General features: G+C 58.9%; 62 protein-coding genes and 1 pseudogene. 44 read left to right on the forward strand and 19 right to left on the reverse strand.

Annotated features, from left to right (window positions below; translation table 11 throughout):
* The first annotated feature begins 62 nt into the window (after positions 1-62).
* The 7 genes from Q7U76_16965 to Q7U76_16995 all read left to right on the forward strand — a co-directional run bounded on the left by Q7U76_16965 (position 63) and on the right by Q7U76_16995 (position 5693).
* The gene (locus tag Q7U76_16965; GenBank protein ID MDO8358070.1) at positions 63-368 is read left to right on the forward strand and encodes a hypothetical protein; all 306 of its coding nucleotides are present in this window, start codon (positions 63-65) and stop codon (positions 366-368) included.
* A gap of 218 nt (positions 369-586) precedes the next feature.
* Positions 587-1594 carry a hypothetical protein gene (locus Q7U76_16970; protein ID MDO8358071.1) on the forward strand — a complete coding sequence of 336 codons (1008 nt, stop codon included), beginning with the start codon at positions 587-589 and terminating at the stop codon, positions 1592-1594.
* Between the two features lie 34 nt (positions 1595-1628).
* Positions 1629-2183, forward strand: coding sequence for a TlpA disulfide reductase family protein (locus tag Q7U76_16975; protein ID MDO8358072.1), 555 nt, complete (start codon positions 1629-1631; stop codon positions 2181-2183).
* Between the two features lie 6 nt (positions 2184-2189).
* Positions 2190-2504: a hypothetical protein gene (locus Q7U76_16980; protein MDO8358073.1), complete on the forward strand. Its 315-nt coding sequence runs from the start codon at positions 2190-2192 to the stop codon at positions 2502-2504.
* 218 nt (positions 2505-2722) lie between these two features.
* Positions 2723-3037 carry a helix-turn-helix domain-containing protein gene (locus Q7U76_16985; GenBank protein ID MDO8358074.1) on the forward strand — a complete coding sequence of 105 codons (315 nt, stop codon included), beginning with the start codon at positions 2723-2725 and terminating at the stop codon, positions 3035-3037.
* Positions 3038-3039: 2 nt separating this feature from the next.
* On the forward strand, positions 3040-4104 hold the full coding sequence (locus tag Q7U76_16990; protein ID MDO8358075.1) for a transporter: 1065 nt from the start codon (positions 3040-3042) through the stop codon (positions 4102-4104).
* Positions 4105-4139: 35 nt separating this feature from the next.
* Positions 4140-5693: a hypothetical protein gene (locus tag Q7U76_16995; protein ID MDO8358076.1), complete on the forward strand. Its 1554-nt coding sequence runs from the start codon at positions 4140-4142 to the stop codon at positions 5691-5693.
* A gap of 88 nt (positions 5694-5781) precedes the next feature.
* On the opposite strand, the gene Q7U76_17000 is transcribed toward Q7U76_16995, so the two are convergent.
* From Q7U76_17000 to Q7U76_17025, 6 genes are all read right to left on the reverse strand, one after another.
* Entirely contained in the window at positions 5782-7572 is a 1791-nt protein-coding gene (locus Q7U76_17000; GenBank protein MDO8358077.1) for a TIGR03790 family protein, read from the reverse strand.
* A 189-nt stretch (positions 7573-7761) separates the two neighbouring features.
* Complete coding sequence (locus Q7U76_17005) at positions 7762-9639, reverse strand: cytochrome c peroxidase (protein ID MDO8358078.1); 1878 nt, start codon at positions 9637-9639, stop codon at positions 7762-7764.
* Between the two features lie 78 nt (positions 9640-9717).
* Positions 9718-10440 (reverse strand): hypothetical protein, encoded by a 723-nt coding sequence (locus Q7U76_17010; protein MDO8358079.1) that lies wholly within the window; start codon positions 10438-10440, stop codon positions 9718-9720.
* Positions 10441-10475: 35 nt separating this feature from the next.
* Entirely contained in the window at positions 10476-11153 is a 678-nt protein-coding gene (locus Q7U76_17015) for a DUF4082 domain-containing protein (protein ID MDO8358080.1), read from the reverse strand.
* Positions 11154-11304: 151 nt separating this feature from the next.
* The gene (locus tag Q7U76_17020; protein MDO8358081.1) at positions 11305-12003 is read right to left on the reverse strand and encodes a hypothetical protein; all 699 of its coding nucleotides are present in this window, start codon (positions 12001-12003) and stop codon (positions 11305-11307) included.
* 280 nt (positions 12004-12283) lie between these two features.
* Entirely contained in the window at positions 12284-12715 is a 432-nt protein-coding gene (locus Q7U76_17025; GenBank protein MDO8358082.1) for a hypothetical protein, read from the reverse strand.
* A gap of 233 nt (positions 12716-12948) precedes the next feature.
* Here Q7U76_17025 and Q7U76_17030 point away from each other — a divergent pair, with 233 nt between their 5' ends.
* Positions 12949-14970 (forward strand): cytochrome c peroxidase, encoded by a 2022-nt coding sequence (locus Q7U76_17030; GenBank protein ID MDO8358083.1) that lies wholly within the window; start codon positions 12949-12951, stop codon positions 14968-14970.
* Positions 14971-15130: 160 nt separating this feature from the next.
* Here Q7U76_17030 and Q7U76_17035 read toward each other — a convergent pair whose 3' ends face one another.
* From Q7U76_17035 to Q7U76_17045, 3 genes are all read right to left on the reverse strand, one after another.
* Positions 15131-15481 (reverse strand): hypothetical protein, encoded by a 351-nt coding sequence (locus Q7U76_17035; protein MDO8358084.1) that lies wholly within the window; start codon positions 15479-15481, stop codon positions 15131-15133.
* Positions 15482-15568: 87 nt separating this feature from the next.
* A complete protein-coding gene (locus Q7U76_17040) occupies positions 15569-17125 on the reverse strand; it encodes a fused MFS/spermidine synthase (GenBank protein ID MDO8358085.1) in 1557 nt (518 codons plus the stop codon).
* Between the two features lie 98 nt (positions 17126-17223).
* A complete protein-coding gene (locus Q7U76_17045) occupies positions 17224-18165 on the reverse strand; it encodes a VPLPA-CTERM sorting domain-containing protein (protein ID MDO8358086.1) in 942 nt (313 codons plus the stop codon).
* 798 nt (positions 18166-18963) lie between these two features.
* Here Q7U76_17045 and Q7U76_17050 point away from each other — a divergent pair.
* From Q7U76_17050 to Q7U76_17110, 13 genes are all read left to right on the forward strand, one after another.
* Positions 18964-19488 (forward strand): VPLPA-CTERM sorting domain-containing protein, encoded by a 525-nt coding sequence (locus Q7U76_17050; protein MDO8358087.1) that lies wholly within the window; start codon positions 18964-18966, stop codon positions 19486-19488.
* Positions 19489-19602: 114 nt separating this feature from the next.
* Positions 19603-20253 (forward strand): VPLPA-CTERM sorting domain-containing protein, encoded by a 651-nt coding sequence (locus tag Q7U76_17055; protein MDO8358088.1) that lies wholly within the window; start codon positions 19603-19605, stop codon positions 20251-20253.
* 73 nt (positions 20254-20326) lie between these two features.
* Positions 20327-21748 carry a response regulator transcription factor gene (locus Q7U76_17060; protein ID MDO8358089.1) on the forward strand — a complete coding sequence of 474 codons (1422 nt, stop codon included), beginning with the start codon at positions 20327-20329 and terminating at the stop codon, positions 21746-21748.
* Positions 21749-22281: 533 nt separating this feature from the next.
* Positions 22282-22590, forward strand: coding sequence for a hypothetical protein (locus Q7U76_17065; protein ID MDO8358090.1), 309 nt, complete (start codon positions 22282-22284; stop codon positions 22588-22590).
* Between the two features lie 366 nt (positions 22591-22956).
* A complete protein-coding gene (locus tag Q7U76_17070; protein ID MDO8358091.1) occupies positions 22957-23304 on the forward strand; it encodes a hypothetical protein in 348 nt (115 codons plus the stop codon).
* 206 nt (positions 23305-23510) lie between these two features.
* Positions 23511-23888: a hypothetical protein gene (locus Q7U76_17075; protein MDO8358092.1), complete on the forward strand. Its 378-nt coding sequence runs from the start codon at positions 23511-23513 to the stop codon at positions 23886-23888.
* Positions 23885-24187, forward strand: coding sequence for a heavy-metal-associated domain-containing protein (locus Q7U76_17080; GenBank protein ID MDO8358093.1), 303 nt, complete (start codon positions 23885-23887; stop codon positions 24185-24187). Before Q7U76_17075 ends, Q7U76_17080 begins: the two co-directional genes overlap by 4 nt.
* Positions 24188-24330: 143 nt before the next feature.
* Entirely contained in the window at positions 24331-24582 is a 252-nt protein-coding gene (locus tag Q7U76_17085; GenBank protein ID MDO8358094.1) for a helix-turn-helix domain-containing protein, read from the forward strand.
* A 165-nt stretch (positions 24583-24747) separates the two neighbouring features.
* Entirely contained in the window at positions 24748-25374 is a 627-nt protein-coding gene (locus Q7U76_17090; GenBank protein MDO8358095.1) for a cytochrome P460 family protein, read from the forward strand.
* Positions 25375-25464: 90 nt separating this feature from the next.
* Positions 25465-25806 (forward strand): hypothetical protein, encoded by a 342-nt coding sequence (locus tag Q7U76_17095; GenBank protein ID MDO8358096.1) that lies wholly within the window; start codon positions 25465-25467, stop codon positions 25804-25806.
* Positions 25807-25825: 19 nt separating this feature from the next.
* Positions 25826-26305 carry a hypothetical protein gene (locus Q7U76_17100; protein MDO8358097.1) on the forward strand — a complete coding sequence of 160 codons (480 nt, stop codon included), beginning with the start codon at positions 25826-25828 and terminating at the stop codon, positions 26303-26305.
* Positions 26306-26399: 94 nt separating this feature from the next.
* On the forward strand, positions 26400-26990 hold the full coding sequence (locus Q7U76_17105; protein MDO8358098.1) for a cytochrome P460 family protein: 591 nt from the start codon (positions 26400-26402) through the stop codon (positions 26988-26990).
* A 213-nt stretch (positions 26991-27203) separates the two neighbouring features.
* Positions 27204-28268, forward strand: a complete 1065-nt coding sequence (locus tag Q7U76_17110) for a tetratricopeptide repeat protein (GenBank protein ID MDO8358099.1) — start codon at positions 27204-27206, stop codon at positions 28266-28268.
* 26 nt (positions 28269-28294) lie between these two features.
* On the opposite strand, the gene Q7U76_17115 is transcribed toward Q7U76_17110, so the two are convergent.
* Positions 28295-28834 carry a Slp family lipoprotein gene (locus Q7U76_17115; protein ID MDO8358100.1) on the reverse strand — a complete coding sequence of 180 codons (540 nt, stop codon included), beginning with the start codon at positions 28832-28834 and terminating at the stop codon, positions 28295-28297.
* A gap of 87 nt (positions 28835-28921) precedes the next feature.
* Between Q7U76_17115 and Q7U76_17120 the strand changes: the two genes are divergently transcribed.
* The 6 genes from Q7U76_17120 to Q7U76_17145 all read left to right on the forward strand — a co-directional run bounded on the left by Q7U76_17120 (position 28922) and on the right by Q7U76_17145 (position 37329).
* Entirely contained in the window at positions 28922-29572 is a 651-nt protein-coding gene (locus tag Q7U76_17120) for a thioredoxin domain-containing protein (protein ID MDO8358101.1), read from the forward strand.
* A 68-nt stretch (positions 29573-29640) separates the two neighbouring features.
* A complete protein-coding gene (locus Q7U76_17125; protein MDO8358102.1) occupies positions 29641-32226 on the forward strand; it encodes a heavy metal translocating P-type ATPase in 2586 nt (861 codons plus the stop codon).
* Positions 32227-32241: 15 nt separating this feature from the next.
* Positions 32242-33711, forward strand: a complete 1470-nt coding sequence (locus Q7U76_17130; GenBank protein ID MDO8358103.1) for a Do family serine endopeptidase — start codon at positions 32242-32244, stop codon at positions 33709-33711.
* Between the two features lie 266 nt (positions 33712-33977).
* A complete protein-coding gene (gene nikR, locus Q7U76_17135; protein MDO8358104.1) occupies positions 33978-34394 on the forward strand; it encodes a nickel-responsive transcriptional regulator NikR in 417 nt (138 codons plus the stop codon).
* Between the two features lie 8 nt (positions 34395-34402).
* A complete protein-coding gene (locus Q7U76_17140; GenBank protein ID MDO8358105.1) occupies positions 34403-36445 on the forward strand; it encodes a TonB-dependent receptor plug domain-containing protein in 2043 nt (680 codons plus the stop codon).
* A gap of 263 nt (positions 36446-36708) precedes the next feature.
* Entirely contained in the window at positions 36709-37329 is a 621-nt protein-coding gene (locus tag Q7U76_17145) for a DNA-3-methyladenine glycosylase (protein ID MDO8358106.1), read from the forward strand.
* A gap of 9 nt (positions 37330-37338) precedes the next feature.
* Here Q7U76_17145 and Q7U76_17150 read toward each other — a convergent pair whose 3' ends face one another.
* Entirely contained in the window at positions 37339-37704 is a 366-nt protein-coding gene (locus Q7U76_17150) for a hypothetical protein (GenBank protein ID MDO8358107.1), read from the reverse strand.
* Between the two features lie 674 nt (positions 37705-38378).
* Here Q7U76_17150 and Q7U76_17155 point away from each other — a divergent pair.
* The 5 genes from Q7U76_17155 to Q7U76_17175 all read left to right on the forward strand — a co-directional run bounded on the left by Q7U76_17155 (position 38379) and on the right by Q7U76_17175 (position 40728).
* On the forward strand, positions 38379-38819 hold the full coding sequence (locus Q7U76_17155) for a hypothetical protein (protein ID MDO8358108.1): 441 nt from the start codon (positions 38379-38381) through the stop codon (positions 38817-38819).
* 17 nt (positions 38820-38836) lie between these two features.
* Positions 38837-39676, forward strand: coding sequence for a hypothetical protein (locus Q7U76_17160; GenBank protein MDO8358109.1), 840 nt, complete (start codon positions 38837-38839; stop codon positions 39674-39676).
* 50 nt (positions 39677-39726) lie between these two features.
* Positions 39727-40041 (forward strand): hypothetical protein, encoded by a 315-nt coding sequence (locus tag Q7U76_17165; GenBank protein ID MDO8358110.1) that lies wholly within the window; start codon positions 39727-39729, stop codon positions 40039-40041.
* Between the two features lie 115 nt (positions 40042-40156).
* A complete protein-coding gene (locus tag Q7U76_17170; GenBank protein MDO8358111.1) occupies positions 40157-40435 on the forward strand; it encodes a type II toxin-antitoxin system RelE/ParE family toxin in 279 nt (92 codons plus the stop codon).
* On the forward strand, positions 40435-40728 hold the full coding sequence (locus tag Q7U76_17175; protein MDO8358112.1) for a HigA family addiction module antitoxin: 294 nt from the start codon (positions 40435-40437) through the stop codon (positions 40726-40728). The genes Q7U76_17170 and Q7U76_17175 overlap by 1 nt, the downstream gene beginning before the upstream one ends.
* Before the next feature lie 516 nt (positions 40729-41244).
* Here the strand turns inward: Q7U76_17175 and Q7U76_17180 are convergent.
* From Q7U76_17180 to Q7U76_17210, 7 genes are all read right to left on the reverse strand, one after another.
* Positions 41245-43062, reverse strand: coding sequence for an ATP-binding protein (locus Q7U76_17180; GenBank protein MDO8358113.1), 1818 nt, complete (start codon positions 43060-43062; stop codon positions 41245-41247).
* A gap of 76 nt (positions 43063-43138) precedes the next feature.
* The gene (locus Q7U76_17185) at positions 43139-43600 is read right to left on the reverse strand and encodes a phage holin family protein (protein ID MDO8358114.1); all 462 of its coding nucleotides are present in this window, start codon (positions 43598-43600) and stop codon (positions 43139-43141) included.
* 8 nt (positions 43601-43608) lie between these two features.
* Positions 43609-43944: a DUF5666 domain-containing protein gene (locus Q7U76_17190; GenBank protein MDO8358115.1), complete on the reverse strand. Its 336-nt coding sequence runs from the start codon at positions 43942-43944 to the stop codon at positions 43609-43611.
* 33 nt (positions 43945-43977) lie between these two features.
* Positions 43978-44598, reverse strand: a complete 621-nt coding sequence (locus Q7U76_17195; protein MDO8358116.1) for a c-type cytochrome — start codon at positions 44596-44598, stop codon at positions 43978-43980.
* 48 nt (positions 44599-44646) lie between these two features.
* Positions 44647-45456 (reverse strand): carotenoid biosynthesis protein, encoded by an 810-nt coding sequence (locus Q7U76_17200; protein ID MDO8358117.1) that lies wholly within the window; start codon positions 45454-45456, stop codon positions 44647-44649.
* A gap of 78 nt (positions 45457-45534) precedes the next feature.
* Positions 45535-46518 (reverse strand): NAD-dependent epimerase/dehydratase family protein, encoded by a 984-nt coding sequence (locus Q7U76_17205; protein MDO8358118.1) that lies wholly within the window; start codon positions 46516-46518, stop codon positions 45535-45537.
* Positions 46519-46606: 88 nt separating this feature from the next.
* The gene (locus Q7U76_17210) at positions 46607-47497 is read right to left on the reverse strand and encodes a polyprenyl synthetase family protein (protein ID MDO8358119.1); all 891 of its coding nucleotides are present in this window, start codon (positions 47495-47497) and stop codon (positions 46607-46609) included.
* A gap of 602 nt (positions 47498-48099) precedes the next feature.
* Between Q7U76_17210 and Q7U76_17215 the strand changes: the two genes are divergently transcribed.
* From Q7U76_17215 to Q7U76_17260, 10 genes are all read left to right on the forward strand, one after another.
* Complete coding sequence (locus tag Q7U76_17215; GenBank protein MDO8358120.1) at positions 48100-48393, forward strand: hypothetical protein; 294 nt, start codon at positions 48100-48102, stop codon at positions 48391-48393.
* Between the two features lie 23 nt (positions 48394-48416).
* Positions 48417-48725, forward strand: coding sequence for a hypothetical protein (locus tag Q7U76_17220; GenBank protein ID MDO8358121.1), 309 nt, complete (start codon positions 48417-48419; stop codon positions 48723-48725).
* 233 nt (positions 48726-48958) lie between these two features.
* The gene (locus Q7U76_17225) at positions 48959-49327 is read left to right on the forward strand and encodes a hypothetical protein (protein MDO8358122.1); all 369 of its coding nucleotides are present in this window, start codon (positions 48959-48961) and stop codon (positions 49325-49327) included.
* A 34-nt stretch (positions 49328-49361) separates the two neighbouring features.
* Positions 49362-49982, forward strand: a complete 621-nt coding sequence (locus Q7U76_17230) for a hypothetical protein (GenBank protein ID MDO8358123.1) — start codon at positions 49362-49364, stop codon at positions 49980-49982.
* 84 nt (positions 49983-50066) lie between these two features.
* Positions 50067-50723: a hypothetical protein gene (locus Q7U76_17235; GenBank protein MDO8358124.1), complete on the forward strand. Its 657-nt coding sequence runs from the start codon at positions 50067-50069 to the stop codon at positions 50721-50723.
* A gap of 27 nt (positions 50724-50750) precedes the next feature.
* On the forward strand, positions 50751-51812 hold the full coding sequence (locus Q7U76_17240; protein MDO8358125.1) for a hypothetical protein: 1062 nt from the start codon (positions 50751-50753) through the stop codon (positions 51810-51812).
* A gap of 177 nt (positions 51813-51989) precedes the next feature.
* Positions 51990-53099: a DUF2914 domain-containing protein gene (locus Q7U76_17245; GenBank protein MDO8358126.1), complete on the forward strand. Its 1110-nt coding sequence runs from the start codon at positions 51990-51992 to the stop codon at positions 53097-53099.
* Between the two features lie 179 nt (positions 53100-53278).
* Positions 53279-53518, forward strand: coding sequence for an FKBP-type peptidyl-prolyl cis-trans isomerase (locus tag Q7U76_17250; GenBank protein ID MDO8358127.1), 240 nt, complete (start codon positions 53279-53281; stop codon positions 53516-53518).
* Positions 53515-53877: a DUF1499 domain-containing protein gene (locus tag Q7U76_17255; protein ID MDO8358128.1), complete on the forward strand. Its 363-nt coding sequence runs from the start codon at positions 53515-53517 to the stop codon at positions 53875-53877. Before Q7U76_17250 ends, Q7U76_17255 begins: the two co-directional genes overlap by 4 nt.
* A 70-nt stretch (positions 53878-53947) precedes the next feature.
* A complete protein-coding gene (locus tag Q7U76_17260; GenBank protein MDO8358129.1) occupies positions 53948-54271 on the forward strand; it encodes a PilZ domain-containing protein in 324 nt (107 codons plus the stop codon).
* A gap of 99 nt (positions 54272-54370) precedes the next feature.
* On the opposite strand, the gene Q7U76_17265 is transcribed toward Q7U76_17260, so the two are convergent.
* A complete protein-coding gene (locus Q7U76_17265; protein MDO8358130.1) occupies positions 54371-54550 on the reverse strand; it encodes a hypothetical protein in 180 nt (59 codons plus the stop codon).
* 273 nt (positions 54551-54823) lie between these two features.
* Here Q7U76_17265 and Q7U76_17270 point away from each other — a divergent pair.
* Together Q7U76_17270 and Q7U76_17275 are read left to right on the forward strand one after the other, a co-directional pair.
* Positions 54824-55168, forward strand: a pseudogene (locus Q7U76_17270) (S-adenosylmethionine decarboxylase).
* 69 nt (positions 55169-55237) lie between these two features.
* Positions 55238-55570: an SCP2 sterol-binding domain-containing protein gene (locus tag Q7U76_17275; GenBank protein MDO8358131.1), complete on the forward strand. Its 333-nt coding sequence runs from the start codon at positions 55238-55240 to the stop codon at positions 55568-55570.
* The last annotated feature ends 225 nt before the right edge of the window (positions 55571-55795 follow it).

Below are 55795 nucleotides of genomic sequence, written 5' to 3' on the forward strand. Positions count from 1 at the left end.
CGGCTTGACAGGTCTAGCGAATCTCCATTAGCATTCGGTTGAATCACTCGGTCTCTATTGCGATGAACCACACCGTTCTCAAATATGTGTCGATCCTGCTCGTGTGCTGTGTCCTGTCCGTCGGCGGATTGGCCCAGGCGCAGTCGGTCGAACATGCCGGACACCATGCCCATCACCAGGCTGCCACCCATGGTACCGTGCTGTGCTCCTGGATGTGTGCCGCCGGGACGGTGCTCGATAGTGCGGTCGTTCCGTTTGAAGCCGAACTCAGTCCGATTGCCCTCCTCACGCTTCCCCATGCTGCGCAGCCCTCGATTGAGCTGTGCCAGACTTCTCCCAGCCGCGCCCCTCCGTCGTTCTCTCTATAGTTTTCGTTGCTCATGTGGCCCGCAACCGGGCACATTCCGTCTCTTATGCAGCCCACTGAGTGGGCTGTAGGGGAGGCGGATAGGGACGATTCTTCTAGAGAGAAAGGGCTCGTGTCATCATGGTAGGAACCAGGTTTTTCCTCGGATGTATTCTCAGTCTCGCAGTCATCTTCTCCTTATGGACTGGCCTCCAACCCGCACAGGCATCGTGCGGAGCGGTGTCATGTTTCGTCGTCATCGGGTCGCAGCAACAGGTGCCTCAGGAAGGCGTGCTGACTATCAATGGCACGTACAACTATACCCCCATGCGATTGCTGAGCGGCACCAACGGCCTGATCCCGGCTGCAAATCAAGCCAATCAACGGTTGATTCTCGATCACCATCAAGAAACCCGAACGATCACCCAGACCTATACCCTCGACATGAATTACGGCATCACTGATCGATTTGCCATGCAGGTGTCGGTGCCTTATTTGAAGCGTAAGCATCAGCACCTTGATGGGGTCGGGGAGTCGCTCGACGAGTTTGGTGAGAACACGAATTTCTCAGACAACGGAATCGGAGACGTGCGGCTCACGGCGAAATATAACGTGTTACCGACACTGCGGAACATGCTGGTCCTGGGATTCGGAATGGATCTGCCGACCGGTGACACGCGAGCACGGGATAGCGGGGGAGGCGTTCTTGAGTCGTCAGGGCAGCTGGGACGAGGCAATGTCGGCTTAATCGGCTCGATCTATCAGACCTATGAGCTGATTCCCCACCGGCTGAATGAATTTGCCTATGGCAGCTACCGCCATACCTTCCGCAATCGAGACGGCTATCAATTCGGCGACGAGTTTCTCTTCAATTTCGGATTCAATCTCGTGACCCTACCCTGGCTGGTCGTGACCAATCAATTCAACTACCGTTATCTTGTTCATGACAATGTGAGGGCCAACCTGGAGCAATCGGCTCCTCCCTTTGCGGGAGAGGAGCCGTCCGTGATCGACCCGGCCGTCATGAATCGCCGGGTACCCAACACCGGTTCGACGTATTTTGCCTATACGCCAGGATTCCAGGTCAGCCTCGGCGATCTTGTAAAGTCTTCCTGGACCGATGCGACGTCGGTGTATTTTTACACGCAGATTCCGGTTGCCCGTGACGCGAACAACAATCTCGCGCAGGGCACCAGCTTCGTGTTCGGCATTTCGAAATCGTTCCAGTTGATCAAGCCGGGCGTCTAAGGTGTTCAAGCCGGTCGACCGAATGGAGGGGCTGATGAAGAAGATGTTTAATGTCGCAATGATGGGGCTGGTGGCAGCCGCCTGTCTCTACAGCGCGGTCCTTGTACCGTGGGCGTGGAGCATGGGCTCGCGCGTTCCGGTGGTTGGCATGCCAGCAGAAGATTTTCGCCTGGTCGACCTGGATGGCCAAGCGCAGAGCCTTAGCCAGTATCGCGGCAAGATTGTGCTGGTGAACTTCTGGGCCACCTGGTGCAAGCCCTGCACGACCGAAATGCCGGCTATGCAGGCCAGCTTCGACAAGCTCCGTGACAAAGGGTTCGTGGTGCTGGCGATCAATGAATTGGAAGACGATGTGAAAGTGCGCGAACACATTAAGCAGTACGGCCATACGTTCCCGGTCCTCATGGATCGCAACAACAAAGTCGCCAACCAGTTCGGGGTGTTTGGATTGCCAGTCAGCGTTTTTATTGATGAGAAGGGTATTGTGCAAGAGTACCTCAAAGGCGGGCTCCTGACTGAAGAGAAAATTTATCAAACGGTCCAACGTATTCAAGGACACAAGCCGATGCAGGCGGCATCGGCCCGGTAGGATGGCGTGATTCGACTCAATCGACAGATTTTCGTTCTGCCCCTGGTAGCCTGCCTGCTGCTGGTGCCTGCGCTCGCGTCGCCGGCAACTGTGGCCCATGAGACGCAGCATGCTCACCATAAGGCGGCGACCCATTCCTCCGCGCTCTGTTCGTGGTTTTGCGGGGTGGGCCAGGGATTCGATCTTGCGGATTCTGTCTTCGTTCCGACTATTGTTTTTCTCGTAACCCTCGATATTGAAATGGCCGACCAGGCCGATGCGGCTGTCTCTGTTTTCTCCCTCTCTCGCGGTCCACCCTCATCTTTTTCTCTCTCGTATTAATTAGGTCGTTCAGTCCGTGACGGGAGCAGGCGTAACCTCTTTATTTTAGGGGGGCGCCTCGAAGTCCTCGCTGACCGTGCCTAACCGGCAATGTACTGATCTGTCGACCCCTCATACGACCGGACCTTTAAGGTCCGGTGATGAAGGAACGCCGGCGGCGCAGGCGCATATTCCTAACTTTTTCACGAGGCACTCGGGGTGAGTGCAGGGGGTGAATCATGGACGCAATTCTCGCATTGCAACAAAAGCGGCTGCTCCGTGTCGACGAAGCCGCCAGAATTTTGAACGTCAGCCGGTGGACGGTATATCGGTGGGTGGAAGCGGGACGTCTCGGTGGGACTCGAATCGGAGCGGGCAGTCTCCGGATCTTCAGTGAGACGGTGGCCGCCTTGATTGATCACCACTGCGTCGGGGTGCCGGTCGCAGCGGTAGTGCCTCAGGGGTCCCAAGCTTTGGAGGGAACGACCGGATTGAGGAGGCGTCAACCTCTCGGCGCCGATAGAGTCCGGCCTCGGCAACAGGCTACTCTGTGACCATGACGGTGATTCGACGGCCTTTCTTGGCGGCGGGCGCACTCATCATATTGATGCTGAGTGCGGTAGGGATGGAAGCGCCGGTAGAGGCATCGTGCGGCTCGGTCAGTTGTTTCGTCGTCATCGGGTCGCAACAACAGGTTGCGCCGACCGGTGTGTTGACGATGAATCTGAACTACACGTATACGCCCAATGAAATCCCGCCGGATGGTGTCGCGACCATCCCGTTTGCCAACCAGCAGACGAAACAATTGATTCTGGCCAACTCTCAGGTCAGCCAGCTGTCCACGTTGGTCAGGACCGCCACGCTGGATATTAACTACGGCCTGACCGAGCGGATGGGACTTGCGGTGATGGTTCCGTACAAGTCCGTCAACGCGATCGGGCAGATCGGCGCCGGAGCCGTCTCCAATACTAACGATAAGGGAATCGGCGATGTGATGGTGAAAGTGAAATACAACATGCTTCCGACCCTCCGCAGCATGCTTGTCTTTGAAATGGGAGTCTATCTCCCGACCGGGGATTATGGGCATCAAGGGGCTCCCGGCCAGCTTGCCGAATCGACGCTCCAGATCGGCCGCGGCGCCTTCGGCTTCCAGCCCGGATTCTACCAGACCTATGAAGTGTTGCCGCACCGGCTGAATCAGTTTTTGTCCGGGAACTGGCGCTACAGCCTGCGCAATTCCGACGGCTATCAATTCGGCCAGGAATATTCTCTCAATGCCGGAATGAATATGGTCACCGTGCCCTGGCTGACGCTCACGGAGCAGATTAATTTTCGCTATAAGACGAAGGATAGTATTCAGGCTGCTCTATATGAATTCAGGGGCGCGCCGTTCAACCGCGCGGTGTTGCTGGATGGGAACATCATCGACCGTCCGGTTCCCACCACGAACAGTACATACGTGGCCTTTTCAACGGGCGCCGTCGTCAACGTGTTCGATTACGGTCAGCTCTATTTCATCGTGCAGCTTCCCCTCTACCGCGATTTTAATGGGAACCTGCAACAAGAGATCAGCTATGTGTTTGGGATGACGAAGTCCTTTGCGACACCGCCGCTGTTTTAGGCGGGCGCAGAGCAATGTGCCGGACGGAGGTTTCGATGAGGATGTCAACGTGCCCCGCCATTGCGATGAACAGGCCTCTCTGGAACCCGCGCTCGTTCGCTCGCCATGGGCTCTGTTCAGTCCTTCTGTTGCTGACAGCCTGTGGGGGCGGTGGCGATAGCGGTCCACAAGCCAATTCGCCACTCTCGACGCCGATGGCGCTGATCGTCAATCAGGACGACACGACGATGACCACGGTCAGACTCGACGGGAAGCAGTCTCCCGTCATCGGCACGCTCTCGCTCGGGCCGGCGCAGCCTAACGCGATCGGCGGTGTGACCTTTTCACTCGGCGAGTGGATTTTTGTCACGAACACGGCCACCAACAAGGTCGCCGCGATCGATCCGATCGGGAGCCTGGCGCCGATTCTCGAGGATTTTTTAGACGTGAATGGCCCGGTCAGACTCGGCCAGCGTCCGGTACGCATCTATCGGGATCCGGTCGACAAGGAAGTGCTCTTGACCATGAACGAGGGAGACCCGGTCACCGGCCTCGATACGGTCAAGCCCTGTCCCAACGGAGGTTCGGTCACGGCCCTTCACAATTCGCACCTGAGTGCCGGAGGAGAAAAACCACATGTCACGACAACGACGTGTCTCTCCGGCAAAGGGGAGCACTTTGCCGCCTTCTCCAGGCCGACAGCGGCCGCGCCGAACCGGCTTGAGATCGCGTTCGTGTCGAGTAAGACGACGGGACTGCTCAGCCTGCTGCTCGCCGATCCCGCCTATGGCGTCGTCCGATGGAACGAGTCGATTGTGAAGATCGATCTGTGCGACAGTGCCGAGGAGCAAGCGCTGGGGTTTTCGGCCTGTGACGGGACTGTGGCGACTCCGAATCATGCCGCCCCGGGCGGGATGTTCTGGTCGCAAGCGACGGGGAAGATCTACAGTTATCTGTCGGGCTACGGCACGGTGGTGGAAATCGATCCCGATACCTTCAGCATTACCAGAAGAGTGGCTATTACCCCTCCCCTGCCGAGTCATACCCTATTTCATTCAGTCGGCATTACGCCGAACGGGCAGTCCCTGTTCTTAGTCGGGGAGGACATAACCTCCGATCTCACGCAGGTCATCGGGCGATTTGGGTCTATTGATCTGACCGCGCCGGTTCTCTCAGCGACAGAGCTCTCCTTTCCTCAATTGAGCGGCATCAGACCGGCGCGCTTCCAGTTCACGCCGGACAGGGTGCGGCTCTATATGACGCAATCGAACGATGTCAGCAATTTGAACCCAGCGCAAGCCGCGAGTCTGAGGAGGGACTTGCTGTTCATCTTCGATCCATCATTCATTTCTCTTGTTACCGAACTGGCCTTGCCGCCCGCGGAGATGCATGCCATGGATCTCTGGATCACCGGCCCGCAAGGGGCCGGATCGGCGAAGGGAGTTGTGGTCACGAACGCGACGGCTGGTGTCAACGGCACGGTCTCGCTGATTAATGCGGCGACCAATACAATTACGGGGACGATCCAGGTCGGGCGTAATCCGAAACAGGTGACCGTGTATTACGTCGGCTTGGCGGCAAACGATAACCAGGCGACGCCGATTTGGTAAGGCATCGTTCTGAGGTAACTACTCAGGTAGGTAATCTGAAGGCTGTTAGGGGCAGAAACCAACTTCAGTCTTCAGCCTGAATCCCTGTTTATCGGGCAGAAGTTGCATGGCCGGTTTCTGCATCGAGAAGTAGTTCCACGAGTCTGGCCATCTGGCTATCTTGCTCCCGATGCTTCTGCGCAAGCCTGGCCGGGGGGTCGCCGAGCGATCGGTCCGAGGGGGAGACGGGCAACGACATCGCGGAGCTGCCCGTCGGACGTGACCGTCCCCGCATCGGGTTGTAGAGCGGATCGCCGAACAAGACCATCCGCCAACTGACATAGCGGCTTGTCAGGTAATAGACTTCTGACAGCGAGTACTTCCCCGTCAGCAGCAGCGTTGTAAAGCGAGTCGGTTCAGGAAACGCATCGAGGTAGGGCTCTCCCACCGAGCCGAGCGTGGCCGTGATCCCCCGCTCCAACGCATTCTTGCACCACCCGCGTTCGCCACGATCATGCACCGTGATTGCTTCAGCCGACGCCATGTGATAGCCAATGGCGCCGGGCTTAAAGGTAAAGGCATCTTCATAGGACCGGAGCCTGTACCAACCGATGTACAGCGCGACATCTGGAGCCGCGCCAGGTTGGCTGAGCGTCGCCTCAACATTATCCAACACAACTCGGTATTCTGAGCGTTGTTTCACCACCTCAGCTGCATCCCGCAGGCTTTGATCGTAGATGCCGTAGGTATCAGCTGCGTCTTTGGCTTTCAGTCCGCGCGCGTCGAAGTACACAGTGCCTTGCAGTCCTGAGCGTTCCGCCTGCAGCGCCCGATCCACGAGCCCTTTCGCCACCTCAGCCGTCGGCCCATCCAGCCGGCTGACCATGAGAATGGGCAGATCGTCCGGGTTCAGAGCCGAGTTCTGAAACAAGGGGTTCGCCCAGCGCCAGGCAACGGGGTAGAGGTTTCGATCCCACCACAAGAGACTCAGTTCGCTGTCGAGACTCGCATCGGCATAGGTGTAAGTGAGCAGATCCACCTCGGCACTCGCCAGTTCGAGCGCCCCGCGTAGCCCGAAGAGTTGCTCCGTCCAGCGGTAGATGAGCTGCCGTTGAGACCGGATCGGCTCGCGGCCAAATCCTTCCCAGTAGGGACTGGTCTGTTCGAGGAGCCTTCGCCAGGCAGCCATTGTCGGGTTGTCGGTGGAGATATCGGGCCGGGCAGTTCCCGTCCCTTTCTGGAGGAGAATGCCCCATCCACCGTATTGCTGGGTGAGTTGAAGTAATTCCGGCAGCGCTCGCTCCGATTCCGATGGAGGAAGTCGTTGCACATGCTCCACGGCAGCTCGCCACGCCTGATTGACGTGTGGCAGGAACGCCACCGTTCGCGCCATTTCAAGGATTTCCTGGGCCGGTACATTCGTCGGATGGTCGGATTGCGGTAAGTCTGGTGTCATCTGTTCGAACGCGCTCCGGATGTGCCCCAATCTTGTGCGACTGGCCTTCACCCAACTCTGAGCCTCTGTCAGCCAGGCCTTTTCATCTTTGGACAGAATGGGCGCGTCAATACGGAGCGGCACGCCATAGGTCGTGACGACGACACGAATGGACGAGGCCAGGTCCCGTTCTTTTAGCGCACGGCGAAGCGGGCTCACGACCAGGTCGTCGTACTCCTGTCGAGTGAGGTTGTCGCGAAACGGGAGATCGAGCCGGACAATATGGTCGGTCGGCACACCGCGTTGTGCCGCATAGTGCGCCGCTACGGCCAGGCTCTCCGGACTCTTGGCATTGGTGAGGATGACGACCTGCTTCGGCTGCAGTTCTGCATGCGCAGGATGGGCGAATAGGCCTGCATACAGCAAGAGGGTCAATAGAGTGGTGTGAGGCAAAGGTGGTCTCATGGATTCATCGATTACTGTACCTGAGATGCGTTGAGTGGAGAAAGGGCACTGAGCGACGCAAGCGTGCGGGATGATGCCGAATGGGGCTCAATCAGCAGAAAAACCTACCCCGCGAACGGTGGGACAGTCGGAGTCCTGGGGGCCGGCGTCTTGTCAGGTGAAGAGGATCCTCGTTCGCTGAGGCCAGAGTCAGGGCTCTAGGAACTTTTTCTGAGGTGGACCTCCCTCTGCTCCGACTGCCTGAATCTCTGTGAGCTGGTCGCCGGGCGCGATGCCGCGCGGTGAACCGGGACCGTTCGGAACGAACAGTTGCGGATGATCGAACGGGGCTTTCTGGAAACGCACCCGCTCGTCGGTCAATGACACAAGCCATGCTTCGAGCGCCTGCCGCTCGTCCGTCGTGAAATCGATGAACGGCATCGGTTCGATGAAGATGCCGTCGAGCGTCTCCAGCTCTTCATGCGAATCCCCGCCGTGGTTGTAGAACTCGATGACCGCCGGCAGATCGACTTGGCCGCCGTTGTGAAAATAAGGCGCCGTCAGCTCGACGTTCCGCAGGCCCGGTACCTTGAAGGCGCCGTCGACGACGATGGGCTCAGGGGGCGGCGGGTTCAACCGCTTTACCGTGGAGAGCCAATTGCCCAGTTCATCCTTCGCGCCCAGGCTCAGATCCTGAAGCGTTCCCTGCACGGCGATGTTGTTGAAGCCCCGGTCCGCGGCTTGTCCGTCTCGGATGCGGGTCGGACTGGCGCGCACCTGGCGGACCGAGGCGCCGGTCATCTCCGCGCCTTCGTGGCAGTTGATGCAGCGGCCGCGCGTCTGGCTGCGAAAAAGATCCACCCCGAGTTGGGCTTGCGGACTGATGGCGGTGGGATGACCGTCCATGAAACGGTCGTAAGGCGAATCATCGGCCACCAGAGTGGCTTCGTACATCTGGACGGCCAGGCCGAAGAAGAGGGCGAAGTTGTATTGGATCAGTGTGTACTCGTTCGTCGTCGGGTCCTCGTCTTCTCGATCCACCACCGTGGTCAGGCCTTGCGCGTCCACCCGGATGAGCTTGGGCGACTGCCACCACTGGCGATGAAAGGCCTGCCGGATCATTTCGGTGTAGCTCCCGATCCTCAGCCCCTTCTGGGGCGACTGGCTGAATGGACCGAGCACGCTGTCGTCCGGATGGACGAGTTGCAAGGCCAGCGGGCGCAGGTTGAACGCGGGCTGCCCGGGACGAATGCCCCAGCGTGCGAGCTTCTTTCCGATGTCGCGCATGGTCCGGCCGCGGGCGGACATTTCGAACTCATTGACCGGCGGGCCAACCGCTTGCGAGGCGAGACTGGAGTCTTCCAGTCGCACCTGAACGGGAACGGGATGGCGGGGATCGTCGGCGCGATAGACGCGGGCGTTCGGATCGCGGTCACCCAGGCCGTTCACGCCGTTGAAGACATTGTCGGCCCGGCCGTCCCAGAATTGGCGATGGTTGAAGACGGCGTTGATCACGGTCGGTGTATTGCGTGGCTCGACGCGGCGGGTATTGAGCGATCCCGCGCGGAAGCCGTCCGGGTCCGGTTCCGGGCGGGTGAGATCGGCCGGTCCATTGCTGACGCCGAGGAATACGGAATTTCGCACCCCTTGTGACGACAGGATGTCGTTGCTGAACGGGAAAAATGGAAAGTTCGCGGCCTTAACCTGACCGACAGGGCCAAGGTTATTGTAGAAGGTGGTGTCGGGATTCGGCGCACCGGCCGGCGTGATGCGTTTCAGACCCGGCGACAGCTGATTCTTCGAGCGAGTGTCGGCCATGCCGGAGCTGAAGTGGCAGCTGGCGCAGGCCGTCATGCCGTCGCTGCCGACTTGCATATCCCAGAATAACGCTTTGCCGAGCCGAATCGCGGCCTGCCGGTCCTTCACGAAGTCGCCGAGATTCGCCGGCTCCGGAACCGGCACGGTCTTGAGCGACGGCGGGCGGGGCGGATCGCCGGGCGCGGGCACCTGAGAAGAGGCTGTGTCTGCGGCCATGGCGATCGTCCCGAGTACCAGGGCGATGCCGACGCGAGCGAGAGTTGTGGTCACGGTCATTCTTCCAGAGTTTTAGAGGACCTGTTCCTGTACCGCCCGACCGCGCCAGGATCACGTACTCCCGGATGATGCCTAAACTGACCGATCAAACCGTTTCCTTGCACTAAACAACAAGCTTGCCAATCCGCTGCCGAACAGCCAAGCGGCGGCGGGGAGAGGGACGGGGGCCACGCTGCCGGGTACCACGGCCATGACGTTGCTGTAGGCAGGGCGTCCGGCCGTAGAATCGAAGAAGGTCCTGTTCCCGATCGTCCCGCCAAGCATGTTCGCAAAATTGACATTCGTCTCGCTGGTCAGGTCCGAGGTCCAGAAGAAAGGCGGGACGAATTCAAACGGCGGCGCGGCACCCACCCGACCGGTGCCGAGTTGATTTAGTTGCGCAATCAGATTTTGAGCTTCCGCAGTAGTCGGTAGTCGCCAATCGGAAACAGTTTGGCTTCCATGCTGGGACGTGAAACCGTCGGCCCAGGCAGTCGCTGCCCACCAGCTGCCCACCCACCGACCAAGCCCCGAATCATAATTGAGATCGTTGGCGGCAATCGTGTAGGGAGCGCCCAGCGAAGGCGTCACGACCGTCCCCAGGAGCGGTCCTGTATAAGGGTTGCCGGTGGGGTTGGAAGTCGAGCCTGCGACGTTATTGGTAAAGGTCAGTCCGCTGGAGAGCCAGGTCACATTGGATACGTTATCGTAGATTAGCCCATTGCCGGCATCGATCAAGGCTGCCTGAGATGTGTCGACTAGAGTCAGAAAAATAAACAACAAGGCGATGGCCAGCGGTGTCTTCCCCTTAGACATGTTCACTCCTTTCGATCGGATCATCAAAGAAAGTCTCACGACTCTGATTCCTTACGCGATTCGTCGGACGTCCGCGGCCGACGGCATCGAATACGTGCGCCGGCTATCAGCCCTGCTACGCTGCTGCCGAACAGCCAGGCGGCGGCGGGGAGGGGGACGGGGGCGACGCCGCCGCGAAAATTGCCGCCGAGAAATGCCGCGCCTTCGGTTCCGCCGTCGGTCACGCCGGGAAATGCGAATACACTGGTGGTCGAGTAGCGCACGTCGATGACGGTGATATGAGGATCGACGAGACCGTTGCCGCCGAATAAGGCCGTCGCGAGTTCTCCCGATAAATACGAGCCCACAATGTACTCGGTGCCGGGATTGAGGGTTGTCGGTGTGATTGAGGTAAAGCGAAAATGCCCGTCCAGCTCAGAGGCTGCTCCGGCCGCTACAGTCGCCTGCGCGAGAGGGGTGCCGCCGGATGCGAGCCAGAGCCCAACTTGGGCGGACCCGGCGAGTCCGTCTTGTCCTGAGTCGTAGACGCCCAGCGAGGTCACGGCATAGGGAGTGCTCACGGAAAATTTCCAGCCGAGCGTCCAGGGCGACCCGTCGTACTCGAAATCGATCTGCGTCAGGTTGATAGCGGCAGCCTGGGCCGGTTCGGAATAGTTTGAGACCCCCAGTATCGCTGCGAGGCAGAATGCACTGACAGACCGTGCCACAATCATGACGGCTCCTTGGCGTAACGATGTTCCATCGCCTCAGTGAAAACGAGAATCGGGTCGAGCCGGTGGAACGCTAGTTGGTGACTCGACCAGATTCCTGGTCACACTGATGGGGACGGGTTCCAGCATGACCGGTGCCCGTCCCCGATCTTATTTAGACCGTCAACCGTCGGCGCGCGAGGCCCACTAATCCGGCGAATCCGCTGCCAAAGAGCCAGAGAGCCGCAGGCACGGGAACCGGTGCCGTCGTCAATGTGGCCGAGAAAGCGTGGGAACCGGTCTGGCCGAGGGCGAACGAAGGATTCCCTCCGTAGATCAGGGTGTAGAGGCCGGGGCCGAGGACCCACTGCCTGGAGACCGCTTCCAGCCCCGTTCCGCTGGCCGTGCCGAGCGGTCCACCTCCGTTCGCCACATGATCGATGTAGGTCAAGTTCGTGGCCCAACTGATGTTCCCCGTGTTGTTAAAGGTATGATTCGTGGCATCGGAATTGACGGTTTCCAATCCTGAATAGAGGCTGAATGCAGGAAACAATTGACTGGTCCCGCCATGGCCCCGCTCCAGTTCAACGGTCAACAGGGTCGGGCCGCTGATGCCGGTGAGATCCAGCGCGCTCCAGGACGACGTGTGGGTCCAGCCTTTGGCCCCGGCTGGATTCCCCGGTTCGGCCCAACTCTTCGCGCCGACGCTCCCATGGTAATGGGCCAGGTCGAGGTCGCTCATGACCACCTGGGACTCGTAGGTCGCTCCGGTCTGTGGACCGGGCTCGGTGATCGTCGAGGCGTGAGACGGGGCGGCGCCGGCCAGCCACAGTCCCACAGCGGCGACGGCAAGTACTACCATGCGTGTTGTCATAAACCCTCCTAGATGGAAAATGGTTGCGAGGGCTAGTTCCTCGTGGGTCTACGAATAGCAAGACACTGTGGGGAGGGCTACAGATCGAAACCGATGCTTGCAACAGATGTGACGGAAAGACTCATGCGTGATGTGCGGGACAGGAAAGAAAGGCGGGAGAGGCGTGAAGGGGCCGAAAAGAACGGGCTGAACGAAGGGATCAGTGGTGATCCTTCGTTCAGCCTGTTGCATGATTCAGGAATTCCTCCGCGAGTGAGCGTCGACGAAATCTGCGAGCAGGCTAGAGTTTCACTCCGTTGGCCGTGCCAAGTGCGCCGAACGTATTCTCCCAGCGGCCGACGAAGGACTTCTTGTTGCTGTGGAATTGCAGCTGAAAGGTGGAGACAAACGGACGGCCGAACGGCCTGAAATCCATGGTCAGTTCTGCAGAACAGTCGTCCTTGATCGTCGCGTCACCGATAAATTGGAGACCGGTTAATGGATTCCCTTGGTCGTCCGTCAACGAAAAATCGCACTTGCCTTCGACCTTCCCATGCTCGATCTCGAATTTGCAGACGCCGGAATGGGGATTCTTCAGCACTTCCGCCTGATAGGAGACCCACTGACCTTTGAGGTCCCGTTTCTGGCAACGGCCGTCCTGTTCGTAGAAGGCCTGTGCCTGGCTGCACAGAATGATCAAAACGGCGGTAATCGAAAACAGCATGCGTCGCATGGACGTCCTCCGTGGTGAAAATTGCGTTGCGAGGGTTGTTCCTTCTGTTGGTATGAATAGCAAACCTGGTTCGATTCGACTGCCTATCGATACCGATGCTTGCAACAGATGTGGCGGAAAGACTCATGCGCGACGCGAGATTCATTGACTGTTGTGACTTTGCTCTATTACAAGGCGCTCTCGTACCTATTCATGGGGGATACATCATCGACGAGGGGTGAGGACGGGGGATTATGACGAGCATACGCGTATCAATCGGTCTGGCTGTGTGGTTGGCTCTGTCCACGTTCACCACCCAGGCGCTGCCCGGCGACGGGACGATTCCCCGCGTACTCAATCCGCCGCTGACAAGTGACCTGACGAACTTGCCGGGGGACCTGCGCGGAGTGGCGGTGCCGGGCCCGGACCCGGCGAATCTTCTCCTGTACGTTAAGGACAAGCAGGCGGCGATCGCGTTGGGCAAGGCTCTGTTCTGGGACATGCAGGTGGGAAGCGACGGGATGACGGCCTGCGCGAGCTGCCATTTTCGCGCCGGCGCGGACCCGCGCTCCAAGAATCAGCTCTCGCCCGGACTCAAGCATGCGCCGAACGCCGACCTCACCTTCAAGCGGGGCGGTCCGAACTACCAGCTCACGGGCGAGGAGTTTCCGCTCACCCGGCTCGCCATTGCCGGGCAGCGAGGCGCTCTCGACCAGGCTACCGACAGCAACGACGTCGTCAGCTCACAAGGCGTCCCGTATCTCGATCAGGGCCCGGACCCGCTGGGTTTCCAGGTAGGCCGGCTCAAGACCCGCCGAGTCGAGCCGCGGAACACGCCGTCGGTCATCAATGCGGTGTTCAACCACCGCCAGTTCTGGGATGGCCGCGCCGAGAACGTCTTCAACGGGGTGAATCATCTGGGCGACCGGGATCCTGACGCGCGCGTGCTGGCGTCCGTGGGTGGCCGTCTCGTCGAAGAACGGGTGGCGCTGACGAATGCGAGCCTCGCCTCACAGGCGTTGGGCCCCATCCTCAGCGAGCTGGAAATGGCGGCTCCGGGCCGTACGGTTCAGGACTTGGCGCGCGAGTTACGCCGCGGCAAGAAGATCCGTCGGCTGGGCCAGCGCGTGCATGGCACGCGGCCGCTCCAGCGCCAGCTCGTCGATCCGTCCGACAGCGTGCTGGGCCCCTTGAGCCGGTATCCGGAGAAGGGCCTCCGGGTGAAGTCGTACGATGAAATGGTGCGGGCGGCCTTTCAGGACAGCTACTGGCAGAGCGCACAGCTCATTCGGGTGGCGGATGATGGCACGGTCTCGATCGTCGACCGGCCAGACAAGGACCGGACTACGGAGGAGTACAGGCTGCTCGAGTATAATTTCGGCCTGTTCTTCGGCCTCGCAGTGCAACTTTACGAGTCCACCCTCGTCTCTGACGAGACGCCGTGGGACCGGTTCCGTCGCGAGCACCCGGCCCCGAACGATCAGGCCCTCAATCCCTGGACCAACGAGAAACCCGCACATATCAGCCGCTTTGCGCTCTTCGGCGCACACCTGTTCAATGACCGGACCCGCGGCCCGAACAACCTGCGTTGCAGCAACTGCCACGAGGGCGCCGAGCTGACCGATGCCTCGGTCCGCCGGATTGCCTTGGCAGCCAACGGCCCGGTGCGCAACCGCGACGGGAATATCATCGACAAGGGCTTCAGCAACATCGGCCTGCGGCCCACGGAAGACGACCTGGGCGCCGGAGCAAGCGACGAATTCGGCCCGCTGTCGCACAGCAAACGCCTCTTCCCGCACGGACTGCCGGCGGTATTCGACGGCGCGGCGGTGAGCAAGGGCTTCGGCGTCGAGGGCGCGTTTAAGATTCCTTCACTGCGTAACGTCGCGTTGACCGCTCCGTATTTTCACAACGGCGACACCCAGTCGCTGCGCGAGGCGGTGCTGCTCTATAGCCGCGGAGGCAACATAGCGCCGATCACGCAAACCGATGGGACACCGATCGAGCCGCTCGGCGTCGCGAAGATGACGTCCGACGAGGCCGATGCGGTGGTGGCCTGGCTCGAATCGCTCACCGACGAGCGGGTGCGCATCGCCAGCGCCCCGTTCGACCACCCGCAACTGTTCGTGCCCAATGGCCATCGCGTGAACGAGCGCAGGAACGAACGAGGCCGGCACGGCTTCGCCGAGGACGACATGGTGGAAATCCCGATGACGGGCGCCGCCGGCGGCCCGCCGATTCCCGGCTTCCTGGAGGGGATCTTCGGGCCGAACTGAGGGCGCAATCGGACGGCGAGTGGCGCCTCCACCACTTCGCGCGCACTCGCGCTGCTGTCCGTGATGTGCGGCTGAGGACCCGACTGCGGCGAAGGAGAACGAGGAGTCGGGAGAGGCAGGGTGAGGGGGAAACAGCAATCCCTCATCAAGCCTGGTGCACCTACTGCCAGCCGTGAACGGCGTAGCCGCGAGCCGTCAGACAACGTTCCATTGCCTGGCGATAGGCGCCGCGCGACGGCCAGACCGGATGAGGAATATCGACCGTCCCGAGCACGACCCCGTTTGCCGTGGCTCCGAGAGGGGGAATCCACCTGGGCTGGATGCTGACGGGCGCGGCCTCGCGCACCTCGGTTCGGCAGGCGCGAAGATCCTCCGAGACGGCCGGATCATTGTCCGTTATGGCGAGGCCGTTTCGTTCAACCACTGGTTGCGGGATATGGCGAGCGGAGGAGCAGGCGGCGAGCGAACCGAGCAGCACGACTCCTAAGAGACATTGACTCGACATGCGCATAGGCCCCTCGCGGTCAACGGACCCATTCTACCTCCTCGTGCTCGAAGGGAACAACCGCGTATGCCTGTTTCCGGGCGGTATGGCCGTCTAGCGCACCAACAGCTCGAATGCAATGCGTTCGAGAAAATGCTTCCGGTAGGTTTCTGCTTTGCGGACTTGCCGGCTTTCAAGCGGGTTGTAGTCGTCGGTGAGGACGAAGCCGCTCCCCTCGGCAAACCGGTGCTCGTGATTCAGCAACCACTGCAGGCGGCGATCGCCGGTCTGGGGATCGATGGCCACCGGTTCGCGCGAGGCGAGGAAAATGAAATCGGTGAACTCGCTGGTGTCGGTGACGAAAGTACGAACGTGAGGGAAGAGGTCTTGCAGGGTCCGATGCACCGCCTCGACGGCATCCGATCCCTCGCCCTGTGTAAATCCCACGTAGTTGAGGGCCAGGATCCCGCGGTCGTTCAACAGGGTGCGTAACTCGTTCAGCATCTCACGGCTGAGCAGATGGGTCGGCTCGGAGCCTCCGGTGAAGCAGTCGTGGACGATGAGGTCGTAGCGAGTGGAGAGCGTCTTGATCTCATACCGGGCGTCCCCGACGAGGAACAGCCCTGTCGGTTCGAAGTGAAACCATTTCCTCGCCGCGTCTGCGACGGCGGGATCGATCTCAATCGTGTCGGTCGTGACGCCTTGCGCCTTCAGGTCTCGCGCGACATGTCCGCCGCCCAATCCAATGAGTAAGGCTCGCGCGGTCTCAGGGCGAATGGCGGGCAGGAGGCTCAGGACCTCCTGGTACCCCAACAGGCTCCGATTCTGTGCATTGTCCACCGCGCTGAGGACCGAGGCATCGGAGAGGAGCAGACGGAAACCGCGCCGGTCATCGTCCACCACACGCACCCAGCCGTAGAGGGTTTCGGCTTCCGATTGCACAGTGAAGCCGTTCACCGATTCCCGAGAGCCGGCGACCCCGGACGTGGCCAGGATGCCGATGGCAAGGCCCATTCCCACGATCACCACGCTGGATCGAGTGCGCATACGTGCGGATGATTCGTGCCAGGCGACCAGGATGGAAAGGATACCGAGCAGCAGGCTGAGTGAGAAGATGATCGCCCTGGTTCCAAACATCGGCAACAGGAAGAATCCCAAGAGTAAGGTTCCCGCTACACTGCCGACCGTGCTGATGGCGTAGACCGTACCGGCTGCGGTGCCTACGCTGCTCAGGTCGCGCGTCGCGCGTTTGATCACGTAGGGTCCCACCATCGCCAGCGCCGTCAATGGCAGTGCGAATAATAAGAATGCGCTCGTGAAGGCGCCGGCACGGAGGCCGAGTGAGTCGGTTGCGCGGAGAATCGGCCCAGTGAGAAAGGGAATGGTGAGGGTCGTGAAGGCAGACGAAAGAATGATATGCGCCAGGCGGACTGCCGGCAATCGGTCGGCGATCAATCCGCCGAGGAAATAGCCTAAGGATAAAGCGATTAATGTGACCGCAATCAGCGACGACCAGACGTACAGGCTGACGCCGTAAAATGGGCCGATGATCCGCGTGCCGAGCAGTTCCAGGATCATCACGGCTGCGCCGGTGATGGTGACGGTCGCATAGAGGACGAGGGATGTCTGGTGCCGGGAGCGTGGCATGGCGGCGTGAACGGTCTGACTCATGGTCATATTCTCAGTCGCGAAACGAATCAAAATGAAGAGGGGAGCTGGCGGGATGGTCCCGCCAGCTCCCCTCGCCTCACCATAAATAACGTGGACGCTTAGCTCGCTGAGCGTCTCCGCGCCAATGCCACGATGCCGGCCAGTCCGCTGCCGAAGAGCCAGACCGCAGCGGGAATCGGCACCGGGTTGACGGAGAATGCAATGTTGAAGGTCCGAGCCAGGCGCGCGTTGTTGTATGCCGTCAACGCAGCCGAGGGCGTCGTGTAGTCCCCGTTCGTGGCCTGGGCAGCCTCGAGCAGTGCGGCCAGGTCAGCGGAATTGGCGCCGCCGACCACCAGGCTGTAGATGCCGGGGCCGAGGTCGTAATGGCCGGTAATGGTGTTGCCGGTACCGTTGGCGCCGAAGAGGCCCGTGTAGGCAAGCGTAAACGCAGCCGGCGGCCTCGCCGCATTATTGGCCGTCGCGGCAGACCCGTCATTCGCCATGGTGAAATCCCCATTAGAGCGGTACTGCCCCCAATGTTGGGTTGTCAGGGTGCCGCCGTTGTTTGTGATCGCGCTGTTCGCACTTGCGAAAGGCGACCAGCTGGCGAAGCCGGTCTGGGCTCCGATGTAGGAGGCGGGGTTAATCGCGCCGTCATGCACGGAGTTGATCGCGACGCCTTGGAAAATCGAATAACCGGGATTCAGGACACCGTTGCCGTTTGTGTTTGTGCCGGTAATCGTGAAGTCGATCGTTGAGGCTTGAGCCAGATTGAAATAGAGAAACCGGTTGTCGTGGCTATTCCCCCAGGTCGTTGCGTCTTGACCTGCCAGCCATCCGGCGTTGCTGGACACTGTCCTGTCGGGAGTCGCGTTCACAATTCCGGTACCGTATTGTGGCACATCCCCTGCGAGGAGGGGGCGGACGGGATCAATAAGAGACGAGTCCGAAAACAGAGAATTCCCATAGCTCACATGGGCAGAGGCCTGCCCTGCTGAGAGAAATACGCCGACAGCGCCCAATAGCGCGGCGGCAGACCGGACCATCCAACGATTCATAGCACCCTCCTCGGTAAAGCTGTTACGACACAATTGTCAAAAACGATGCGCTGGTATATATCGAGATGAAGAATCTCTCTACTGCTCGCTGCAACTGGTGCACCACCTGCAATAGGAAATGTTGAGCTGCCTCGAAATTTAATCTCCCCAGGGATCCGGGCCAGAGCTCAGGACCGACATCTCGTCCGTGAGCACTCGAAAAATCAACCCGGGCATATGCGTGCAGGGGGAACATTCAATCGTGCGAATCTATACGCGCAATGGATACCATCGTCTACCGATGGTTGCTCATGATGCTACAGATGCAACAGTTTCGATCTGGTAAGACTGCCTCACCGATGGGGACAAGGATTGCGGCCGGAAGCGGTCCCATACCGGGGGTAGGAATGTGGCAAGGTCGAGATGATTTCATAGTCCAGGACGCATTTTTCGTCACATTTGTAGCAACTGGTGCAGCGTGAGGTAGCAAGGCTTAAGGGGGGCCTGGTAAAAGTGTACCCATGATCAGGGAGCATGAGATGAATTCGAACGCAGCCTGAGAACCGACAGTAATTTTTCAATGCGGTTATTTTCTTCATTCAGAGGGAGAGGCAAGGAGGTGGCTGGTCAATGCACACAGAGACGATGGAGCAAGCGACCGGGGAATTCGTGCAGACGGATTCAACTCCAGAGGTGTTCCGTTAAATCGCGATTGGTCATAGTTGTCGACCGGTTCGGAGCTGCGGATCACCAATGAGGACTCACCAGACCAAAAGGGTAGATCATCATCAATCGGATAGCCAATACGTGGAGCGCACCATGAACACGAAAACGAAGTTCAAGACAGTCCTTGCCTGCTTGGTCGCCGCGGGCGCACTCGCCCTGAGCGCCAACGCACAGGCCATCACCCTCGACGCGGGCATCTTCGGGCCCAACCTGGGAGATGTTGGGACTGAGACCAACAAGTTGGTCCTCAACGTCAATCCCTCAAGCGGTCTCTTTCTCGACACGATCAATTTCGATCTCGGGAATTGGACGCACTTCAACATGACGTCGACGGTCAACAACATTTCCTTTTTCGGCGCCCCCATTTTCGAGAACATCGGAGATACGGAGTTCGTGGCAGCGAGTCCCAATCATTTTTCAGTGTTCCTGCCTAATCTCGGGTTGGATCGCGATTATCACCTGCATCCGCAGGGCCTCAATGCGGGTGCCGGGAGCTACCAGCTCACGTTGTGGGGATCGAGCGCGCCGGTCCCAGTCCCTGCCGCCCTGTGGCTTTTCGGGAGCGGTCTGGTCGGGTTGGTCGGTCTCGCCCGTCGCAAGATGAGCGTGGTGGCCTAACGACATCGGCGTCACGCCCAGGAAGAGCGGATCGTCCGTTCTTCCGGGGCGTTTGCGCGGGGCATGATTGCACACCGACGGTTTTAGGTATCAAGGAACGACGGAGAGTCTGAGATGATGACTACGCCTGACAGAACAGTGAAGGGGAGCGTGATGATGCTCCTGATGGCGTCGGCGCTGTGGTCTATACCGGCTGGAGTTGAGGCTGCGAGCGTGACGCAGTTGGACATCGCCGGTGGATCGATCAGTTTGAATTTCGGATTGCTAGGGAGCGTGACTGGTCATTTCGACGGGAACGGGCAGCTCCTCATGAACCAGTTTCAGCCGGCGCCGATTATTGTCGATCCGATTACGATTTCCCACCTCACGTTTTCGATCTTTTCGAGCAACGGGGGAGCCCTCAATCTCCCGGCTCCTACAGGGCAGACGTCCGGGGCCATCTTAACGGCGAATCTTCAATCGCTGTTCGCCGGGATGACCAACACCGGCTGGGCGGGGTTGCTGACGGCCCCCCAGGCTTCTCCGGCGACCTCTTTCAACATCGGCGGGATTGCCACGGGATCATTCAATGAGAGTACCAACGCCTTCGATGTGTCATGGACGCGTTCGTTCACCGGGATTCCGTATCTGACGTCCGGAACGTTCTCGCTTCAAGGAACCGCCCAATTGGCGGCTGTTCCCTTGCCCGCAGCCGTTTGGTTGTTCGGCAGCGGCATGATCGGGTTGGCGGGCTTGGCCCGCCGCAAGATGAACGCGGTGGTCTAATGGCTTCTGAGTGCGATCCTGGAAGGGCTCATGCGAGTGCTTCCGGGACTCTGGACAGGATGAGGCTGAACACATGATTGGGTTAAGGACCATAGTGAGTCTACGGATTATCACAGGGCTGTTCTTGCTCGGCATATTGACGATGGGAATGGCCGGCCTGTCCCATTCCGCGACCATCGGCTTCATGGAGACCGAGGGGGTCAGTGCGCCAGTTGCGCTGATTCCTGTCTCTTTTGAAAGCGGTAACGCCCACTTTGCCTTGGCGGATGAGACATCGGCGCTTGTCGTTGGAAACACCTGGGTCTCTCACGTGCAGGCCGATGGATTCAGCGCGATTACGCGAGCGATCCTTCACATGAGTTCCTGTGTCTGCTCCGGTCTCCGCCAGATGTGGGCATTATCCAGCCCGGTCTCGACCGAAAGCACCGCTCCGGTGAGCCCGGTTTCATCTTCGCCCTCTTCCGCGTTTCTTTTTTTTCCTGCGTTGGTCGGCATTCTGGGGGTTGCCCTTCGCGGAGAGTCATCCGTCAAGACCCTCAAGCGTGGCCATGAATGTCAATCGAACCAACTCCCCTCGACGAACTCGATGCTCATTCTGGTTCTGTCGCCCGATGCGATGTTTGGCAAGGAGACCGAGGAGCATCTCCGTCGCTTGGGCCATCCCATCCGAGTCGTTCCGTCTGTGGCGGAGGTCTTCTCTCTTGTGACCCATACAAGGGTGTCGCTGGCCTTGGTGGATCCGAGAGCGAGCGACTGGGATATGCTGCGCACCGACACCAGGCTCAAACACGTTCCCATGATGGGCTTGATTCCTCCCGGCCTTGCCTATAGCGAGGATGATTGCCAGGCTGATTTGGAGCGAGGACTAGACGGTGTCCATCTTGCGCAAGAGGGACACCGTCTTCTCATCGCAAAAGTAGGGGCGTATCTGCGGCGAGCCGGATACGACGTATCCCGGCGTGGGGTGTATCAAGTCGGGGCGGTCGAATTAGATGCGGATATTCATGAGGTCAAAGTCGGCGGGCAACGGATTCCGCTTTCGGCCAAGCCCTTTGCGATTCTCGAGGCCTTTATGCGAACCCCCTCAAAGGCTTTTAGCCGTGGGGAGTTGATCGATCTCGTGTGGGGGCCTGATTTTGCGATCGGCCATCATACGTTAGACGTGCATGTCCATGCGCTTCGGCAGGTCCTCGATCGAGACCCAAGCCGTCTCTGCCGGCTCATGACGATTAAGGGTGTCGGGTTCAAGTTGAGGTTAGCCGAACCAGTGATGGGTGCCTCGCCGGTGCCGAACACATTGCCGATGGCGGTCAACGCGTTTCCCCTTCTCCGCCCAGGAACGGCTCATGGTTCGATTGCTCCCCGCCCACTTGCGCTCGCTCCACCCTCAAGCCGGCGGACGTGCGTAGGCGCGGTCACCCGGCAACGCCGGGCTCGACCACTTCGGAACATGACGTCGGTCCGGCCTCTCCACAATGCGGTGTCGGTCGGCTAAACCAGCGTTGATCCTTTTCCCTCGCCCTCCATTCGTGCCCCTTTCCGTGTTCTTCCGTCAGTCGGAGCCTTGCATGCATGGCTGCAGCGGCTACTGGTTTTCATTCCTAGCGTTGTCATGAATAGCATGCTTTGGCGTAGCGTCAGCGAACTGCTCGCGCAGTCGAGTCCCAGCTTAAAGCGTGAACTGATTCATCCACGCAACTGTGTAGACTGGCCCGCTGTGTTCTGTAGCTTCCGGCTGCAGGGGAGATAGACAGCCAATTCATTGAAATATAGAGAATCCTTGCGATCGCGATTCCCTTTCAATAGGGTGGCTTTCAGAACGGCGGGTTGATTCATCGCCTATAGGGCTCATCCCCCTCGATTGCATCTCTCCCTCAGCGTCTGATGAATCAGGATGCACGGAGTACGTGAGGCGATGAGCGGGAGGAAAATCCCGTTCGACTTCGCTTGACTTCAATATCCCGTGAGAGTATTCGAGGTGCTCGAACAGTTCGAGTGGGTTTATTCACAATCAAGGAGGAGCGTCCAATGAAGCAAGCTTGGATGACGGTTATGGCAGTAGCGGCACTTGGCCTGGGTCTCAGCCTGCAGCCGGCGGTTTCGCTGGCGGGGAAGGGTGAGGATCATACCCAGGAGGTGATCAAACATGCCAAGGAAGGGGTCACGCATACGAAGGAAGCGATCAAGCATATCGAGGAAGCCGTGAAGGGCACCGGCGACGCGCATGCCAAAGAAGCGCTGCAACATGCGAATGAAGCGATTACTCACGCCGAAGAATCGATCGCTCATGCCGAGATGGCAGCCAAGAAGCCTGAAGGAAAGAAGAAGAGCAAGTAGGGTCCAGAGTCTAAGCCTCATACTGCCGGTGGCTTTTCCCGCCGGCAGTATTGGCAAGGTGATGAAGCAGTCTGCCGACGCCACAGATTGTGACGAGTGCAGAGTAGATTTCTAACTCGTCTCGCTCATCCCGTCTTTCCCTCCAGTCTCGCGAACTATTGAAATTCCATCGTGCCACATAGTTCTTCCCATGATTTGCTCGACCATCCATGACCGAGGTTCACACGGGCGGTGCCATCACCTTTCCTGCCGACCTCAGCGATCGTGACCGTCTCGTCTCACAGTGACATTTGTAGCATCCGTGAGCAGGCGTCGGTAGACAGGCGATCGGTTCACGCGTATAGAAGTGACATCGTGGGGAGCTTGATGACGCATACCGGTGTATCACGCAGTTCCGTTCTGGTCGCAGGGCTTGTGGCCCTGGTCTATGCCTCGCTTGCGGTCATGGCGGCGACCTGCTCGTTCAATCACGCCGAAGCCTCCAGCGGCCATGCACACCATGGTTCGCAAGACGCGGCTCCGCACAATGCGCTTTGCGCCTGGGCCTGTCAGGCCACGTCCGATGCCGAGTTGGTCACGGAGCCGCCGGCCTTGTCGGTCGGTCCGGTCGCCCGGCTCGTCGTCTCCTCCCTGAATCACGTTCCCCCTCTACGTTCTTCTTCTCTGCTCCATTCCCGTGCGCCTCCGGCGATTTCCTTCATCCTGATCGGATAGGGGACCCCGGGCGGCCTGTTTCATGTCGAGGTCTCGCGCGCTCCTCAAACGATCTTCGTCGCTTGTCCACCACATTTGACCGTAGTCGACTTTTTGATGTCCGAGTCGGGCGGCCTCCTTGCTCGGACTGATCCGGGGCGCAGGTGCTTCTTCCTGTGGCCTCCGCCCCGGTCCTTTAATCGGTTTGGCTCTGAAAGGACTCTGTCATGAGACGTCTGTTCATGTTTGCATTGGCCTGTTGGGTGATGACCGGTGCTGTATCGTTCGCGGGCGTGGATCAGGACAACGAATCCGTCGAATCGAAGCCGGCGGCAAGCGAAGCCATCGTCCAGATTTTCGGCCGTATGTGTGAGTACCACCGTGAAGATGTCGAGGCGGCGCTTCGTGCATTCAAGACGGTGCGTCAGGTCGAGTTCTTGAACAATCATGGCACGGTGCTGGTGCGGTATCAGCCCGGCAGCGAAACGCCGGAGGCATTAGCCGGCGCGGTGCATCGCGCGCTCGCATCGGGCTGGAATTGCTCGGCACGGGTCGACCGCGGAGCGCAGAGGCTTGAGGCCGGCCAACAGGAGGGGAAATCGTGAAGACCTTTGCCACGGTTGGTTGTCTGATCGGGTTTGTCTGTGCGATGGCCATCCCGGCCTTTGCGGGCGAGGAAACAATCACACTCATGCTGGGCGGCAAGTTCTGCGACGGATATGTGGGCGATGTCGAACATGCGCTCCGGCGCATGCCCGGTGTGAAGACGGTCGACTTCAAGAGTATGAAAGGCCATGCGGTGGTGACTACCGAATCCGGCAAGGTGAAGCCGGAGCAACTCGCCGCGGCCATCAATGGTGTGAAGGGCGAGAGCTGGTATTGCACGGGCGAGGTCATGAAGTGAGGGGACGCTATGAATGTAGCGCGCGGATGTGAATGGACGGCGGACCGGGGTTTGGGGTGGCTTGACCGGCCTTCCTCCAAGCCCGGTGGGGGAGCTGCCTCTCGGCAGCTCCCCCACCAGCCCACGTACTGATGCGAGGGACCATGATGGAATCATCGCTGATGCGGGTGAACGACGCGGCGCAATTGTTACGCGTGAGCAAGTGGACGATCTATCGGTGGATTGAAGAAGGGCGGCTCGGCGCGACCAAGATCGGACATGGCAGCCTGCGCGTCTTTCGCGAATCGGTCACGGCGTTGGTCGAGGCCAATCGTAAGGAGCAACCATCGGTGACTCGCTCGACTCCCCGTAAGGTGGTGCCAGTTCGTGCAGCAGGCCCGAATAGGAGAAGCTGATACCAACGGATGGTCGGTTGCTTCGACTAGACTTCTGGCCGGGTGAAGATATATGGCGTCTGCGGGATGAGGTCTCCATCTCGCGGACCCGTTACCAGGGTGGGACGGTTGACTGCCTCCCCCACCCTGGCCCTTCGGGGCGCACAAGATTGAGAGGTGTTCAAGATGAATCATGACCAGGAATATCCCGATCTCGCGCTCGTGGTGGCTCGACTGATGGCCATCGCACTGAAGGTGACCACCCGGTCTCTTGCCGCACCCAACAGTATGCGGCTGCCGCCGGCGTTCGGCTATCGGTCTTGGCCGACCTGTCAGATTGTCGGGCAGCGGCAGGGCCACGAGGAAATACTGAAATTCTATGTCTGCCCCAAGGGAGCGGCGACGCTGGATGACGAGCCCTTTTCGTTGGGGACGAGATTCGTGATGGAGACCCATCGTGTCGAGGAGGAACGTTCCTGCCAAGGACGCGTCACGCAGCCGGCCCGTCACGAACTGGTACAGATATTCAAGATGCAGAAGTTTGCGGGCCTCGAGACGTCCGGTATGCCGCCTTGCGCCGTCGACGGATGGCTCTTTTCCACTTTTGTCCAAGCTGGCCTGCCAGCGACGGGGCCTGGGCGGGCGCTCAGGCCTGCGCCCGCACGAAGCGCTCGTATCACGATTGGGGCGGGACTCAGGGGTTGGACTGCGCTGACCACGCAGGGAGTCCCGACGGAGGGAAACGTATGCCCATACGTTTCCCTCTCCCATATTCTTGAACGTCGAGATGTATGGACCGCGCAGGCGTCATGACGCTGTAGCAGGCGTTGGTACGAGTTGGCAGGCGTCTGTAGACGCATGGGTGAGAAGCGGATAAAAAGCTCTCTATCGAAGGAGTCGGCGATGCGATTGCTCTGCCTATTTGGAACGGTGATGCTCTTGTGCTGCACGGCCCCGGCGTTCGCCGATGAACCTCAGCTCGTGGCACTGTTGCGCGTGCAGGCGTTCAATAAAGTGTTCGAGGGATTCGATTATTACCATGTGACGATTGAGGCCGACCTGGCGCAAGCCGATGGCTCGCACGAAGTGACGGCCGTGGCCAGCGGAAATTTTCTCGACAGCACCAGACGCGTGAAAGCGCTGTTTCTGATCGTCGGCGATACACTCATCGGGGGGCAAGTGCTCGAAGAGAAGGGCCTGCCTCCCTGTCTCCCATCATCCGGCACTCATGCATCGTCGCTTTAACCACAGAGGAGGTCAGGTCATGTTGAGGCATTTTGTTCTGGGCATCCTGGTATCGGTCAGTCTGCTCGTCATGGGCACATCGGCGTTTGCGTTGCAGGCCGGTGGCGTGGAGATCGGCGATCTGGAAACCGGGTCGGTGGTCGGCCAGGCCTTCAAAGAGCTCGACGTCGATGCGCAGTTGTTCGCCATCGACCTCGGCACGATCAAGAGCTGGTATCCGCCGACTACGGTGATCGATTTTAAGGTTCGGCCTGGCCGGCCTGTGTTGTTGAAGGTGACGAACAATTCTACCGTTGAGCGGGGGTTCCAAATGACGGATGCGGCCAACGCCGGCTCGCCGTTTGTCTTGAAGGCTCAGGTTGTCTTGAAGCCGGGAGAGACGAAATATATCGGCATCCCGACCAGCGATCTATTCTATGCGACGCAGGGCAATACGTTGACCTATCGTGACCATCTCAATCCGAAGGATCCTGGCGGCAAGCTGCTCATGATCAAGTAGCGGCGAATCGGTTCAGTATCCCGCAGCCTGCACGCCCCGCTCATCTCCTGGTGACGGGGCGTTGCTATAAGACCAATCACCAAAGGGGAGGATTATGCAGAGACCACGACAGATCGGACAGGTCATCACGTGCGGGATCGGAGCCATTGTCCTGATGGCCCTGGCGGCATGCAGTGGGATGGAGGGCAGAGCCGGCTCATCGTCAATGGCCAAGGCCTCGACGCCGAAGCCGAAAGATGGAGAGCTCGCCCTGCCGGGTGAGTATAAGAGCTGGCCCAGGTTTCTCTCCGAGGTTCAGCGCCCCGATGCCAAGCAGGTTCGTGAACTCTATATCAATCCGGCCGGTGCAAAGACGTCGCGCGGGCAGGCCTTCCCATCCGGCACGGTGATGGTGATGGAACTCTATAAGGCGCAACTGGAAGGCGAGGTTCCGGCGACCGGTGCAGATGGCAAGCTGGTCAAGGGCAATCTCGCGAAGGTGTTCGTCATGGGCAAGGGGGATGGTTGGGGCCAGGATGTGCCGGAGAATTTTCGGAACGGTGCCTGGGTCTTTTCAGCCTTCGGGCCCGATAGCAAACCTCTAGCCGAGGACTTCACCAAGTGCCGGGCCTGCCATGCCCCGCTGGCGCAGAAGGACTTCGTGCATCGCTACGATGAGTATTTCGATACCCGCAAGGGGATGTGAGCTTCGTCGAGATACGGGAGCAGTCGAGCGAAGGGTCTACTCTGTGCTGAACAGAGTAGACCCTTCGTCCGTTTCACTGTTCGTCCGCGAGACTCTCTGCGGGAGACGCTGTTCACGCCGATTCGGGTATCGATGTCGTTGATTTCACGGTCGCTGCCCGTCTATAGTTTGCCGAACTGTTGCGGGTGCTGCAAGGAAAGGCGTTGGTTGACCGTGAATCGCCTCCTCCATTATCGTGCTGCCGTCCTGTTTGCGCTGTGCCTGGCTCTGGCGGCTCCTATGGCTCCCGCCTTGGCGGCGGCTGAGCAACCGGATGTCGCGCAACGTCACTATGAACGGGGCGCCGGCCTGCTGCGAAAAGGCGACCTTCCCGCCGCAGCCGAGGCTGTCAGAAAAGCCATCGAGTTGAATCCCTCATCGGCCGAGGCGTACCGCCTGCTCGGCCAAATCCTCTTCAAAGAGCGAAATCCCTCCGAAGCCGTGGAGGCGTTCACTCATGCGGTGAAGCTCAAACCCAAGTATGCGGAGGCGCTGAACGATCTGGCCGAAGTCTATCTGGCGCAAGGGAAGTCGGCAGAGGCCGAGCAGGCGTTGACACGAGCCATCGACGTCAATCCGAAACATGCCGAATCCTATCTCGACTTGGCCAAGGCCTATGAGCAGCGGCATGAGTCGTCCGATGCGTTGCGGACCTACCAGCGTCTGTTGACCGTGGTGCCGAACCAGCCTGAGGCCTTGTTTGCATTGGCCACCCTCTATGACGGCCAGGGCGAGGCCAAAGCGGCGAGCGACATGCTGCGCCGGCTGACAAAATCAAATCCCAAACATGCGAACGGCTGGTACTTGAATGGGCGCATCGCCGAGCGGAACAACGACCTCATTGAGGCGGCCTACTCGTACAAGCAGGCGGTTGCCGCCAAGCCGGATTTGGTCGATGCGCATTACAATCTTGGTTTTATCTATCGGAGCCAGGGGAAGCCGAACGAGGCGGAGCGTGAATTTCTCGAGGTGTTACGGTACCGCCCGGAGTATGCCGAAGCACACATGAACCTGGGTGTGATCTACACCGGTCTCAACAGGTTTGAAGAGGCGGAACAGTCCTACGAGCGAGCGGTCGAGTTGAAGCCGGACTATGCGGAAGCGCACTACAATTTGGGTGTTTTCTATGAGTTGAACCGGAAAGATCTGCCGAAGGCACTGGCTCAATATCACCGGTATCTCAAGCTCGGAGGGCGCGACGATCGCGTGGAGCGCATTGTCGGGACTGGGGGGCGGTAATTGCTGGCGCTGCTGTCCGCGCGCCGCTACCAACGATAGGGCCAGGGGCGGTAGAAGGGACTCCAGTAGGGACCCCAGTAGGCACCAGGGCCCATCTGAGATCTGATCCGAGGCGCCGCTTCTTCAGCAGCACTCCATACCTGTAAACGTTTCACCTCAATGATCGGATAGATATATTCGGTCTCATCGAGAGGCAGCGTCACCGTTCCCGCTACGGTGCCTGTCACGGTAACTCTGGTGCCATGGGGCAATGTGGCGGGGTCGAGGAATTCATGCTGCAGCGCGATGAAGCGGCCCTGGGATTGAGTTAAGTCGTATCCGGGATGCATCGATCGATCGAGCGGCAACTGTAAGATTTCGATTCTCGTGCCGTCTTTGAGTCGTCGGGCCGTCAAGACCATACCGCCGAAGATCACCGATTGACCTTTTACGGAGTCCGGTGCGGCCTTGAGCTGAAGGAACGTGAGTGCCTGTGGGTCCGAGCCGTCCCCGGCTTCTTGCGTCGAGGCGCAGCCGGTGAGCGTGATGAGCAGGGCCAGGGTAGCGCAGAGAGTACGCGATAACATGAGCATAGTATAACAAAGAGTAAGGAGTAAGTTTTCGGCACATTCGATATAATGAGCGACCGGCATTGATCCAAGAAAGGAGACGGTATGGTGAACAGACAGGGTACACGATGGGCCTCGGCGGTATGCGCGATGGTGTGGTGTGTCGTTGGCTTGGGGGGCTCACCAGCCGCCGCCGCCACTCCCGACTTGAAGGGGAAATTCGAAGTCTTGAAGGACGAAGTCTCCACGCATGTTCCCGGCAAGGTGAAGTTGATCGAGTTCGCCGACTTCTATTGCCCGCATTGCCACCGGTTCGACGGAGAAGGTTTGGCGCTCCTCCAAAAAGAGTTCGGGAACAAGCTTGAGGCGACGATGGTGGGGTTCCCGGTGATCCATGGCAAGCTGCCGACACCCTTCGATATGTACGAGCAGGCGAAGCTGATGGGGAAGGGGAGTGAAATGAAAGCGGTTCTCTTTCGCACCATCCATAAAGATAAGATGACCGGAGTGCTGGATCGTTCGCTTCGGGAAGGCTTGATCAAGGAAGTCGGTCTCGACCCGAAGGCCTTTGAAGAAGGCATGGCCAGCGGGAAGCCCGCTAAGATTTTCGAAGAGGGGCGCAAATGGGGCGAGCGCATCAAGGTACAGCAGACCCCGACCGTGCTCATCGACGGGAATATTAAGGCAGAGACGATCGATCCTGAGAATCTGAAGTTGATCATCCAGAGCATTCTGGATGCGGACAAGAAAAAGTGAGGGAGTGCGGCCACAGGCCGACGATCTCTTTGCTCCCAGAGCGCGCACAATGAAACAGTGCTTGCTCGATGGGCGCAGTCGAGATCATCGGTCTGCGGCCACGGTTGGGGGGTAGTGTGGAGATTGATCCGATCTGCGGCATGACGGTGGATCCGGCTACGGCGGCCGGAAGTCACGAGCATAGAGGCCAGCGCTACTACTTTTGCGGCCTTTCCTGCCTGGAGCGATTCAAGGCCGATCCGGAGCGGGCGTTGCAGCCACGGCCTGCCAGTCCAGTTAAGCCGGTGACGACAAGAAGACCCCTTCCGATGCTGCAGCCTGCCCCGGTCGTGACGGGGGCCATCGATCCCGTCTGCGGGATGACGGTGCAGCCGGCCACGGCAGCCGGTTCCTACGAATATCAAGGGAAGACCTACTACTTCTGTGCGACGAGTTGTCTCGCCAAGTTTCGAGCCGATCCCATTTACTATCTGACTCCTGTTGAGCAGCGGCTTCCCCGCGTCGCGGTCGTTCCGTCTGGCGGAGCGGTCGAGTACGTTTGTCCGATGGACCCGGAGGTGCTGGAAACTCAACCGGGCGCTTGCCGGATTTGCGGAATGGCGCTGGAGCCCAAAGTTATCTCGCTTGAGGATGAACGGAATCCCGAGCTTGAGGATATGAGCCGGCGGTTCCGGATCTGTCTAGGACCTTCCCTCTTGGTCATGTTGTTGGCCATGGCCGATATGATTCACGGCTTGTCACTTCCGCAGATCTTCACTGGCTCGATGAGGAACTGGGTGCAATGGTTGCTGGCGACGCCGGTGGTGCTCTGGGGCGGCTGGCCGTTTTTCCAGCGGGGGTGGATTTCGGTGGTGAACCGGGCCCCCAACATGTTCACGCTCATTGCCATTGGAACGGGAGCGGCCTATGGCTACAGTACGATGGCCACCGTCGCGCCGGCGCTGCTCCCCAGTTCGTTTCAAGCGCATGACGGTTCCATCGCCGTCTACTTTGAAGCCGCGGCTATGATTACGGTGCTTGTGCTGCTCGGCCAGGTTCTTGAGTTGAAGGCTCGGAGCCAGACGAGTTCCGCGATTCGTTCCCTGCTCAGACTCGCGCCAAAGACCGCCAGACTGATCAAGTCGGACGGACAGGAAGAAGATGTGCCGCTTGAGCAGATTCAGGTGGGCCAGCGATTACGCGTCAGGCCGGGAGAGCGAGTGCCGGTCGATGGGATGGTCCAAGAAGGTGCAACATCTGTCGATGAATCCATGATCACCGGGGAATCGATCCCGGTTGAAAAAACAGTCGGGACTCGTGTGACCGGAGGGACCATCAACGGCACGGGCGGGATCGTGATGGTCGCTGAGCGGGTCGGGCGAGATACGATGCTTGCCAGGATTGTGCAGATGGTGAGTGAGGCGCAACGGAGCCGGGCGCCGATCCAGCGTCTCGCCGATGTGGCGGCCGCCTACTTTGTTCCGTTGGTGGTGGCGGCCGCATTGCTGACGGCCATAGTCTGGGCGATCTGGGGCCCGGAGCCGAAGTTGGCTTACGCGCTGGTCAACGCCGTAGCGGTCCTGATCATTGCCTGTCCCTGTGCGTTAGGATTGGCGACACCGATGTCGATCATGGTGGGGACCGGTCGCGGGGCGACGGCCGGTGTGCTGGTGAAGAAGGCTGAAGCCCTGGAGATATTCGGGAAGGTGGATACGCTCGTAATCGATAAGACCGGAACCCTGACGGAGGGCAAGCCGACATTGCTCTCGATACGACCTGTGCCACCCTGGACCGATGCCGACTTGTTACGCTTCGCTGCAAGTCTTGAGCGGAGTAGCGAACATCCTCTGGCTGCCGCAGTGGTGGCCGGAGCGGAAGGGCGAGGCATCTCGTGTGTCCCGGTCGAGCAGTTCCATTCGGTGACGGGGAAGGGTGTGACCGGGACAGTGGCTGGCCGTCGCGTCGCCATCGGGACGGCTGCGTTCTTGCGGCTGGAGATCGGGGTGTCAAACCAGAGCCTGACACCGTTGGACGACAACGCGGCCTCGCTTCGTCGTGACGGGCAGACGATCCTGTTCGTGGCCATCGATGAACAGGCGGCCGGCGTCCTAGGCGTGGCAGACCCGATCAAAGCCTCGACTCGTGAGGCGGTGCAAGAACTCAAGGCCGATGGCCTTCGGATCGTCATGGTCACGGGCGATCATCGCGATACGGCGGAGGCCGTGGCCCGGCAGCTCGGCATTGAAGAGGTCCTGGCTGGAGTTTTGCCGGAGCACAAGGGACAGATCGTGGCCCGTCTCAAGTCCCAAGGCTGCGTTGTGGCGATGGCCGGCGACGGGATCAATGATGCCCCTGCGCTGGCATTGGCCGATGTCGGGATTGCGATGGGGACCGGAGCAGACACAGCCATTGAAAGTGCGGGGATCACGTTGGTGAAAGGGGATCTGCGCGGGCTGCTTCGCGCACGGAGACTGAGCCTGGCCACCATGCGAAATATTCGGCAGAATCTCTTATTCGCGTTTCTCTACAATGTCATCGGTGTGCCGATTGCGGCCGGCGTCCTCTACCCGGCTTGGGGAATCCTCTTGAGTCCCATGATCGCCAGTGCCGCCATGACGTTCAGTTCTGTGTCCGTCATCTCCAATGCCCTCCGCCTGCGTCATATGGAATTGTAAGTGCGCCTCCGGCCTATGCGTGCTAGGCTACAGTCGTTTATCGTCAATCGGGTAAGAGGGGACTGCGGCTTGTTGCGATTCAACCTCATTGTACGAATCATGATCGGGCTCTGCGTGGCTGGTTCCATCGCCGGGGGAACGGCTCTGGCCGGAACTCGTGCGATCCCTGTGGCGAGCGGAGGTGAACTCCAGGCGCAGATTAAGACGGCTGCGACCAAGGTCATTCCCTCTGTCGTCAGCATCGCCTCCACGGTCATGGTCCGCGATCAAGCATTCAGCGACGAGGCGCTTCCGTTCGGTCTGTTCAAGGACGCGCCTACGACCAGGCGGCAATATGGCCAAGGCTCCGGGGTCATCGTGTCGGCGGATGGCTACATTATGACGAATAACCATGTCATTGCCGATGCGGTCGATGTGGAAGTGATTCTTGCGGACCGGCGGCAATACAAAGGGCGAGTGGTGGCCACCGATCCGAAGACCGACGTGGCGCTCGTGAAAATTCAAGCGACCAATTTGCCGGCGGTCACGTGGGGGGATTCGAGCACACTCGCCGTCGGTGAATTTGTGCTCGCGATCGGAAATCCGCTTGGCTTGAGCCGCAGCGTCACGTTCGGCATTGTCAGTGCCGTCGGACGCGCCGATGTCGGCGTTGCCGATTTCGAAGACTTCATTCAGACCGATGCCCCCATCAATCCCGGCAACTCCGGCGGCGCGCTGGTGACCCTCAATGGAGAACTGATCGGGATCAATACCGCCATCGCGAGCCCGACCAGTGGAAGCGTCGGAGTCGGCTTTGCCATTCCCAGCAATATGGCCAGGTCTGCCATGCAGAGCCTGCTCAAGACCGGGCGTGTGGTCCGTGGATTCCTCGGCGCCTCGACGCAAGATGTCTCTCCCTTGTTGGGCAAAGTCTTTCGTCTCCCGGATGTGAAGGGCGCGATCGTGACCGATGTGCAGGCGAAGGGCTCTGCCGAAAAAGCCGGGCTGAAGCGCGGTGATGTGGTCGTGCGATTCGACGGGCGAGACATCATGGACAGCGGACATCTGCGGAACCTCGTGGCAGCCGCCACGATCGGGAGTAAGCACAAACTGGATCTCGTGCGCGAGAGTAAGCCCTATCAGGCAGAGCTGGTCATCCAGGAGGCGCCGCGTGAACGGACCAAGAAGAGCCAGGCCCCATCGGCCTCAGCTGCCAAGGCTCATCCTCTTGCCGGCGTCGTCTTCGACGATGTGACCGCGCCGTTGGCTCGGCAGATGGATCTGGCTGTCACGAGTGGAGTGGTGGTGACCGACATTGAAGAAGGGAGTTTAGCCGAATCCTCAGGCCTCCAGCCTGGCGACGTGGTGTTGGAGCTCAACCGTCAGCATATTCCCACCTTTGCCGTATTTCAGCGTCTGGCCGATCCGATGAAGCCTTCCGATCTCGCCCTGCTACTAGTCAATCGGCAGGGAAACGTCATGTACATTCCCATCCAAGGCGAATAAGCGCGCGGGGCGGCTAGACCACCATACGTGCTCGCGCAACGCGCACAGTCCGCCCTATCCAGTGCCTGCTCTAAGGGGCGCGAAGGGGGCAGGCACAAAACAGCCGTGCTCGTCTCATGCCAGCAGTTCGAGTAAATCCACGCCCAAGTTCACTCAAACGATAGATTTCAATCGAGTGTATCCCCGTTTAATTGTGACAATTCTGTATTGATTTGCGCGTTGCGTGATGCTACGTTTCTAAAAAACGTGCTACTGGTGAGGCTGTCATGAAGAAGTTGATTCGATTCGGTGTGTCGTTGGACCATCATTTGCTCGACGCGTTCGATCTGCACATTAAGAAGCGCAAGTACACGAACCGCTCGGAGGCGCTGCGGGATCTCATCCGGGATAACCTGGTCGGGCAGGAGTGGGACGACGGCAAGGAAACGGTCGGGACGATCACGTTTGTCTACGACCATCATGTGCGCGATCTGAGCAGAAAGCTCACAGACATCCAGCACCGCTACCAGCCTCTCATCTTGTCCGGGATGCACGTGCATCTCGATCATGACCATTGTTTAGAAGTGCTGGCAGTGAAGGGTAAAGGCTCGGTCATCAAGAAGCTTGCCGACATCCTCATCGGGACCAAGGGCGTCAAGCATGGGAAGTTGACCGCGACCACCACGGGAAAAGGGTTGAGCTGAGCGTCTTCGTGAATATCCTCAGTCTCTTCCTCCATCTCACCGCGCTGCTATTCGTTGTCTCCATTGCTCTCGCCCATGACCCCGACGCTGAGACAGTCGACGTTCCGGAAGTCACCGTCATCGGTGATAGGCCGGTCGCAGCCTCCTCCCAGCAGTTCATTCCCGACAAAGAATTTCTCTTACAACCGCAGGGCCGTCCGGCCCAGGTGTTGCGGTTGATTCCCGGCTTCATCGCGGTGGAACATTCCGGTGGGGCGGGAAAGGCCGATCAATATTTTCTGCGTGGCTTCGATGCGGATCACGGAACCGATGTGGCCTTTTTCTCCGATGGCATGCCGATCAACTTGCGCACCCACGCGCACGGGCAAGGCTATACCGATCTGAATTTCATTATTCCCGAGACGATCGAGGGACTCGACGTGAACAAGGGGGCCTACCTCCCGGAATATGGCGACTTTGCCACGGCAGGAGCGGTGAACTTCAGGACGCGGCAGGTGGTGCAAGAGGGCGTCGTCCAGGCAGCCGGGGGGCAGTTCGATACGCAGCGGTACATGCTCATGTTCTCTCCCACCAAGGATCGGGTGCGTACTCTGTTCGCCGCCGAAGGCTATTACACGAACGGCCCGTTTCAAAACGATAACCGCTATTTCCGGGGCAACCTCTTGGGGAAAATGACCACCAATCTGACCGGGCGGGACGAACTGAGCCTGACCGGGACCTTTCATCAGGCACAGTGGAACGCCTCGGGCGAGATCCCCTTGCGAGCGGTACAGGATGGCTCGCTCGACCGGTTCGGCGCCGTCGATCCTTCGGAGGGGGGCAAGACGCTTCGCAGCACCGCCAAGTTGAACTACCATTACGACACGACGTCGAACGGGCAGTTCTTCGCCAATGCCTATGGCCAATACTATCGACTGGATCTCTTCACGAATTTCACGTTCTTCGCCAACGATCCCGTCAACGGGGACGGCATTCAACAATCCGATCGGCGGGTGATGTACGGCGGCGACATCGGATACAAACAGCGCGGTGACGTATGGGGCCTGCCGAGCATTGGGACCATTGGATTTCAAACCAGGGTCGATAACATCCACGCAAGACTCGGGACTCAGACGGCAAGAACCCCGACCGGAGCGACCACTGACAGCGATATCCTGGAGGCGTCCTATGCCCCGTTCGTGAAAGCAGAGGTCCAGCCGACGTCGTGGGTGAGGCTGGCGGGCGGACTCCGCGCTGAAACGTTTACCTTCGATGTGAGGAATCGCTGCGCGATCTGTGCAGAACAGCCTGCCGGCAGGACGAGTTCCGGCATCGTCCTCCCGAAAGTGAACCTCATCCTGGGCCCCTGGGCCAGCACGGAATTCTTTGCCAACTATGGCGAGGGTTATCACAGCAACGATGCACGATCGGCAGTCGCACCGGGGTCTTCACCCCTTGCGAGAGCCAAGAGCTACGAAGTCGGTGTCCGGTCGAAACCCTGGGGAGCTGGGGGCGTCGAATTGACCGCAACCATCTGGCGATTAGATCTCAAGTCTGAATTGGTGTTTGTCGGAGACGAAGGGACGACAGATATTCGCGGCGCGAGCAGACGCGAAGGCGTGGAATTCGCCGCGCGGGGGCAAGTCTGGGGTCCGCTGTATTTCAACGGCAGCGTGACCTATACGAAGGCGGAGTTTCGCAACGGGGATGCCATTCCATTGGCACCGGAGGTCACGGCCTATGGAGCTCTGTTGCTGCGTTGGCCCGAAGGCCTGACCTCGCAATTGCAAGCGACCTATCTCGGCGTGCGGCCGCTCACAGAGGACCGGAGCATCAAGGCTCCTTCCTGGATTGACTTCGACCTCTCGGAGCGTTATCAACTGCCGATCAAGATGTCCCATGGCCGCATGGAGGCATTTTTCTTTATTCAGAACCTCTTCAATACCAAGTGGGAGCAGGCCACCTTCGCCTTTGCTTCTCAGCTGCGGAACGAATCGGCACCGGTTAATGGGATTCACTTTGTGCCGGGGAATCCGCGGACAGTTATGGGCGGCGTGGCCTGGTACTTCTAGTCGACCGCTGAAAACGACTTCCAACTGCGTTCTCGTCTCGAACGCATCCTCAACGTACCCAATAGGGTACGCCTCCGGTGCATTCTTCGCCTGCGGCCTTGTTGGAAGCTCGTTTTGAGCGGCTGCTCTTTCGACTGAAATAATCTCCAACTGCGTTCTCGACTTGAACCCATCCTCAATGTACCCTGAGGGCAGATTGAGGATATTGGCGTCGCCTGCGGCCTCGCTGGATAACCATTTTGAGCAGCCTATAGTTGGCTCATATGAAGACAAAGAGCAGAATTCTTCCACGTTTTTATTTCAACCGCCCGACGGTTACGGTTGCGCGCTCGCTCATCGGCAAGTATCTCGTGCGGGTGATCGAGGGACGTATCCTTGCCGGGAAGATCGTCGAAGTGGAGGCCTATGTGGGGCCGGAGGACAAGGCCTGCCATGCGTCGAAAGGGAGAACGCAGCGAACGGATGTCCTGTTTGGTCCGGCAGGGGTCGCGTATGTGTACCTTATTTACGGAATGTACCATTGTCTGAATGTGGTAACGGAACGGGAGGAGTTTCCCTCAGCGGTCTTGATCAGGGCGATTGAGATCGACGGAGAATTGATCGATGGGCCAGGGCGGCTCTGCCGTGCGCTAGAGATCGATCGCGGCCTCAACCGCGCAGACCTTACGGAAGGCGAATCACTCTGGTTCGAGGATCGCGGGGTAGTGCTGAAACGAGGGGAGTTGGGGGCTTACACACGCATCGGTGTCGACTATGCGGGAGCATGGGCCAAGAAATTGTGGCGATTCAGGTTGCGCTCGGTCACAGCCTTCGAGAGGGCAGGCCGCATAAAAAAACAGGGGGGCGCCGGATTCATCCAACGCCCTCCTGTTGTATCTGATTGAACCGTTCGACTATTCGATCTTACGATCGGCCCCAATCTTGGTGGCAGATGTCACCGGGGGAGCGATCTTGATCTGAGGACCCTGGACGTTCGGGAGGCGGCCTGCGCCCTGACCTTCGGTGATCCGGGCATTGTCGGACTTGTTCAGGTGCTGCTCGCTGTGCTTGATGGAGTTCGTGGACTTCAACAGGGTGGATTCGCCACGTGCATCAGACTGGCCTGGATCGTTCGCGGTTGGCTGGCCCGTCACGGGGCTTCCGCTGTTCTTCATCGGATAGCCTTCGTGCTTGGGGAGGAGCGAAGGATTCGCCGAGGCCATCGATAGCGCAAACAGGACGCCGGAGACGGTCGCAACAGTACCGATTACGATCTTCATGAGCCTACTCCTTTGAATGATGGTGGCCGGAGAAAATACGTTTTAGAATACAGGTTCAAATCAAGTGGCGGGGATCATAGCTAGGGGGGGGTGGGTCTGTCAAGGGAAGAATGGGAGGGTAGCCTGTTGGCCTCCTTTGCTCGCGCAACGCGCGGCCTCAGAAGGCCCTCGTTGGACGCGCGCAGTGGGAGGCCAAGCAGGCCACCCTCCTGTGAGAGGCGGTGTGTGGGAGGAGCATAGTTAAAGCTGTGCTCCTCCGATGCGCGCAGTGAAGGACCATCTGACTGCGCCCCCTAGGGTAAGGTGGGGGAAAAGAAGGACGGCTGGGAAGGGCAGCCTAGTCGTCCTCCTGCTCGCGGAACGCGCACGATAGGAATGTGCTCGTTCGACGCGCGCAATCGAGGATCGACCAGGCTACCCTTCAAAATGTAAGGGGGAGTTGAGGAGCTGCTCGCAGTAAAGGGCAACCTCGGCCATTCCCCTAAAGAAAGGCATAGGGGGGATCTCCCCGGTTGTGACAGAGACGCCATGACGACGAAGATGTATATTCATGTCTTCAACTGCCGCTCCGGTGGCGTTCGCAGTCCGCTGGGTGGACTTTGAACCCCCTTACGGAGGTGCTGTTATGCGGATCCTCCTAAACATTGTTATGTTCATCAGGAGCACAGAATCAAGTGAACTCGTTCGCTGACAAAAAGCAAAACCCAACCACCGAGGAATATTTGGAGGTTGGTCTGAATGAAGTTTTGGATAGGCTAAATAAAAATCCAAATGGTTCGCAAAGCGAGGAGGCATTCATTAGTGCAGTAATTACTGTGCGCAATGCAATGGTTACCGAAAGGCTGACCAAGTGGCTTGTTTGTTTAACTGCCGTAGTCGCAATAGCTACCGTGCTGTTAGTAGCCGTTCCTTTTATTGCCCCATCGCTTGAAGCTCAGAAACTGGAGTCAAAGATTGCCGATACTCAAGCGGCATACAACGGCTTGCAAGTCGAGAGCACAGCATTAAAGCGTGAAGTGCTAGAGCTGAAGCAGGCCTTGTCGGTATTAAATGGCCAAGTTCAAAACATAGCTCTGTGCTCAAGCTGGCCTGCGCAAAAGCGCGCAGCCCCTTAGCTCCACGTTAGCCTCCTATGCAGCACTCGAGCGAATTCACCATTGAACTACTGCAAGCCATCAGCGATTGGCAACGCGGTGGAGATGTAACGCAAAAGAAAAGGCGTGGTCTTGCGCTCAAGTCCGCTACGCGCGAACTTCCGGCGTCGTTCAAGTCGGCAGGGCGTTGCTTTCGGCAAATCGCCTTAGACGATAGCGCCGTCTGGAGAGTTGGTACACAGCTGCAACTCTCAGAGACCATCTCGGCATGGACTGACCGCATTGAAATTGCAAAGGATATAAAGGGAGGCGTGCCCCCGGTCGGGTATCAGGGCGTGATATTTGTCTTCGATCCAGCGCCATGCCAAGTAATTGTGAACTTGGCTGCGCTGTACAGAGATGAAGGGTTTCGCTCATACATGAACAAGAACGAATCAAGCATCTCTGGTTATTGGGATGGCGCAGGGGGATATGGCGACAGTCAAAGCGAGGTGGTAATCGAGGCCGAGTTTTTGCCGCTCGACTCAGTCCACGCTTGGGGCGGCTATGCGGGTCCAGAACTTCAGCTGGCGCATATGTATTACGGACACACACCCTCCGAGATAGAGCTGCAAAATTTTCGCGAGCTAATGACTAAAGCTGGCCACAGCTGCGGGCCGTACTGGCTCTCGACACCCGAGGCTGTGAGCCGTGTTGCGGAGAAATTGAAGTATCACGGCGAAAGGCTATCTAATGGCGGGGGGGGAACAAAGGGGGACATTCTGAATTTTCTCAGGCGACCGCGCGAGGTTTTAGAAATAACGCAGAATGTCCCTCTAAATCTTCGCCGGTTAGTGCTGTCCCGACGACCGGTACTAGAAAGTAAGTTCGCGGAATGACTACTATTGGGCCAATGACCAGACAGCACTGAATTGGGGGAGAGTCGGCTATGAGTGTCCTCGTGCGCTTTATCTACGAAGTAAGGCCTGGCCGATTCAACGACTTCATGGCCAAGCTCCAAAAGGCGGCGAGCCCAGAGTTCACGAGCAATACCATGCCGACGGCGGTCAAGCTCTACCGAAACACGGTTCCCGGCCCGGATACCAGCCAAATTATCTTGCATATCGAATACAAAGATATGGCTGCCTATGGAGCGCGGACAGATTTCGAGATTAATAACAGCGCGTGGCGAGAGCTATTCGGCGCAAAACCCGATAGTTCAGAGCGCCTACTGTCCGTAGAGATACTCACGGAACTGGGCTGAACCACGTGCCCCTAACCAGCCAATGGAGCGGACGCTTTCATGCTGCGCATTTCAGCGCCGCTCATGAGCGGCATTGGGACTTGTTGCGCAGTGCGCAACATGCTAGGCTTAACACGTGATCCAATCATTCCGGCACAAGGGGCTAAGGAAGTTCTTTGAGTCGGGGAGCGCGGCGGGTATTCAACCGCACCACTCCAATCGCCTGCGCATGCTTTTGGCAGCTCTGGATACGGCTTTGTCCATTGAGGACATGAGCGTTCCAGGATTCAGACTACATCCCTTGAAGGGATCGGAGCGTGGTCGATGGACTGTGTGGGTAAATGGAAGCTGGCGTTTAACGTTCAAGTTCAAAGACGGACACGCCTACGTCTTGGATTATGAGGACTATCACTAATGGCTATGCACAATCCTCCCCATCCTGGCGAGTTCATTACCCAGGTCTATCTGGGGCCCAACAATCTTAGCGGCCGCGAACTGGCCGGGAAGCTCGGTGTGGCTGCTTCAACACTGAATCGTATTCTTACGGGTATTAGCCGTATCAGTCCTGACATGGCGCTACGCCTTTCCAAGGCTCTTGGCCGTTCTCCGGAGAGTTGGCTTGCCATGCAGTCCAACTACGATCTCTGGCAAGCCAAGCAGCATGTGAAACTTGGCAAGGTTGGGAAAGTTCGGCTAACAGCGGCCTAACAGGCGCTTCGAGGCGGGCCCGGAGAAACGTCGAAGAGTTTCCTCTTATGCTCTTGGCCCGTGCCACTCAAGCTTTACGTTAGCTGGCATCAGCTCGACCCGATCCACATGTTACATGTCCCCGCCTGCGGTCCGTCAGCGATCATTCATGCCGAATCCGAGAGAGGTTTTCGCCTTCCGGAGCTACTCAACTAAACGTACATAACCATCAGAGCTGGCAGTTTTGGCCTCGGATATGGAGCGATGCTGGCTGGGACTTTGATGGATCAGACGAGTGGTACCACTGGCGAGTATTTCCACAGGATGCTCAAAAAGACCGTCCAGCAAGGCCGCAGCGAGTGAAGATCCGAGGAGGTACAAACCGCACTTCGTGTGGGCCGTTCGCCCTTAGAATGGATCTTGGCGAACGGAAAACCCCCTTTAGCCCTTCCGATCTCCGAGCATTTTCATTCGGTACGTTGAGGGTCTGAACGAAGCGAGAACGATGCTGGCGTGATTTTTCAGCGTCCTGCGAGGTTAGGCTGGGCGGCGTGCGGGAGGCCGGCGTCCACGTCCTCGATAGGACGGTCCACGGCTGAGACCTGGGAGGCGGATGGTGACGGTGGTGCCTTCGCCTGGTGCGCTGCCGATAGCAATCGAGCCGCCATGCTCTTCGACGATCTTCTTGACCGTGGCGAGACCGAGGCCGGTGCCGGCTCGTTTGGTCGTGAAGAACGGTTCAAAGACTTTGTCGACAATTTCTGCGGGAATCGGAGCCCCGTCGTTCTTGATGAGGATCTGATCTTCCACGCCACGTCCTGCGCGATGCTGGGTGACTTGAATATGGAGATGGCCGCCTGGACTCATCGCCTCACCGGCATTCTTGAAAATGCTGAGAAAGACTTGCTGGAGTTTGGATTCGTCGCCACGGACCGGCGCGATCATCGTTGCATAGTCCTTGGTGACTTGAATTCTGGTGACTTCGAGGTCGGTTGCGACCACGGTGAGCGCGCTCTCGATGACTTCGGGGATGCGGAGGAGTCGTCGATTCAGCTCGAGCGGTTTCGCAAAGTCTAAAATCTCGTTCAGAATGGCTTCGACGCGGATCAAATCGCGCATCGCATTCTCGACGCGCGTCTGGGGGTCGAAGTCGAGGATGCCTTCACCCGTGACTTCTTCCAATTGGGCACGGATCGATGCGAGCGGCTCACGCACTTCTGTGGCCAGGAACATGCTGAATTCGCCGATGGCGGCCTGCCGCTCTTGCTTTCTGATGATGGGTTCCGAGGGACCGGGGGCAGCGGCCACTCCCGGTGTGCCTTCAGCGCCCGCGGCTGGGGCCACGCTGACTGGCGCCGGGGCCGGAGCCTGGAGAATATCCGCGATTTTGACGATAGAGGGCTCAAGAGTACGGGCATCTGTCTGCTGGTAGCGCCCGGCTTCTTTCGAGGCCAGCGTAATGGTTCCGCCCACTTGTCCCCGGACGAAGAACGGGACGACGAGTGAGGAGAGCAGCCGGTCCTTGAACAGATATTTGTGATCGAGAAAGCGCCCCTGTGTGGAGGCGAGATCGTGATCCACGCGTGGCTTCCGATGGCGAACCGCCCACCCGGAGGCTGAGCTGTCGAGCGTGAGGCGGTGGCCCGGTTTCAGATCTTTCTTGCTGTCCTTCTGTTCGCTCTTCAGGTCGCCGGCCATGCCCAGAACTTCGACATTGCCAGCCAGGGGATCGTAGTGGCAGGCCCAGATGCGATCGTAGGCGACGTATTGGTTCGCCTCCGTCAAGACGGCAATAATTTTGTCTTGGAGTTCCGGTGTCAGCTGCGAGACCGGCGCCGCAAACATTTCTACGGGAGACGGTTGCGGAGGGACCGGCTCATGCGCGACATAGGGCCTACTGAGCACGACATTCATATCGAACAGGCCTTCGCGATCCAGCGCTTTTGTGACCTCGTCGCTGGCCTGCTCCATCAAGGCTTTTTCTTTTTTCGCGAACGTGGCGCTCTCTTTCCGTCCGATAACCAGAAAGCCGTACGTCCGATTTTTATGCCGCAGGGCCACGGCGAGCATCGATTTCGCGCCCGGAGTGATCAAGCGGAGGCGAATCGTGCGCCCGTCTTCCTGGTCGGTTGAGGGAGAGGCAGCGGCAATCGCGGGAGCCGAGAGCGTCCGGAGGATCGCTTGCGTATCGCGAGGGGTAAAGCCTCGCGCGGCATGGCCGACCAGCGGGCCTTGGTCCCGGTGGAACACGGCGGCGAGCGCGGCGTCGACCGGCAGGTCGTTGAGCACGGACGTCAAGGTCCGCTGGAGATGCGTCTCAGGAATTGGTTTGCTGTGTGGAGCTGTGGGTGTCATTCGTGAGTTAGGGTGGTCAAGCGGGCGCATTGTAACAACGCGCGACAAGCAATTCAATGAAAAGGAATAGGCCCCGTTATTCTTCTGGATTAATGATCTTCGGCGGACGTTGCTGGAATGTCTGCTGCGGCTCAGGCAGACGGGGGCCGGAGGTCGAGGCATTCAGGATCGTGGTGACCAGACTGATCACCACTGCGCCGCCGACAGCCGGCCAAAATCCCGCAACGGTAAATCCTTTTACCAGATAGGCGGTGAATTCGAGGAGGAGCGCGTTGACCACGATGAGAAAGAGCCCCAGCGAGAGGACGATCAAGGGCAGGGTCAGCACAAAGAGGATGGGCCGGACCAAGACGTTCAGAAACGTGAGCACGAGCATCGCGGCGATTCCGGCAGGGAGCGAGTCCATCTCAAGGCCCGGCACGATCATCACGGCCAGGAATACCGCGATGCCGGTGATCAGGATGCGACCTGCCGCGGCGCGAATCCCGCCGTTCAAGTAGTAGTTATTGAGCTCCCGTGTCACGTGAAGCTGTTGCATCGATCACCTTACTGTACCTGAATTTGCTGTACGGGGGCCGGTACCCGCGTGGCTGAGGAGAAATGGATTTCGGTAGCCCGCAAGACTTTTTCGTCCTTTGTGGCCTCGATTACGACACGATCGCCGACGGCCGGCAAGTTCGTGCCCTTCAGATTGCCCTTTTCCTTGAACCGGGTCTGTTTATTCACCTGAACGTCCACGGTTTTCCCTTTGGGGGTTTTGACCTCGACATGGGTCGCGTCGATGGCCGTGACGGTGCCGAGGACATGTTGGCCGGTGCCGTGGGCGAAGGCCGTGGTGGCCATGAAGCTGAACAGACACACAAGAATACTACGGTACATCATGATGGCTCAGTCCTTTGTCCAGGAAGATAAGTCTCAGTGGTGATGCCCACTTTCCGGTTGTTGTGCTGCACGGTCGTCTCCCTGGAGGAATTGGTCGAAGGCGGCTTCTTCCTCTAGCTCTTGTTTCGTCTTGGGATTCAGCCCCTTCATCCGATCGAGTTCTTCCGGGGTCAGTTGCGGGAGATGGCGGATGAAGTGAACCAGTTTCCAACTGTCCATATCTTTACTCGGGTCGCCTTCTCCCCAGGCCGGCATCGCGGTAAAACGAATGCCGTTGTGGATGACCCAGAAGAGTTCGCCGTCCGACATCGATTGCGTGTCGGCCAATCGGAGGTCCGGCGCTTTGGGGTACACATTCTTGCCGATGGGTGTCTGGCCGCTCCCGTCGTTGGCATGGCAGCCCGCGCAATGGTCGGCGAAGTGGGCCAACCCTTCCTTCAAGAGGTCGGGGCTGAACGGGACCGGGTTGGGGCTGTTCCGTTGCTCGATGGGGATGGCCAGGTGGCGAATCTGGCGGGCCAGAAACACCTCGATCGCATGGGGTTCCGTCTTGGCGCTGAAGCCGGTCGTGAACAATTGATAGCCCAGCCAGCCGAAGGTGCTGACAACCGCGAGGCCTACGACGATGACAAGGATGATCAGCTTCGTTTTCATAGCAACAGCCGTTTACTATACAAAGTCTTTCGTCCGATTGCCACCGGGTCATGCTGTCGGGGAGGCGCTCCGCGATCGTGCGAGGCGACGCATCAGTAGAATGAGGATTGGCAGATGCATCAGCAGTCCACTCATCCCCATGAACGGTTCGCCGATCCAGAAGGTCACGCCGAGGTTAAAGACCAAGACCCCATAGTATAGGCCGACGCCCAGCAGAAGCTGAGGCGTGCCCCCCTGTGACGGCGCGAGCGCGGGAAGTCGGCGCTCAAGCGGAAAATAGATGGCGAGGGAGATGAGTCCGACGACGGCCCACCCGACATAGTTGGCGGCCGGTACGCCGAAATGCCAGCCGGGATCGGGATAGTAATAAATCTTGCCGAGGAACCAGCGATCGCCACGGAGCGCCACCGGATCGATCACCATGTCGATGAAGGCAAACAGGCAGGCGGTCAGGATCAGCACGGACCACCCGGTCCTGGCTGCGGTGTCGAAACGCAGCGACTTCAGGAGGGGGTGAGCGGCGGGTGAGGATTGCTCGATGGGGAGAAGGAGACAGAGTGCGACGCAGTAGGCGGCGTAGAGGAGAAAGCTGAACGAGATCGAGTCCATGAAGGGAATGTTGGAGAAGTAGAGCTCCTGCCCCAGCGTCGAGCCATTGTAGTGGTACCAGCCGAAGGGAATGCCGTTGCGGGTGGAGGAGTATTCGCAGACGAAGGCCGTAGCCCAGCTAATCAGCCAGAACCGCCAGGTCCTGGGCCAGCCGATCAGCTGGATCGCAGCGAAGAGAAAGGCCGTCAGAAAGACGAAGACGTAGGGACGGAAGAGGATGGTCTTGAGGAACAGAGTCAGGAGGTCCATTGAGAAGGGCTTTCAGCTTTCAGCGATCAGCCGTCAGCTCAGACCTGAAAGCTGAGAGCTGATGGCGCACTGCTTCTGTTACGCATACTTGTGATCTCGGAACCACCGTACTGCCTTCTCTAATGCCACTTCCGGCGGTGTTTGTGGGATGCCGAGTTCCCGGATCGCCTTGCTGCAATCGTAGTGCATCTTGTACTTGGCCATCTTCACCCCTTCGAGTGGAATACGCGGTTGCCGGCCCGTGATGTTCGACAGCCATTGGTTTAGGTAGGCCAGCGGCAGGATCGCCAGCCGAGGGAGCTTGATCGTGGGCGCTTTCACACCGGTCAGGCGGCTCAAGATCTCGAAGACTTCACGCAGCATCAAGTTCTTGTTGCCAAGGATGTAGCGCTCACCGATCCGACCCTTTTCCATCGCCAGCAGATGGCCGACTGCCACGTCATCGACATCCACGATGTTCATCCCGGTCTCGATATAGGCAGGCATGCGGCCCTTCATGAAATCGACAATCACCTGCCCCGTGGGAGTCGGTTTTACGTCGCCTGCGCCAACCGGGGCACTAGGGTTGACGATAATGACCGGCAGGCCCGCCTTCGCGAGCGTCAAGACCTCTTGTTCGGCCAGGTACTTCGACCGTTTGTAGTGGCCGGCCATCTGTTCGAGCGAGACGGGCGTGTCTTCCGTGCCGAGCCCTCCGCCGGGCGGAAGGCCAATGGCACCGATGGTGCTGCAGTAGACGATCCGTTCGGTGCCGACGTCGCGGGCCGCTTCCAACAGATTTTTCGTGCCGGTGACGTTCACGTCGTAAAAAATCGAGGGATCTTTGGCCCAGAGCGCATAGTGCGCCGCCACATGGTAGAGCTGCTGGCAACCGGTGAGGGCCTTTCGCAACGAGGCCTGATCGCGCAGATCGCCCTCGACCCGCTCGACCGTCAATCCCTGAAGATTCTGGAGGTCGGATTCGGCGCGTGCCAGGATGCGGACGTCGATCTCGCGTTGGACCAGCGCGCGTACGACTGCGCCTCCGACAAAGCCGGTCGCGCCTGTGACGAGAGCCTTCATGATGGGGAGCGTATAGCGAATAGCATATAGCTGATAGCAATCAATCTGGGCTCGAGGTTTGTGCCATCAGCCATACGCTATCAGCTCTTTAGTTCCGCCGGTTGGTGATATACCGCGCGATCTCGCGGAGTGGGTCGGCGGTCGGGCCGAACGACGACAGCCGCTCGATCGCCCGGTCGACGCACGTTTCGGCCAGCTTCTTGGCACCGTCCACGCCGTAGAACGTCGGATAGGTTTTCTTGCCTCGTTCGGCGTCGGTATTCGGGTTCTTGCCGAGTTCCTCGCGTGTGCCGGTCACATTGAGTACGTCGTCGGCAATCTGAAACGCGAGGCCGATGTCTTCCGCATAGCCGGTCAGATTGGCCAGTTGGGGTTCCGTCGCGCCTGCGGCAATGGCGCCCATGCGCACGGCGGCACGCATCAACATCCCGGTTTTGTGCTTGTGAATGTTTTGCAACGTCGCGAGGTCGATGTCTTTGTTCTCAGCCTGGATGTCGAAGACCTGGCCGCCGACCATGCCGAGATTGCCTGAGCCGTAGGCCAGCTCCTGAATCAAACGGACTTGCCGCACGGGATCGCAGCCCTTCATGAGGTCTGGTCGGCTGCAGAGATCGAAAGCCATCGTGAGCAACGCATCGCCTGCCAGGATCGCCATTGCATCGCCATAGACCTTGTGATTCGTCGGCTTTCCACGACGGAAGTCATCGTTGTCCATCGCGGGCAGATCGTCGTGGATCAGCGAATAGGTGTGGATGAATTCCAGCGAGCAGGCCACGGCCATCAAGCCGGGCGGGGTAGTGCCGAGTGCTTCAGCCGCTGCAATCGTCAGGATCGGGCGGATCCGTTTGCCGCCTGCCATGAGGCTGTACCGCATGCTTTCGTGCAATGTGGTGGGTGGCGTCGTGGCCGGGGGGCTCACCTGATCGAGAAATCGATCGACGTCGATCCGCTTCTGTTCGAGATAGTCCTTAATGTTCATGGGGATAAGGTACGAGTTGTGATGACTGTCGTGGACCGGCGCGGAGAGTACCAAACAGGTCGGAGGCTGTCAAACGGAGTGGGAGGGAGCGGCCAGGTGCCCTTCTTACTCGCAGAACAGCGGAGGGGATGGAAGCTGATGATCTTCTGTGCTCACGCAACGCGCGGCCTCAGAAGGATGGGAAGGGCAGCCTAGTCGTCCTCCTGCTCGCGGAACGCGCACGCTCGTTCGACGCGCGCAATCGAGGATCGACCAGGCTACCCTTGGAAATGTAATGGGGAATTGAAAGAGTGCCTGCAGAGGAAGATCAATCAGCTCCTAATCCCTGAGAGATAACGAGCGAACTTAGATGGAGCATGTATATCGTTCGATGCGCGCAGTAAGGGCAGCCTTGGCCACTCCCTTAATAAAGAGGTATAGGGAATTAGGAGTCCCTCGTCTGGGCTCATGGCATGTCTCGGCATACCAACGTATGGTCGGGCGAGAAGGGCATTCGCAGTGGGATTAATCACAGACGCTGACCTATGAGGTGAGAAGTTCAGAAGTGCCACGGTTTCTGCGCCCCTTGCCTCTCGCCGTTCGCCTTCGCTATACTCCGCGGCATGAGTATTCGAAAAGGCGGCGGAGACTGGGAGCCGATGCTGTTGGGGATTGAACCCCGCAACTGCAAGGTCTGTCATGAAGGGCTCTACCGCAATAAGACGTTTTTGACCGGCGGATGGTCTCGTTGTGCCTCCTGCGACGAGTTCGTTCATTACAGTTGCCTGGCCAGCGGCAAGGTTTCGTTCCTGAAAGCCCGTCCCCGCCTGTGCAAGGCTTGCCGCGCTGCCCAACAGGGCACTCCCCTTCCTTCGCCTTCGCCGAAGGAAGAGGCTCCAACGGCCGTCGGGTCGTGACCCCCAGCTCACAATCAAGCCCGGTGGAAACCCGTCCGGGCTGGCATGTCTTTTTTTCCGAATCGGTCCGGTTCGTTCTCGCGCCTCTCATTCTCCTCTTCAGTGGATTTTTCACCGCGAACTTCATCGTCAGTGGCGAATATACCTGGCCGCGGACCAGCCGGACATTGGCGTTGACGCTGACGGTACTGATTCTCTCCCGCGAATTTGTCTACAAAGAACAGCTGTCGCACAACGACTCGCTGGGTCGTGCGCGGTCGGCACTCCTCTATTCCTGTGTGCTACCTTACATGCTGGGCGTGGTGGTAATGCTCATTCTATGGGCCCTGTAGCCGGATGCTGAAAAAGACCGCCAGCTTCGTTCTCGCCTCGAACGCATCCTCAACGTAGCCAGGGGCTACGCTTCCGGTGCGTTCATCGGCTGCGGCCTTGCTGGACGGCCTTTTTGAGCATCCGGCAAGAGGGGTTGTCTGTTATGCCGCAGGTATAGTCTGATAAAGTTCTGTCGTGTTGAATTGATTTTTCGGCAGCTTGCTAGCAGGCTGCTTTGGCGCGAGGACGGTCTATGGCAGAAATTATCCGTAGCGGAGCCTTTCTCCAACAATGTTGGTCGGTACATCCGCTCTGTCTGAAGGTCAAGCGCGTTGAGCCGGAGCGCATTGTCGTGCTTACTTGTAGCTCCTGTCGCATGGTGCATCGGGTGACCACCGATGCGGTGACCAGGCAGGATGCGACAGGGGATTCCACGTCGCCTGTCATCGATCCTGCACAGCCGGACGGACTTCCGGCGCTCAAGAACTGTATGGGCACCCATGTGTCCGCTCTATCGGTCCGGGAGATGGATGTGTTTGAGGATGCGCTGTGGGTCCGCTGTGCGGAATGCCGAGCGCAGTACGACTTGACGGTCTCCCAGTTCGAAACCCATCAGAAGTAGCCGGCCCCCCTTCGAGCCGGTCGCCTGCGTCGTGATGACTATGCCCTCCCAATTCACAGACGAAGAGACAGCCGTACTGGCCGATCAGCACTTTTTTCGCGCCAAGGCGCACATCATGGCGAAGATGCGTCACTCGCTCTCAGCCACCCATGCTCTGTTGAAAGAAGAGGTCTCGTCGACCGCGCTCGTGACCCCGCCGGGTTTCAATCAAGCTACCTGCCAATTTGTGAAGGGAGAGCATCTCGAATCCTTTCCCTACCAATACCTGGATTTCCCGAAACACTTTCACGACTCGAATGTCTTTGCTTTTCGGACGCTCTTTTGGTGGGGGCATCATGTCGTCTGTGCTTTGCTGTTGGAGGGGGAGGGAATCAAGCAACACAAGGCTAGGATCGTCGACCGGTTTCATCAGCTCGCCGGACAGGGGTTGGAGCTGTCCCTGGCGCCGACCTTGTGGGAATGGAAACGTGGCGAGGGGTATACGTTGCCGATCACCCATGATCGCAAGGCACAGATTGCCGCCGTGTTGGCCGAACGGTCATTCTTGAAGATTGTCCGTTTCCTGCCGTTCACCGATCTCAGGGTGCAGTCGGGCCACGTGCCGGAATTCAGCCGCGAGACCTTTCGGGCCATCCTGCCGATCGTGACCCGCTAGTTGTGATATTTGTCTATGAATCGCAACTTGGGTAGACTGGGCTCGCTTCAACGGTACGGCGGCCAATCGCAAGGAGGATCAATCGTGATACAGACAAGCGGACGACTGGGCATCGGTATCCTGTGTGCGGCAAGTCTCTTGATGGGAACCGGTTGTGCTGGGAGCGGGAAAACGTTCTATCTGGATCTGCAGCAGAAACAAGCGGCGGCGCAGTACATGGAGCCGGAGCCGGTCAAGATCGTGATCGAATCGTTCGAGGATCGGCGGTTGGAGAAAAACAGGCTCGGTCTGCGGACTCATTTATGGGGTGGTGTGACCTACTTTAATGTGGCGGGAGAGCGGCCGGGGGATGTGGTGGCCCAGGCCCTGGCCGATCGACTAAAGGCGCGTGGATGGAAGGATCGGCCCTGGACGGTGCGGGTCGCGTCCAGCGGGGCCGTGACGAATCTGAACGATGCCGACATTGTCATCAGCGGGCAGCTGCTCGATTTTTCAGCCAACGCGAAGAGCCGGATTTTCTCCACGGCGGTCAACACGAGTAGCAAGATGGTCATTACCGCAAGGAATCTTGGCGACAAAAGTTCGACGACCAGATCGGTCGAAGGGGCGCAGCGCGATACGGTGGTCTGGTTCAACGAAGAGGATGTGCGGGATCTGATGTCGGCAACCCTGAAAGACGGGATCGATCGGTACCTGGCCGATACGACGATCGAGCAGAAGGCCTTGCGGCCGGCGCGTTGATGGGTGTGGGGGAAGAGGTGATCCATCGTGCGTGAACGTCGTTGGGAAACGACGACCCCGCTGACTTTCGGTCAGGTGCTCGCTGTGGGCGAACGGCTGGCTGCGTTGGGATTGAAGCCGGCAGTGCCGTCACGAGACGTCATCTGTTATATCGAAGAATGGACGGTCGAGGCTCCTGAGGATTTCGATCAGCTGGACGCTTGGCCCACGGAAGATGAGACGCTGATCCATGTCCGCGAGGGGTGGCGCGGCGACTTCTTTCTCCTGGCCGGGGCCTATCACACCGTCTACCAGCGGTATCAGGACGTCGGCACGTACTGCTCGATCAGCCATCCCTGGCGCATTCGCGATCCGCTGCGGCTGCACGATCCCCGTAGCATGCTCTGGCTGGGATTTCGCCATGCCCATTCGTTTATCCGTGTCCGGCTCCACACGAAAGAGGTCATCACTCCTGGGGAGACGCGCGGTGATTCCGAGCGGGCACAGTGGCTGGAGGAACGGCGCACGGCGTTCCTCGAAGCGATTACACTGCTGGAGCTTCCCGTCGAGACATCGGTTGAGAAGGGCCAACTGGTGTTGCGTCCAGTCGACCCCTCCGTGCCGTTTTTCTGTTCCTGGCCCGATGCGTTCGGGCCCTGTCAGCTCGAATTTAATACCTCAGACGCCTACGAGTTCCTGGTGCCGTCCAGTAAACTGGCTGCGACCTCTGCACCGGAGCCAGCCAGCGTCCGGGCCTATCTGACGGGCTTCTCGGAGGACGCGCTGGTCGATTTCCAATCGATTGATCCACCTGCCCGTTCTGTCTATCGTTGCTCGGTCCATTGTCCGCTGGATGACTTGCCGGAGATCCGTTCGGTGATCGATCCCGATGGCCGCCTCTACAGTACGCTCTGCGAGTTTCAAACCAGGGAACTGCTTCCGAGTGGAGAGGATGCCTCTGCCATCATCGGGATCGTCGGCAACGAAGCGGGGTTCCACATCGAGGCTCGCTTGAACCGGGCTCCGCTGGGCGAAGATCTGATGGCTCCCTGGTTGGAGCGGTTGATCGGGCATGGGGTGGTGTATGCCCCGCTCCCCCCCTTCCTCTAGCAGGATGCTGAAAAAGTCCGCCAGCGTCGTTCTCTGGTCGAAATAATCCTCAACGTACTCCAGAGGGTACGCCTCCGGTTATTGCTTCCCTGCGGCCTCGTTGGATGACCGTTTTGAGCCGTCCGCGTTCTTTTCTTTGTTTGACAATTTTGCCGATATGCTGAAACGTTAGGGCCCATGTCTGCCTTACACGGTCTCAAGGGAGTCCTCACCAAGCCCTTCATGCCTCCGGTGTTCTTCTTTTCCGGGGTGGCCTACGACACATTGACGCTTACCCGCATCGATCGCTTGCAAGACAATCTGTTATTGCTGATCTATCTGCTCTTGTTGGGCCTGCTCATCGTGCTGACCGGGCGGTTGGGGATCGAGCCGGCGCCGGACCAGGAACAGTTGGCGACGTTGTCACCCTTCGCGCGCTGGGTGCTGCGCGTGAGACCCTACTATCCGATGGCGGTGCAGTTTCTCCTGGGCGGGCTGTTCAGCGCCTATGCCATCTTCTATTCCCGTAGCGCGACATTGACGAGCAGTGCGATATTCTTCGCCCTGTTGGTGCTGCTTCTGGTCGCGAACGAATTTTTGCGCGATCGACTCTCCAGCCTGCGCCTCCTCGTGAGTCTCTACGCCCTGGTCTGTTTCGCATTTTTCACGTTCTTTCTCCCGGTCATGACCGGGCTCATGAATGCGACGATCTTCCTGATCGGAGCCGGCCTGAGCGCGGTCGTGACATTTCGTGTGGTGCATTTGATTTATCGGAATAATCCGGACCGCTCAAAGCGCGAGGCCGTCGGGGTCACGGCGCCGGCCTTTGCGTTGATCGGATTGCTGGTCGGGTGTTACTTCCTCAATTGGATTCCTCCCGTGCCGCTCTCGATGAAGTTCGGCGGGATCTATCATGAGGTGAAAAAGAGCGGCGATCGGTTCGAACTGTCGTTCGAACGAAAGTGGCATCAGGTCTGGAAACAGTCGGATACCACCTTTCCGGCCAACGAACCGATCTACTGCTTTACCGCTGTCTTTGCCCCGGTGGCCCTGGATACGACCGTCTACCACCATTGGTATTTCCGGCCGAACAGCAACAAACCCTTTACCCATGCCGACAAGATTCCCATCAAGATTTCCGGCGGGCGGGAAGGTGGCTATCGGGCCTATACGTTCAAGCAACGGCTCGACCCGGGCGATTGGCGAGTGGATGTGGAGACGGAAGATGGACGTATCGTTGGGCGGGTATCCGTCAAGGTTGTCGAACAGGGCGATGCGCAGCCAGCCCTGAGGACGGTCTTGTATTAATGAAGTCTCTTAGTGGGCTCAAGCTTCTTGCCGAGCAAGAGGGCGCGGGGATGTCAGCCAAGAAAGGCGACCGTATCGTTTATAATGTCAGAATCTTTCTGAGCCAGGGTGACGAAGTTCCCCTCAACGACGTTCAGTCCAAGTAGAGTCCTATAGGGTTGGTGCGAGTGGAGGGGGGCGTGACATTCGTCGATCACACTCTTATGCTCGGACGTCGCCAGGCGATTGCCGGAGTCGAGCATGCGCTCATCGGCATGAAAGTCGGGGGCTATCGGAAAGTCCGCGTGAGTCCGCACCTGGCCTATCAGGATAAGGGCATTCCGGACCTCATCCCTCCCGGTGCGGTTTTGATGTGTGAGATCTGGTTGCGCAACATTGAGAACCTGTCCTCGGGTGAACCATTACCAGGAGTCGTATGAGCGCTCGCATTTTAGCGGCCTGTCCCTCCAGTCCTAACTGTGTCTCGACTCTAGCTCAGGATGTGGGCCATGCCATCGCGCCCATTCGCTACCACAAGTCTCGGGCGGAGGCGAAGGAGGCGTTGAAAGCAGCGGTTCAGTCGCTGCCACGCACCAAGCTCGTCGAAGAGGACGACTTCTACCTGCACTACGAATTCACCAGCCTGTTACTCCGGTTCGTCGATGATGCCGAGTTTCTCTTCGACGACGAGACGAAGACCCTCCATTTCCGCTCTGCATCACGGACCGGCTACAGCGACCTGGGCGCCAATCGCACGCGCATGGAGCAGATCCGTACCCTCGTGGGGGAAACGCTCTAGCGCTATTAGGCATTTCCCTTTGGCGTTCGATGGTCTCTTGTTATGGTATGGCAAGCAGGAGGCCAGGGCTATGGGGTTTAAACGAAAAGGGTCACGGGTTGAAGTCAGCCGGGGCGGGCGACTGCAGCGGGGGGCTCTCTCAGCGCCCTGTAAGGTTCTGGACGTCAGCGAGACAGGGGTCAAGATTGAAAGCCGCTTGTTCGTGAAGAGCGGCGATGCACTCCAGCTCGCGGTCGAACTCGATCAGGGGAGAACGCTGACGTGCGGCTTGCAAGTCGTCCATGTGCGTTCCCCAAAGTTCGGCGCGACGATTACCTCGATCAGCCCGGAGGACAGGGAGCGATTGGCCCATATCCTGGACGATCACGTGCAGAGTAATTTCTCCCGCCGGTAACCGTTCTTGCTCCAAGGCTTGGCAGGCTGAGCTCGTCAGATACCAAGGACCGCGCTTTAGATTTCCATACCATAGACCGAAAGAGGATCTAGCCGCCTGCTAATGTGCGGGGCTGGGTGGTTTCTGGCCAAGCCGGGTCGTGTGCTGGAAGACGCATTTCGGGCAGGTGTAGTGAACGAACTGCTGCCCACCGACCAAGCGCTTCTTCATCGGCACTTGGCACCAGGTGCAGAGGCGATCCGGGAGCTCCGTCAGAGATTGGTTGAGGGGTGTCGTCATGGGCGGCATTCTCTCCGACCGCCGAGAACCTTGTCAACCGATCGAAGGCCCTCGATCGCAGCGGCGTGAAAAAAAGTTTTGTCACCTGCGTTGATGAGAAATATTTCGTGGTATAGTCCGAAATGACGATTCATCGTCACCGGTTCTCCACCCTCCTAACAGAAAGGTGTCACCACTATGAGTAGCTCGGCTGGTTCCGAGTCCGCAATCTTACCAACTGAGTCCCTGGCAGCTTCTTCCATTGCCCCCCAAGAGATGGTGGGCGAGGGAAAAGCGTGGGGACTGTGTACCTCCGTCGACCTCCAAGACTGCAATCCCGATCTCATCCGCAACGCCGACCATATTCGCCGCTATGTCGTGGAGCTGTGCGAGCTCATCGGCATGAAGCGTTTTGGCGAGTGCCAGGTCGTCGATTTCGGCTCAGGTCGAGTCGCCGGGTATTCCATGGTGCAGCTGATCTCGACGTCGTTGATCAGCGGCCATTTTGCCAACGATACGAACAACGCCTATCTCGATATATTCAGCTGCAAGGGTTATGACCCTGCGGTCGTCGAGACCTTCTCCAAAGATTTCTTCGGCGCGCGTCGCAGTACCGCGACGGTTACGCTCCGTTACTAGCGAGGGATCGGGAGCCGCGCTCGCGCGGCTCCCGCGGTCGATGCCCGAGCTCCTCCCGTTCCACGAATCATGAAGCCAACCACCATTCAAGACTTTTTTAAGCTGCTTCCCGGCAAGCTCGACGCAGATGCGGCCGAGGATGTCGATGCGGTCTATCAATTCGACTTGAGCGGCGTCCAGGGCGGCCAGTACATTCTCACGATCCGGGGTGGGGTCTGTCAGGTGTCCGACGGGATGCACGAGGATCCGCACGTCTCGCTCTCGATGAGCGGGGAGGATTGCATCAAGATTTTAAAGGGCCAGCTGAGCGGACCGGCCGTCGCCATGTCCGGGCGGCTCAAGATCAGCGGAGACATCGGCTTGGCGATGCAACTGAAGGCGCTCTTCCCTTCCCTCGGCTAACCAGCCAACTCCTTTAGCAGGATGCTGAAAAAGTCCTCCAACGTCGTTCTCGGCTCGTCAAAATCCTCAACGGGGACCCGGCCGCCTCACCACTCGGCGGCGCGCACAAACGCGGTGCTCCTTATTCGTCGCACCGTGCGCCCCGAGAGGGTACGCCTCCGGTTTTGACTCGCCTGCGGCCTAGTTGGATGTCTTTTTGAGCATCCTGCGTTCATAGCTCAGCAT

This window comes from Nitrospirota bacterium (assembly GCA_030645475.1).
Taxonomy (GTDB): Bacteria; Nitrospirota; Nitrospiria; order Nitrospirales; family Nitrospiraceae; genus Palsa-1315.

Coding starts and splice junctions, on each gene's coding strand:
- Q7U76_16965 (MDO8358070.1), top strand. CDS start 63: ATGAACCACACCGTTCTCAAATATGTGTCGATCCTGCTCGTGTGCTGT.
- Q7U76_16975 (MDO8358072.1), top strand. CDS start 1,629: ATGAAGAAGATGTTTAATGTCGCAATGATGGGGCTGGTGGCAGCCGCC.
- Q7U76_16985 (MDO8358074.1), top strand. CDS start 2,723: ATGGACGCAATTCTCGCATTGCAACAAAAGCGGCTGCTCCGTGTCGAC.
- Q7U76_16990 (MDO8358075.1), top strand. CDS start 3,040: ATGACGGTGATTCGACGGCCTTTCTTGGCGGCGGGCGCACTCATCATA.
- Q7U76_16995 (MDO8358076.1), top strand. CDS start 4,140: ATGAGGATGTCAACGTGCCCCGCCATTGCGATGAACAGGCCTCTCTGG.
- Q7U76_17000 (MDO8358077.1), bottom strand. CDS start 7,572: ATGAGACCACCTTTGCCTCACACCACTCTATTGACCCTCTTGCTGTAT.
- Q7U76_17010 (MDO8358079.1), bottom strand. CDS start 10,440: ATGTCTAAGGGGAAGACACCGCTGGCCATCGCCTTGTTGTTTATTTTT.
- Q7U76_17015 (MDO8358080.1), bottom strand. CDS start 11,153: ATGATTGTGGCACGGTCTGTCAGTGCATTCTGCCTCGCAGCGATACTG.
- Q7U76_17020 (MDO8358081.1), bottom strand. CDS start 12,003: ATGACAACACGCATGGTAGTACTTGCCGTCGCCGCTGTGGGACTGTGG.
- Q7U76_17025 (MDO8358082.1), bottom strand. CDS start 12,715: ATGCGACGCATGCTGTTTTCGATTACCGCCGTTTTGATCATTCTGTGC.
- Q7U76_17030 (MDO8358083.1), top strand. CDS start 12,949: ATGACGAGCATACGCGTATCAATCGGTCTGGCTGTGTGGTTGGCTCTG.
- Q7U76_17035 (MDO8358084.1), bottom strand. CDS start 15,481: ATGCGCATGTCGAGTCAATGTCTCTTAGGAGTCGTGCTGCTCGGTTCG.
- Q7U76_17040 (MDO8358085.1), bottom strand. CDS start 17,125: ATGAGTCAGACCGTTCACGCCGCCATGCCACGCTCCCGGCACCAGACA.
- Q7U76_17045 (MDO8358086.1), bottom strand. CDS start 18,165: ATGAATCGTTGGATGGTCCGGTCTGCCGCCGCGCTATTGGGCGCTGTC.
- Q7U76_17050 (MDO8358087.1), top strand. CDS start 18,964: ATGAACACGAAAACGAAGTTCAAGACAGTCCTTGCCTGCTTGGTCGCC.
- Q7U76_17055 (MDO8358088.1), top strand. CDS start 19,603: ATGATGACTACGCCTGACAGAACAGTGAAGGGGAGCGTGATGATGCTC.
- Q7U76_17060 (MDO8358089.1), top strand. CDS start 20,327: ATGATTGGGTTAAGGACCATAGTGAGTCTACGGATTATCACAGGGCTG.
- Q7U76_17065 (MDO8358090.1), top strand. CDS start 22,282: ATGAAGCAAGCTTGGATGACGGTTATGGCAGTAGCGGCACTTGGCCTG.
- Q7U76_17070 (MDO8358091.1), top strand. CDS start 22,957: ATGACGCATACCGGTGTATCACGCAGTTCCGTTCTGGTCGCAGGGCTT.
- Q7U76_17075 (MDO8358092.1), top strand. CDS start 23,511: ATGAGACGTCTGTTCATGTTTGCATTGGCCTGTTGGGTGATGACCGGT.
- Q7U76_17085 (MDO8358094.1), top strand. CDS start 24,331: ATGATGGAATCATCGCTGATGCGGGTGAACGACGCGGCGCAATTGTTA.
- Q7U76_17090 (MDO8358095.1), top strand. CDS start 24,748: ATGAATCATGACCAGGAATATCCCGATCTCGCGCTCGTGGTGGCTCGA.
- Q7U76_17095 (MDO8358096.1), top strand. CDS start 25,465: ATGCGATTGCTCTGCCTATTTGGAACGGTGATGCTCTTGTGCTGCACG.
- Q7U76_17100 (MDO8358097.1), top strand. CDS start 25,826: ATGTTGAGGCATTTTGTTCTGGGCATCCTGGTATCGGTCAGTCTGCTC.
- Q7U76_17105 (MDO8358098.1), top strand. CDS start 26,400: ATGCAGAGACCACGACAGATCGGACAGGTCATCACGTGCGGGATCGGA.
- Q7U76_17115 (MDO8358100.1), bottom strand. CDS start 28,834: ATGTTATCGCGTACTCTCTGCGCTACCCTGGCCCTGCTCATCACGCTC.
- Q7U76_17120 (MDO8358101.1), top strand. CDS start 28,922: ATGGTGAACAGACAGGGTACACGATGGGCCTCGGCGGTATGCGCGATG.
- Q7U76_17125 (MDO8358102.1), top strand. CDS start 29,641: ATGGGCGCAGTCGAGATCATCGGTCTGCGGCCACGGTTGGGGGGTAGT.
- Q7U76_17130 (MDO8358103.1), top strand. CDS start 32,242: ATGCGTGCTAGGCTACAGTCGTTTATCGTCAATCGGGTAAGAGGGGAC.
- nikR (MDO8358104.1), top strand. CDS start 33,978: ATGAAGAAGTTGATTCGATTCGGTGTGTCGTTGGACCATCATTTGCTC.
- Q7U76_17145 (MDO8358106.1), top strand. CDS start 36,709: ATGAAGACAAAGAGCAGAATTCTTCCACGTTTTTATTTCAACCGCCCG.
- Q7U76_17150 (MDO8358107.1), bottom strand. CDS start 37,704: ATGAAGATCGTAATCGGTACTGTTGCGACCGTCTCCGGCGTCCTGTTT.
- Q7U76_17160 (MDO8358109.1), top strand. CDS start 38,837: ATGCAGCACTCGAGCGAATTCACCATTGAACTACTGCAAGCCATCAGC.
- Q7U76_17165 (MDO8358110.1), top strand. CDS start 39,727: ATGAGTGTCCTCGTGCGCTTTATCTACGAAGTAAGGCCTGGCCGATTC.
- Q7U76_17175 (MDO8358112.1), top strand. CDS start 40,435: ATGGCTATGCACAATCCTCCCCATCCTGGCGAGTTCATTACCCAGGTC.
- Q7U76_17180 (MDO8358113.1), bottom strand. CDS start 43,062: ATGACACCCACAGCTCCACACAGCAAACCAATTCCTGAGACGCATCTC.
- Q7U76_17185 (MDO8358114.1), bottom strand. CDS start 43,600: ATGCAACAGCTTCACGTGACACGGGAGCTCAATAACTACTACTTGAAC.
- Q7U76_17190 (MDO8358115.1), bottom strand. CDS start 43,944: ATGATGTACCGTAGTATTCTTGTGTGTCTGTTCAGCTTCATGGCCACC.
- Q7U76_17195 (MDO8358116.1), bottom strand. CDS start 44,598: ATGAAAACGAAGCTGATCATCCTTGTCATCGTCGTAGGCCTCGCGGTT.
- Q7U76_17200 (MDO8358117.1), bottom strand. CDS start 45,456: ATGGACCTCCTGACTCTGTTCCTCAAGACCATCCTCTTCCGTCCCTAC.
- Q7U76_17205 (MDO8358118.1), bottom strand. CDS start 46,518: ATGAAGGCTCTCGTCACAGGCGCGACCGGCTTTGTCGGAGGCGCAGTC.
- Q7U76_17210 (MDO8358119.1), bottom strand. CDS start 47,497: ATGAACATTAAGGACTATCTCGAACAGAAGCGGATCGACGTCGATCGA.
- Q7U76_17215 (MDO8358120.1), top strand. CDS start 48,100: ATGAGTATTCGAAAAGGCGGCGGAGACTGGGAGCCGATGCTGTTGGGG.
- Q7U76_17225 (MDO8358122.1), top strand. CDS start 48,959: ATGGCAGAAATTATCCGTAGCGGAGCCTTTCTCCAACAATGTTGGTCG.
- Q7U76_17230 (MDO8358123.1), top strand. CDS start 49,362: ATGACTATGCCCTCCCAATTCACAGACGAAGAGACAGCCGTACTGGCC.
- Q7U76_17245 (MDO8358126.1), top strand. CDS start 51,990: ATGTCTGCCTTACACGGTCTCAAGGGAGTCCTCACCAAGCCCTTCATG.
- Q7U76_17255 (MDO8358128.1), top strand. CDS start 53,515: ATGAGCGCTCGCATTTTAGCGGCCTGTCCCTCCAGTCCTAACTGTGTC.
- Q7U76_17260 (MDO8358129.1), top strand. CDS start 53,948: ATGGGGTTTAAACGAAAAGGGTCACGGGTTGAAGTCAGCCGGGGCGGG.
- Q7U76_17265 (MDO8358130.1), bottom strand. CDS start 54,550: ATGACGACACCCCTCAACCAATCTCTGACGGAGCTCCCGGATCGCCTC.
- Q7U76_17275 (MDO8358131.1), top strand. CDS start 55,238: ATGAAGCCAACCACCATTCAAGACTTTTTTAAGCTGCTTCCCGGCAAG.